The 45920-nt window shown below is 50.1% G+C and carries 36 protein-coding genes and 1 pseudogene; 15 read left to right on the top strand and 22 right to left on the bottom strand.

Annotated elements, in window-relative coordinates; all coding sequences use genetic code 11:
- Window positions 1-302: pseudogene (locus AC6R0L_RS12545) on the top strand (GH36-type glycosyl hydrolase domain-containing protein); the annotation flags it as partial.
- Window positions 303-359: 57 nt separating this feature from the next.
- A complete protein-coding gene (locus tag AC6R0L_RS12540; protein ID WP_500629321.1) occupies window positions 360-1781 on the top strand; it encodes a phosphoglucomutase/phosphomannomutase family protein in 1422 nt (473 codons plus the stop codon).
- Between the two features lie 95 nt (window positions 1782-1876).
- On the opposite strand, the gene AC6R0L_RS12535 is transcribed toward AC6R0L_RS12540, so the two are convergent.
- The 10 genes from AC6R0L_RS12535 to hrpB all read right to left on the bottom strand — a co-directional run bounded on the left by AC6R0L_RS12535 (window position 1877) and on the right by hrpB (window position 18463).
- Complete coding sequence (locus AC6R0L_RS12535) at window positions 1877-2908, bottom strand: ABC transporter ATP-binding protein (RefSeq protein WP_487902098.1); 1032 nt, start codon at window positions 2906-2908, stop codon at window positions 1877-1879.
- Window positions 2908-4533 carry an ABC transporter permease gene (locus AC6R0L_RS12530; RefSeq protein WP_500629320.1) on the bottom strand — a complete coding sequence of 542 codons (1626 nt, stop codon included), beginning with the start codon at window positions 4531-4533 and terminating at the stop codon, window positions 2908-2910. The genes AC6R0L_RS12535 and AC6R0L_RS12530 overlap by 1 nt, the downstream gene beginning before the upstream one ends.
- Window positions 4534-4700: 167 nt before the next feature.
- Complete coding sequence (locus tag AC6R0L_RS12525; RefSeq protein WP_500629319.1) at window positions 4701-5717, bottom strand: Fe(3+) ABC transporter substrate-binding protein; 1017 nt, start codon at window positions 5715-5717, stop codon at window positions 4701-4703.
- Between the two features lie 295 nt (window positions 5718-6012).
- Window positions 6013-7242, bottom strand: coding sequence for an ammonium transporter (locus AC6R0L_RS12520; protein ID WP_334553955.1), 1230 nt, complete (start codon window positions 7240-7242; stop codon window positions 6013-6015).
- Between the two features lie 27 nt (window positions 7243-7269).
- Window positions 7270-7608, bottom strand: coding sequence for a P-II family nitrogen regulator (glnK, locus tag AC6R0L_RS12515; RefSeq protein WP_334553954.1), 339 nt, complete (start codon window positions 7606-7608; stop codon window positions 7270-7272).
- 188 nt (window positions 7609-7796) lie between these two features.
- The gene (locus AC6R0L_RS12510; protein ID WP_487902101.1) at window positions 7797-8168 is read right to left on the bottom strand and encodes a YacL family protein; all 372 of its coding nucleotides are present in this window, start codon (window positions 8166-8168) and stop codon (window positions 7797-7799) included.
- A gap of 162 nt (window positions 8169-8330) precedes the next feature.
- Window positions 8331-10919 (bottom strand): bifunctional aconitate hydratase 2/2-methylisocitrate dehydratase, encoded by a 2589-nt coding sequence (gene acnB / locus AC6R0L_RS12505; RefSeq protein WP_500629318.1) that lies wholly within the window; start codon window positions 10917-10919, stop codon window positions 8331-8333.
- Between the two features lie 306 nt (window positions 10920-11225).
- Complete coding sequence (locus AC6R0L_RS12500; RefSeq protein WP_500629317.1) at window positions 11226-13487, bottom strand: patatin-like phospholipase family protein; 2262 nt, start codon at window positions 13485-13487, stop codon at window positions 11226-11228.
- Between the two features lie 126 nt (window positions 13488-13613).
- Window positions 13614-15989 (bottom strand): penicillin-binding protein 1B, encoded by a 2376-nt coding sequence (mrcB, locus tag AC6R0L_RS12495; protein ID WP_500629316.1) that lies wholly within the window; start codon window positions 15987-15989, stop codon window positions 13614-13616.
- A gap of 20 nt (window positions 15990-16009) precedes the next feature.
- Window positions 16010-18463, bottom strand: coding sequence for an ATP-dependent helicase HrpB (hrpB, locus tag AC6R0L_RS12490; RefSeq protein ID WP_500629315.1), 2454 nt, complete (start codon window positions 18461-18463; stop codon window positions 16010-16012).
- 87 nt (window positions 18464-18550) lie between these two features.
- Here hrpB and sfsA point away from each other — a divergent pair, with 87 nt between their 5' ends.
- From sfsA to panC, 7 genes are all read left to right on the top strand, one after another.
- Window positions 18551-19273, top strand: a complete 723-nt coding sequence (gene sfsA, locus AC6R0L_RS12485) for a DNA/RNA nuclease SfsA (RefSeq protein ID WP_500629314.1) — start codon at window positions 18551-18553, stop codon at window positions 19271-19273.
- Window positions 19274-19413: 140 nt separating this feature from the next.
- Window positions 19414-19860 carry an RNA polymerase-binding protein DksA gene (gene dksA, locus AC6R0L_RS12480; protein ID WP_334553923.1) on the top strand — a complete coding sequence of 149 codons (447 nt, stop codon included), beginning with the start codon at window positions 19414-19416 and terminating at the stop codon, window positions 19858-19860.
- A 77-nt stretch (window positions 19861-19937) separates the two neighbouring features.
- The gene (gene gluQRS / locus AC6R0L_RS12475; protein ID WP_500629313.1) at window positions 19938-20831 is read left to right on the top strand and encodes a tRNA glutamyl-Q(34) synthetase GluQRS; all 894 of its coding nucleotides are present in this window, start codon (window positions 19938-19940) and stop codon (window positions 20829-20831) included.
- Window positions 20832-20973: 142 nt separating this feature from the next.
- Window positions 20974-22335 carry a polynucleotide adenylyltransferase PcnB gene (gene pcnB, locus AC6R0L_RS12470; RefSeq protein WP_487902108.1) on the top strand — a complete coding sequence of 454 codons (1362 nt, stop codon included), beginning with the start codon at window positions 20974-20976 and terminating at the stop codon, window positions 22333-22335.
- Window positions 22332-22823 (top strand): 2-amino-4-hydroxy-6-hydroxymethyldihydropteridine diphosphokinase, encoded by a 492-nt coding sequence (gene folK / locus AC6R0L_RS12465; protein ID WP_487902109.1) that lies wholly within the window; start codon window positions 22332-22334, stop codon window positions 22821-22823. The genes pcnB and folK overlap by 4 nt, the downstream gene beginning before the upstream one ends.
- A gap of 34 nt (window positions 22824-22857) precedes the next feature.
- Complete coding sequence (panB, locus tag AC6R0L_RS12460; RefSeq protein ID WP_334553917.1) at window positions 22858-23652, top strand: 3-methyl-2-oxobutanoate hydroxymethyltransferase; 795 nt, start codon at window positions 22858-22860, stop codon at window positions 23650-23652.
- 11 nt (window positions 23653-23663) lie between these two features.
- Window positions 23664-24581, top strand: a complete 918-nt coding sequence (panC, locus tag AC6R0L_RS12455; RefSeq protein WP_487902110.1) for a pantoate--beta-alanine ligase — start codon at window positions 23664-23666, stop codon at window positions 24579-24581.
- A 96-nt stretch (window positions 24582-24677) separates the two neighbouring features.
- On the opposite strand, the gene AC6R0L_RS12450 is transcribed toward panC, so the two are convergent.
- From AC6R0L_RS12450 to AC6R0L_RS12440, 3 genes are all read right to left on the bottom strand, one after another.
- Window positions 24678-25448 (bottom strand): ABC transporter permease, encoded by a 771-nt coding sequence (locus AC6R0L_RS12450; protein WP_334553913.1) that lies wholly within the window; start codon window positions 25446-25448, stop codon window positions 24678-24680.
- Window positions 25448-26365: an ABC transporter ATP-binding protein gene (locus tag AC6R0L_RS12445; protein ID WP_334553911.1), complete on the bottom strand. Its 918-nt coding sequence runs from the start codon at window positions 26363-26365 to the stop codon at window positions 25448-25450. The genes AC6R0L_RS12450 and AC6R0L_RS12445 overlap by 1 nt, the downstream gene beginning before the upstream one ends.
- A gap of 242 nt (window positions 26366-26607) precedes the next feature.
- A complete protein-coding gene (locus tag AC6R0L_RS12440; protein WP_334553910.1) occupies window positions 26608-28278 on the bottom strand; it encodes a SulP family inorganic anion transporter in 1671 nt (556 codons plus the stop codon).
- Window positions 28279-28626: 348 nt separating this feature from the next.
- On the opposite strand from AC6R0L_RS12440, the gene can reads away from it, so the two are divergent.
- Complete coding sequence (gene can / locus AC6R0L_RS12435) at window positions 28627-29295, top strand: carbonate dehydratase (protein ID WP_334553908.1); 669 nt, start codon at window positions 28627-28629, stop codon at window positions 29293-29295.
- A gap of 88 nt (window positions 29296-29383) precedes the next feature.
- Here can and hpt read toward each other — a convergent pair whose 3' ends face one another.
- A complete protein-coding gene (gene hpt, locus AC6R0L_RS12430) occupies window positions 29384-29914 on the bottom strand; it encodes a hypoxanthine phosphoribosyltransferase (RefSeq protein ID WP_334553906.1) in 531 nt (176 codons plus the stop codon).
- 329 nt (window positions 29915-30243) lie between these two features.
- On the opposite strand from hpt, the gene AC6R0L_RS12425 reads away from it, so the two are divergent.
- Complete coding sequence (locus AC6R0L_RS12425; protein WP_487902112.1) at window positions 30244-30858, top strand: LuxR/HapR/OpaR family quorum-sensing transcriptional regulator; 615 nt, start codon at window positions 30244-30246, stop codon at window positions 30856-30858.
- Window positions 30859-31010: 152 nt separating this feature from the next.
- Here AC6R0L_RS12425 and lpdA read toward each other — a convergent pair whose 3' ends face one another.
- The 7 genes from lpdA to xerD form a co-directional block, all read right to left on the bottom strand.
- The gene (gene lpdA, locus AC6R0L_RS12420; RefSeq protein WP_334553903.1) at window positions 31011-32435 is read right to left on the bottom strand and encodes a dihydrolipoyl dehydrogenase; all 1425 of its coding nucleotides are present in this window, start codon (window positions 32433-32435) and stop codon (window positions 31011-31013) included.
- 232 nt (window positions 32436-32667) lie between these two features.
- Window positions 32668-34578: a pyruvate dehydrogenase complex dihydrolipoyllysine-residue acetyltransferase gene (aceF, locus tag AC6R0L_RS12415; RefSeq protein ID WP_500629312.1), complete on the bottom strand. Its 1911-nt coding sequence runs from the start codon at window positions 34576-34578 to the stop codon at window positions 32668-32670.
- Between the two features lie 19 nt (window positions 34579-34597).
- Window positions 34598-37261: a pyruvate dehydrogenase (acetyl-transferring), homodimeric type gene (aceE, locus tag AC6R0L_RS12410; RefSeq protein WP_487902114.1), complete on the bottom strand. Its 2664-nt coding sequence runs from the start codon at window positions 37259-37261 to the stop codon at window positions 34598-34600.
- 48 nt (window positions 37262-37309) lie between these two features.
- Entirely contained in the window at window positions 37310-38080 is a 771-nt protein-coding gene (pdhR, locus tag AC6R0L_RS12405; RefSeq protein ID WP_334553897.1) for a pyruvate dehydrogenase complex transcriptional repressor PdhR, read from the bottom strand.
- A gap of 510 nt (window positions 38081-38590) precedes the next feature.
- A complete protein-coding gene (gene recJ, locus AC6R0L_RS12400; RefSeq protein ID WP_500629311.1) occupies window positions 38591-40330 on the bottom strand; it encodes a single-stranded-DNA-specific exonuclease RecJ in 1740 nt (579 codons plus the stop codon).
- Between the two features lie 16 nt (window positions 40331-40346).
- Entirely contained in the window at window positions 40347-41093 is a 747-nt protein-coding gene (locus AC6R0L_RS12395) for a thioredoxin fold domain-containing protein (protein ID WP_500629310.1), read from the bottom strand.
- 39 nt (window positions 41094-41132) lie between these two features.
- On the bottom strand, window positions 41133-42029 hold the full coding sequence (xerD, locus tag AC6R0L_RS12390) for a site-specific tyrosine recombinase XerD (protein WP_420378222.1): 897 nt from the start codon (window positions 42027-42029) through the stop codon (window positions 41133-41135).
- 170 nt (window positions 42030-42199) lie between these two features.
- Between xerD and fldB the strand changes: the two genes are divergently transcribed.
- Window positions 42200-42721 (top strand): flavodoxin FldB, encoded by a 522-nt coding sequence (gene fldB, locus AC6R0L_RS12385; protein ID WP_500629322.1) that lies wholly within the window; start codon window positions 42200-42202, stop codon window positions 42719-42721.
- A gap of 24 nt (window positions 42722-42745) precedes the next feature.
- On the opposite strand, the gene ampD is transcribed toward fldB, so the two are convergent.
- Entirely contained in the window at window positions 42746-43312 is a 567-nt protein-coding gene (gene ampD, locus AC6R0L_RS12380; protein WP_500629309.1) for a 1,6-anhydro-N-acetylmuramyl-L-alanine amidase AmpD, read from the bottom strand.
- Window positions 43313-43451: 139 nt separating this feature from the next.
- Between ampD and nadC the strand changes: the two genes are divergently transcribed.
- The 3 genes from nadC to AC6R0L_RS12365 form a co-directional block, all read left to right on the top strand.
- The gene (gene nadC / locus AC6R0L_RS12375; protein WP_500629308.1) at window positions 43452-44363 is read left to right on the top strand and encodes a carboxylating nicotinate-nucleotide diphosphorylase; all 912 of its coding nucleotides are present in this window, start codon (window positions 43452-43454) and stop codon (window positions 44361-44363) included.
- A gap of 338 nt (window positions 44364-44701) precedes the next feature.
- Entirely contained in the window at window positions 44702-45139 is a 438-nt protein-coding gene (locus AC6R0L_RS12370) for a pilin (protein ID WP_500629307.1), read from the top strand.
- Window positions 45139-45920 (top strand): ATPase, T2SS/T4P/T4SS family (locus AC6R0L_RS12365; RefSeq protein WP_500629306.1); only part of this gene is annotated, 782 nt, incomplete at its 3' end. The genes AC6R0L_RS12370 and AC6R0L_RS12365, both read left to right, overlap by 1 nt.

Here is a 45920-nt window from a genome sequence, read left to right as displayed (position 1 = left end):
GCGCCAACCACCCTTGGCTAACCGGCACCTCAGGCTGGGCTTACTTTGCGGTCACCAACTTTATTTTGGGTGTGCGCAGTGGATTTGATGGCCTAACCATCGACCCGTGTATTCCGACCGATTGGCCGGGCTTTGAGGTTACGCGTGAGTGGCTAGGTGCCACTTATCACATCAAAGTCGACAATCCGAATTCGGTGAGCAAAGGGGTTCAATCCATCACGGTGAACGGCCAAGTCTTCGAGGGTGTGGTTCCGGTTCAGCCTCAAGGCTCTGTCAACCAAGTGGTCGTGGTATTGGGATAACGAGTCAGCCCAGAGCGTCCTTGCGCCGCTCTGGGCTTGATAGAAAGGAAAACAACTATGAGTTCAGCAATTAAATTTGGCACCGGCGGTTGGCGTGCGTTTATTGGTGAAGCGTTCACAAAAGACAACGTGCGCCTTGTTGCCCAAGCGCTGGCCAATATCATCAATCACGAACAGGTCAGCGACCGCGGATTCGTGATTGGTTATGACCGCCGCTTTCTCTCCGATAAAGCGGGCCGCTGGTTTGCTGAAGTGCTCGCAGCCAACGGGATCTGCGTGAGTTTTATCGACAAATTCGTGCCCACCCCTATCGTGATGTTCAAGGCCAAGCAGATGAATTGCGCCTACTCAGCATGCATCACCGCCTCGCACAACCCAGCGGATTACAACGGTATCAAGGTGTTCATCGAAGGTGGCCGCGATGCCGATGAAGTGATCACACAAAAAATCGAAGCGCAAATTGAAACCCTCAACCAGAGTGATGTGTTGAGCATGGAATTTGAACAGGCACTTGATAGCCAGCGCATTAAGCTCATTAATCCAATGAACGAGTTTGTCGATTCCATCATCGATTTCATCGACATTGAAGCGATTAAAAAAGCCAACTTACGCGTTCTCATCGACCCGATGTTTGGGGTCGCGAAGAACGCTTTGCAAACCGTTTTGATCAACGGGCGCTGCGATGTAGATGTGATTCACGATGGCAAGAACCCCGATTTTGGCGGACTCATGCCCTCACCTAGCGCTGCAACCTTATATCGTCTTAAACATCTGGTGGCAGCAGAAGGCTACGACATTGGAATTGGTACCGATGGGGATGCCGACCGTTTAGGCATCATTGATGAAAAAGGTCATTTTATTCACCCCAACGAAGTGCTGATGCTGCTCTATTACTACCTACTTGAGTACAAGGGCTGGAAAGGTGCGGTGGTGCGCAACATCGCGACCACTCACCTGCTCGATAAAATCGCCGCAGATCATGGTGAAGCGTGTTATGAAGTCCCGGTTGGCTTTAAACACATCAGCTCAAAGATGGAAGCGCACGATGCACTGATCGGCGGAGAGAGCTCAGGCGGCTTGACCATTCGCGGTCACATTAAGGGCAAAGATGGGGTATTTGCATCCAGCTTATTGGTGGAGATGATCTCCGTCACTGGGAAGAAACTCTCCGAACTGCTTGGTGAAATCTATTCACGCTACGGTTACGCCTATACCGCAGAAGGAGATTGTACGTTTAAAGCGGCGCAAAAACAGACACTGTATGATCGCCTCTACGTCGAGAAGCAACTGCCTGAATTTGAGTATGACATCGACAAAGTCAGCTACGAAGATGGCGCGAAAGTGGTGTTTAAAAATGGTGGATGGGTCATCGCACGTTTCTCTGGCACTGAGCCACTACTGCGAATTTTTGCTGAAATGGCAGACCAAGCCACGGCTGAAAAAGTGGTGCTGCAAATGAAAACCTTCCTCAAACTCTAGGCTTCATCGCGATCCATCTTGGGTCCACCCTATAGGTGAAGAAGATTTGCCCGGTACTATACCGGGCATTTTTTTGTCGGAATGTCCGCTCTAGACTAGAACGCCAATACACCTTGGGTATCCACTTTGACAGACACATGTTGGCCAATCATCAACGGCTCAGGGGAGCTGGCGAGCAAGAGATTACCACCCGCATTGATGACATAACGGCAGTGATCGCCCATAAACTGCTGCTCTAACACCGAGATACTGCTCTCTTGAGTCGCACTGATCTGGACATGTTGTGGACGAAGTAACAATTCACATTCGCCGCCTTGAGAGATCTCATGTTGAGCGGTCGCTTCAATCACACCGAGTTCGGTTTCGAACTCAGACGATGAGATGCGCTTGGCTTTGATGTAACTGCCGCCGCCCAAGAAATCCGCCACAAATTTACTCGACGGTTGGTAGTAAAGCTCGCCTGCCGTCCCGTATTGCTCAATGACGCCGTGGTTCATCACCGCCATTTTGTCTGCAAAGGCAAAGGCCTCTTCGCGGCTATGGGTGACGAATATCGCCGTGACGCCCTGCTTTTTGAAAATCTTGCGAATTTCACCAATCAGCTCATGGCGCACTTGGGTATCGATGTTAGAGAACGGCTCATCAAGCAAGAGCAAGTCCGGCTTGTACGCCAACGAGCGTGCAATGGCCACGCGTTGCTGTTGACCACCCGAAAGCTGATGCGGGTAGCGATCGCCATAACCACTGAGATGCACCAATTCCAGCATCTCTTCCACGCGCTGATGTTTGTCTTGCGCTGAGAGCGCGGTCAAACCAAAGGCAATGTTTTGTTCTACCGTCAGATGGGGAAACAGCGCGTAATCTTGGAAAATCATACCGATGTTGCGCTGCTCAGGCGGCAACCAGTGCTCGCCATTATCAATCACGTTGCAATTGAGACTCATGGTGCCTGAACTGAGCGGAAGCAAACCGGCAATCGCTTTGAGCAACGTCGTTTTCCCACAACCACTGGCGCCAAGTAGACAGACAATTTCACCATGCTCGACCCGCAAAGATAACGACTCGAGTACCGTGGTCTGGTCGTCATATTTACAAGTGAGGTTTTCAATAGATAGCGCGCAACTCATCAGTGTGTGTGCTCCAGTGAACGGTTGATCAGAACTAAAGGAATAAGACCAACGAGAACCAACAATACGGCGGGTAGCGCCGCCAACTCCAATTTCTCATCGGAGGCAAAATTGTAGACGTAGGTCGCTAAGGTTTCGAAGTTGAATGGGCGGAGCAAAAGAGCGGCGTTGAGCTCTTTCATCGACTCAATAAACACCAACAGGCCCGCAATCAAAGCGCCGCGACGCACCAGTGGGAAGTGAACCCGCCACACCATCTGATTGACGCTGCACCCCATGGTGCGCGACGCCATATCCAGTGAGGGCGACACTTTGCTCAGGCTGCTTTCAATGCTGCCAATCGCCACCGCTGAGAAACGCACCACCATGGCGAAAATAACTGCAAACATAGAACCAGAGAAAATTAGCCCTGGGCGTCCCCACTCCATCCATTTAGCGACATCATTAACCAAATGATCGAGACTGAGTACAGGCACCATGATACCAATTGCCAATACTGTGCCCGGCACCGCATAGCCCAGTGAAGAGAGGCGCATAAAACTGACGCTGGTCTTACTCGGTGTAATACGCTGACAGAAGTTGAGTACCAAAGCGATCGCCACACCAATCAACGCAGCGGAAATAGAAACATAGAGACTATTAAGCGCAAATTGGCGAAACTCTGCGGTCCAGCTTTGTGAGAAGTAGGTGTAGGCATACATCAGCAGTTGACCCAACGGGAAAAGAAAAGCGATACAAACCAAACCCCAACACCAAATCAGGGCTAGCCACTTCTTCCAACCCGTCAGAACATAACGAAAATCTTCACGGCTATTAAACTGCTGCTGAAAAAGCTTTTGTTTGCGTCGGCTGTAGCGTTCCGCGCTAAGCAGCAAGATCACAATCAACAACATGATGGCGGAAATTTTTGCTGCGGCGGTTAAGCTTGAGTAGCCTAACCAAGTGTCATACACCGCGGTGGTCAACGTATTGACCGCGAAATAGCTGACCGTACCAAAATCACCGATGGTCTCCATCGCAACCAGCGACAACCCCACTGCCATCGCTGGGCGTGCCAGTGGCAATGAGATGCGGCGAAAGCTCTCCCAAGGGGAGCACTTTAATAAGCGCGCCGATTGCAACAGCGACACATTCTGTTCCATAAACGCAGCGCGGCACAGCAGATACACGTAGGGGTAAAGCACCAACGACAGCACCACCACCGCACCGCTTAGGGTGCGAATATCAGGAAACCAGTACTCACCCGGTCCCCATCCAGTGACGCCACGCAGCCACACCTGCACCGGACCAGCAAAATCAAACCAATCGGTAAAGATGTATCCAACAATATAGGCAGGCATAGCCAGCGGTAAGACCAATGCCCACTGTAATACTCGCTCACTGGGCAAGCGGCACATCGCCATCAGCCACGCGCTCGGCACACCAAAAAGCAGAGAAAACGCCATGGTTCCCAGTGCTAGCAGCACAGTGTTGTATGTGTAGGTTGGGAGAACAGTCGACATCAGATGGCCAAAGAGGTCATCTGTCTCGCCGATGGCGGTGTAGAATATCGCTAAGATCGGTAAAACCAGCAACAAAGCAAGCGCTCCACTGCTGGTTTTCCATGAATAATATTTTTCTTTCATTGCCTATTTATCATCAGGCTGTATGAGGGATAGATGCAGTTGCAAATACATCTCATATCCTTTAACCGTATAGGTGTATTTATACCCTTATAAGCAAACAACCTCAAGCTCGGCAAAGAAAAGCGAGACTTGAGGTTGTCTTTAATTAATGGTCTGTGTGAGCAGAATTACAGATCAAATTTCACTTCATCAAGCAGTTTCACTGCTGCTTCGTGGTGATCGGCGATCTCATCTAGCGAGAGAGTATCGGCTTTAAAGTCACCCCAAGAAGCCACGAGCTCTGAACGTTTTACACCCGCTTTGACTGGGTATTCGTAGTTCACTTCTGCGTACATTTCTTGCGCGACGTCATCCGCAAGGAATTCCATCAGCTTCACTGCGTTCTCTTTGTTGGGCGCGTATTTTGCCATCGCCATACCTGAGATGTTCACGTGTGTACCTGTGGTGCTTTGGTTCGGGAAGTTGATGTACACCGCGTCAGCCCATGCTTTCTGTTCTGGGTCGTTAACCATCGCGCCTAGGTAGTAACTGTTGCCTAGCGACACGTCACACAAACCTTCTTTAATCGCCTTCACTTGTGCACGGTCATTGCCTTGTGGTTTACGTGCTAGGTTCGCTTTCACCCCTTCCAACCAAGCTTTGGTCGCGGCTTCGCCTTCATGGGCAATCATAGAGGAGATCAGTGATACGTTGTATGGGTGCTTACCGCTACGTGTACAGATTTTGCCTTTGAACTCTGGCTTGGCTAAATCGGCGTAAGTGAAGTCTTCACCCAATTTGCCTACGCGGTCGCGCGAAGAGTAAACGCTGCGAGTACGTGTCGTCAGAGCAAACCATTCGTTATTTTCATCTTGGTATTGAGCAGGAATGTTGCTCTCAAGCACGTCACTGTTTACCGCTTGCACCAGACCTTTGTCGGTAAGCTCAGCTAAGCGGCTGATGTCAACAGTGAGCACGACGTCTGCTGGGCTGTACTCTCCTTCCTGAGCGAGCTTTTCTGCGATCCCTGTTTTCGCAAACTTGACGTTTACTTTGATACCGGTTTCTTTGGTAAATTCGTTGAACATCGGCTCAACAAGGAAAGGCTGGCGGTAAGAGTAGACATTTACTTCTTCTGCAGCGAGAGCCGCGGTTGGGGCAACAGTTGCACAGGCTAATGCAGAAAGAGTCAGCAGTTTTTTCATCGAGTCAATCCTTTAGATTTATATAGTAATGATAATGTTTATCAATACGTTTATTATATTCAACAAACTTTAGAAAACAATCCATCAATAAGCAAAACAGGCGGGTTAACGGCTGATTTTAAACCCCTTTATTTGTAACAACTTGTATCACACCTAACCAAATATTGATTAATTTTTTATCAACTCAGTCTCAAAAGCCAGAGCGTATCTATGGTGCTTTTACTCAGCCCCTGAAGCATAGATCAAAAAAAGCCCACACTGAGTGTGGGCTTCATACTTTGTATTAAAAAGTGATTTATTTCACAGTCACGAACTCTGGGTAAGCACCAACACCACAGTCGTGCATGTCCATACCTTCCATCTCTTCGTCTTCAGAGACTCGGATACCCATTGTTGCTTTCAAGATACCCCAGACCACTAGGCTTGCACCGAATACCCAAGCGAAGATCACTGCAGCACCAAGAAGCTGTGCACCGAATGAAGCGTCACCGTTGCTTAGTGGCACAACCATCAGGCCGAAGAAGCCACACACACCGTGAACAGAGATAGCACCCACTGGATCGTCAATCTTAAGTTTGTCTAGACCGATGATGCTAAACACAACCAATGCACCTGATACCGCACCGATAGCCACAGAGTAAAGTGGTGATGGTGACAGTGGGTCTGCGGTGATAGCTACCAAGCCCGCCAACGCACCGTTAAGAATCATAGTCAGGTCTGCTTTACCCCAAGTGGTTTTACAAACAAACAGCGCTGCAATGGCACCTGCTGCGGCTGCGGCATTGGTGTTTAGGAAGATTTGACCAACCGCTGTTGCGTTCTCGAAATCTGATACCATCAACTGTGAACCACCGTTGAAGCCGAACCAACCGAACCATAGGATGAAGGTACCCAACGTTGCCAATGGCATGTTTGAACCAGGAATTGGGTAGATTTCACCGTTTTTGCCGTATTTACCTTTACGTGCACCAAGAAGAAGTACGCCTGCCAATGCTGCTGCTGCGCCTGCCATGTGAACAATACCAGAGCCTGCAAAGTCGCTAAAGCCCGCTTCAGATAGGAAGCCACCGCCCCAAGTCCAGTAACCTTCGACTGGGTAGATGAAGGCTGTAAGTACGACAGCGAAAATCAAGAAAGCCCATAGCTTCATACGCTCAGCCACTGCGCCAGAGACAACCGACATCGCCGTCGCCACGAACACAACTTGGAAGAAGAAGTCAGACTCAAGGGAGTGGTCTGCACCTTCACCTTGCGTACCAATCAGCGCACCGATTGATGGTAGCCAACCGCCTTCGCCGTTGTCGACGTACATGATGTTGTAGCCAACCACCAAGTACATGGTACAAGCGATAGCGTATAGGCAGAAGTTTTTGGTTAGGATTTCAGTGGTGTTCTTTGAACGTACTAGACCCGCTTCCAGCATCGCAAAACCCGCTGCCATCCACATAACTAACGCACCTGAAATGAGGAAGAAAAAGGTGTCTAGTGCGTAACGTAACTCTGTTACTGTTGTTGATAATTCCATCGTGTTTATCTCCAGTCCTTTGAATTCTTAAAGTGCCTCAACATCCGTCTCACCAGTACGAATACGCACTGCTTGACTTAGGTCGTAGACAAAAATCTTACCGTCACCAATTTTTCCGGTGTGCGCCGCTTTCGTGATGGCTTCGATAACGCGGTCAACGTTTTCAGCCTGAGTGGCGATCTCTAGTTTTACTTTGGGTAGAAAATCGACTTGATATTCTGCACCACGGTAAAGTTCTGTATGGCCTTTTTGACGACCAAAGCCTTTCACCTCTGATACAGTCATCCCCTCGATGCCCACATCGGCTAACGCCTCTCGAACATCATCTAATTTGAACGGTTTGATAATCGCATTAATAAGTTTCATCGCATCCTCTCTGAAGCAGTCATCCTTTTGCTTTTCTATAATCCAAGGTGCGTGCCAAGTTTTTAAACCATTGATAAATATGAAATTACATTAAATCTCCATCCTGTAGAACGAAAAACGCGCACCATAAAGGTGCGCGCACTTCCCAAAAACAGAGCATCAGTGAATTCATTCACCAATAGGGTGCATTACATTGTACGAAGAAAGGATTTCCACTGGTCGAGCAGTTGTTCGAAATCTTCCAAACCGCAGCTTGCACGGCTCTCGCTCTCATACAACTCAAACTCACTTTCCGCGCCAAGGTCAAAGTCATGCTTTAAGCTGTTCTCTTCCACTAACACTTCATCACCTTGAACTGTCAGAGAAATTTCTCGGCCTTCTAAAATGAACTCTTGCTGAGGCGCAGCTTTCGCACTGGCTAGCAACTGATCAATGCTCTCGAGTTTGACTGGGTCTTGACCAATTTCTTCCTGAAGCCAGCGACCAAAGACCTCATGCCCCATACTGGATCTTACGTAGACGTCACCCAGTAAGGTATTCTTAATAAATTCAAATTCCATAGTTGAACCACCTACCCAGAAAAAGTCGTGAAGAAAAGGCGCGCACTATACCTAAAATCGGCCTCAGACACTCTAAAAATCGACACCGTGAGCCTAAAAAACAGAGATAAAAAAAGCGCCTGCCGAAGCAGACGCTGATCTGTCATATTCGCTAGAGCGTGATTACGCTGGTTCTTGGAAGATCACGGTATCCGCTTTCTTGGTGTACTGTTCCATCTTGTGGAAGTTCAAGTAGCGATAGGTATCCGCCGCGGTCGCATTGATCTTCGCCGCGTACTCAAGATACTCTTCTTTAGTAGGGATGCGGCCTATGATTGCGCCCACTGCCGCGAGCTCAGCGGAAGAGAGGAACACATTCGCGCCGGTACCTAAACGGTTCGGGAAGTTACGCGTTGAGGTCGACATGACCGTCGCTTTATCCGCTACGCGCGCTTGGTTACCCATACAGAGTGAACACCCTGGGGTTTCAATACGCACACCCGCACGGCCATAGATGCCGTAATAGCCTTCTTCGGTCAATTGATCGCGGTCCATCTTGGTTGGCGGCGCTACCCAGAGACGTGTATTCAAGGTACCACCATATTGCTCAAGCAATTTACCTGCTGCACGGAAGTGACCAATGTTGGTCATGCACGAGCCAATGAAGACTTCGTCAATCTCAGTGCCTTGCACTTGAGAAAGTAGGCGCGCATCATCTGGATCGTTTGGTGCACACAAGATAGGTTCGTTGATCTCGGCAAGATCAATCTCAATCACGTGCGCGTACTCCGCGTCCGCGTCGGCTTCCATTAGTTCAGGGTTAGCCAACCACTCTTGCATCGCTGTAATGCGACGCTCGATGGTGCGGCGATCGCCGTAACCTTCGGAGATCATCCACTTCAACATGGTGATGTTTGAGTTGAGGTACTCTTCAATTGACGCTTGAGAGAGCTTGACAGTACAGCCTGCTGCACTGCGCTCTGCTGAGGCATCAGAGAGTTCAAACGCTTGCTCAACCGTTAAGTGCTCCACCCCTTCAATCTCAAGTACGCGACCTGAGAACTCATTGATCTTACCTGATTTTTCAACCGTCAATAGACCTTGTTGAATCGCATAGTAAGGGATCGCATGCACCAAATCACGCAAGGTGATACCCGGCTGCATCTCGCCTTTGAAGCGGACTAAGATAGATTCAGGCATATCTAATGGCATCACCCCCGTCGCAGCGGCAAACGCCACCAAGCCAGAACCAGCAGGGAAAGAAATACCAAGAGGGAAACGAGTATGCGAGTCACCACCTGTACCTACGGTGTCTGGCAGCAACATGCGGTTTAACCAAGAGTGGATAACACCGTCACCAGGGCGCAAAGAGACACCGCCACGGTTCATAATGAAGTCTGGCAAGGTATGGTGAGTATTCACATCCACTGGTTTTGGATACGCAGAGGTATGACAGAATGACTGCATAACAAGGTCTGCGGAGAAACCAAGACACGCCAAGTCTTTCAACTCATCACGCGTCATTGGGCCCGTCGTATCTTGCGAGCCGACCGTGGTCATCTTAGGTTCACAGTATTGACCTGCGCGGACACCTTCAACGCCACACGCTTTACCGACCATTTTCTGAGCCAGAGTAAAGCCCTTAGTTGACGATGATGGGTCAACGGGTTTTGCAAAGAGATCGGTCTCTTCAAGACCGAGCGATGCGCGCGCGCGACTGGTTAAGCCACGACCGATAATAAGAGGAATACGGCCACCCGCTCGCACTTCATCAAGCAGCACTTTGCTCAGCTCGAAACGAGAAATCTCTTCGCCATCTTTACGTACCACTCCTTCGTACGGGAAGATGTCGATCACATCGCCCATATTCATCTGTTGTACGTTCAGTTCAATCGGTAGCGCGCCTGAATCTTCCATGGTGTTGTAGAAGATAGGGGCAATTTTGCCACCCAAGCAGATACCGCCGGTGCGCTTATTAGGTACGTATGGGATATCTTCGCCCATAAACCACAGCACTGAGTTAGTCGCGGATTTACGCGAAGAACCGGTGCCCACAACATCACCCACGTAAGCGAGTGGGATGCCGTCTTTTTTCAACTCTTCGAGTTGCGTGATAGGACCAACACTACCTGGTTGATCTGGGTTGATGCCTTCACGCTCCATTTTCAGCATCGCTTTGGCGTGAACAGGAATATCAGGACGTGACCAAGCATCTGGGGCTGGGGATAAGTCATCGGTGTTCGTCTCACCGGTCACTTTAAACACTTTCACCGTGATCTTTTCTGCGACTTTCTTCTTGGCAGTAAACCACTCTGCATCCGCCCATGATTGCATCACTTGCTGTGCAAAGCTGTTGCCGGCTTTGGCTTTTTCTTCCACGTCGTAGAACGCATCAAACATCAGTAGTGTATGAGACAAGGCTTTGACCGCGATGGGGGCTAGAGTCTCATCATCAAGGAACTCAACCAGTGGCGCGATGTTGTAGCCACCTTGCATAGTACCAAGGAGCTGCGCGGCTTTTTCGCGGCTAACCAGCGGAGAAGAGACCTCGCCTTTCGCCACGGCCGTTAGGAAGCCAGCTTTGACGTAAGCCGCTTCATCAACACCCGGTGGGATACGGTTTTCCAGAAGGTCAAGAATAAACGCTTCTTCACCTTGAGGGGGATTTTTCAGAAGTTCCACTAGGCTGGCAACTTGCTCGGCATCCAATGGTTTAGGTACAACTCCTTCAGCAGCACGCTCTTCGACGTGTTTACGATAGGCTTCAAGCACGACTTTTTCCTCTCATTGCGGTTCCTCCCCTTTATTGCTATTTATTCAGAAAAGAAGGGAGTGAACATCCTTGGAAACTTGGCGCTCCATGCCATATTGTCATTCAATTGGGTGCGATACCATACATCGAATAATCATGCCAAAGAGGCCAAACTGTGGGCGGTAGAATAGCAAATTTAACGTTAAATTAAAATCTCATCATTTTGACCAACATAGCAACTTGAGACTAAAGTTCTATGCTTTTTCATGCAGTATAAGCACATTTTCCCTATAAACCGTACAACAATTTATATCGACTCGATCCCACTATTTAAACGAACTGCCGATGATAAGATAAAACGAGTCGTAGTTTTGTTCAGTACGGCCATAACCAAACATCACCGGTCCGACTGGCGAGTCAATCCCCGCAAAAACCGAGGCTGCTTGATACATCGGCGCTTGGCTGATTTCTGTATCCGGATCTGACCACACACCGCCATATTCCAATGACGCGCCGACGTAGAAGGGCGAGCTGAAGAGGCCAAAATCGTTATCAAACCAACGGTAGCGATAAGTAGCATTACCATAGAGTTTGTTTTGCCCAACCAGACTGTTTTTCGGGATGCCGGAGAGGTTTAGAAAGCCGCCTAACTGTTTAGGATCCACCAGCAACTGGGACTTTTTGCTCTCCACCAGCGCGCCATCAAAGTTACCCACTAAAGTATGACGGCCAAAGCTGTGCGCACCTATCCAACGCACGGTGGTTTCGTACACGGTATCATCGATGTCCGACAAACTGTCTTGCGAGCTATCATCAGAAACTAGGAATCCTAGATCGAGGTAAACACCCTTGTTTGGTAGGGCAAAGTTATCCAAAGTATCAATGCGGTAGTTGGCAAACAGTCCTAGGCGCTCATAGCGGCCAGTGCCAAACAAGGAGAAGGTCGACGCTTCCACTTCACCATGCGTATAGCGCCCGCCCACCTTAAATTGGCTCCATAAGTTGCTCTGATAACCCATCGCCAGCTCCCCAATCCACTGGGCATAGTTCACCGGCAGGTAATTCTCGGTTGTCTCTAAGGTAGGATCGGTAATGAATTCGAACTCTCCATCGGCGTCAAACGGCAGGTTACGCGTCTGCTCCTTGTAACTGACTATCGCGTTACCAAACAGTGTTTGAGAGGAGAGGATCGGTGAATAGAGATCAAACTCCAACAGCTTGTCTGTGCCCAGTTCGATATTGGCTCTTAGCTCGGCTCCTTGCTCCGTCAAGCCGGTGAAGTTGGTGGAGACACCAATCGAGTACTGGCTTTTGGTCTGAAAGTCATCTTCAAGGAAGAAACGAAAGTCGACAAAATTCGGCCCCCAGGATTTCTCTTTGATGTTCACGCGCAGCACGTTGTCATCATCTTGCTGATCAAACTGGTAGGTCACCAACTCAAACCGATCCAACACATAGAGATCGCGTATGCTCTGCTCCAACGTTTCCGTCGAATACTGCTCGCCGCTTTCAAGATTCAATCGCTGCGCTATCACCTCATCGGAGAATGGGCTGTTATTGCTCACCTCCAATCGGTCAATCACCACCTCATCGACATAAGTGAGTTTGGCTCGTGCTTGCTGTTTTTTCTCCACATAGTGTTGGTACTCAGCGGAAGACACCGACAACGCCTGCAATTGCTCCTTTGCTGCATGGGCGACCTCATAACCTTTGACATACGCTTCAGGCATGATGGAGAAATCGGTGGTGCCGTAGCGACCCACCTCAGGTTTCAGAAGGACATCGCCCTCAGCAAGAAAGCTCGTCTGCTCTCGGGTACTGCGCTGGACAAGATAATTAGACAACTGCGAAGCGACGGTAAATAAGTTGGTGAATTCCTCTTCGGCGCGATAATCCGAGCTGATGTCCACCGCGATAATGATGTCCGCGCCCAGTGCTCGAGCGAGTTCGACCGGCATATTGTTGGTCACCCCGCCGTCGACCAACATTTTGCCATCCACTTCATACGGTGGCAGCGCACCAGGGACAGACATGCTCGCCATCATGGCATCGGTCAAATAGCCACTGCTTAAGATGACAGGTTCTAATTGAATGATGTCGGTCGCCACCGAACGATAGGGGATCGCCAGTTCATCAAAGCTGGTAAAAGGAGGAAGATTACCTGTGGTTTCGCGCAAGATACGCAGCATACTCTGCCCTTGCACGACCCCTTTGGCGGCTTTGAGCTCACCAATCCCTAGGCCAAAATCGGTCGTCAGTTGGTAGCGGTCTTCGTACTCTTTATCTCGCACACGACGCTCACTGCGCGGCACTTTATCAACAAAGCCAGAGTTCCAATTGACGCTGTAAAGAAAACTCTCGATTTCATCAGCGCTCATCCCTGTCGCATAAAGGCCGCCTACATAGGCGCCCATACTGGTGCCGGTAATGTAGTCGACCGGAATTTTCAGCTCTTCAAGCGCTTTCAACACCCCAATGTGCGCCGCACCTTTGGCGCCGCCGCCCGCCAGCACCACAGCAATTTTAGGGCGCTCAACAGCTGGCACATCGGTATCAATCAGCGATGGTCCTGACTGGGCTGTCGCCATAAGTGGCCACCCGCCTAAAAAAGCGCATAGATAGCTAAAGCCGCACAAGGAGCGAAGCGTTTTTTTCACGTTTGAATTCCTTTCAAAACCAATGATTTCGGATTATATACACAAACCCATCTGACCTTACCAGTCAAAGAGTCGATTGATCCAGGATGCCGACGCTTTATCACACTGTTGTTTGAGCTGACCTGTGTTATCCCACACGGGCAACTTAAAGTCGTTACGACAATCCAGCGCCAAGCTACCCGACTCTCGCCCAGCAAAACCTAACGTTGTGATGCCTTGGGGCCATGGCAGGCTCAATGGCTGCGGAATACGCTGCGATAAGTAATCGGCGTAGACACGTAATGCGCCGCTCGAGCCCGTCAGTTTGGTCGGTGTATTGTCGTCTCGACCAAGCCAAACCGTGGTTACCTCTCGCCCATCAACACCGACAAACCAACTGTCACGCGTATCATTACTGGTACCGGTTTTTCCCGCCAGCGCCGCTTGAGAAAACTGACTATTGAGATAGCGGCCAGTGCCTTCGGTAACGCCGATTTTCATCGCATAAGTGGTCAGCCAGGCCGCTTGTTGATCGACTCGCTGTGACGCGCTAGGCAGGGACTCATACAGCACCTGCCCTTCAAGGTTTAACACCGAACGCAGCGCAGAGAGCTTCGCGTATCGGCCCGAGTTGGTTAAGGTTTGGTACATCTGCGCCACCTGAAACGGGGTGAGACTGAATGAGCCTAAGAACATCGAAGGCACCGGGCGAATCTCTTCACGTGGCACGCCAAGCTGCTCAAAGGTGTTGATGACCTTCTCTATGCCCACTTGCATACCCAGCTCCACCGTCGGCACATTGAGCGATTTGGCCAGCGCCAGATAGAGCGGCACATCACCGCGATATTCTCGGTCGTAATTGCGCGGCGACCAGACGTTACCTTGACTGCCCTTGAGCGTAATCGGCTTGTCATGCAGCGTGGTGGCTAAGGTGTATTTTTCCGGCTGATTGAGCGCCGCCAAATAGACCGCAGGTTTTGCCAATGAGCCAATTTGCCGCTTCGCGTTCAAGGCTCGGTTAAAGCCATCAAAGCCGGTGCGCTTGCCACCGACCATCGCGCGAATTTCGCCGGTGTGTCGATCCACCGCCACCGCTGCGCCCTCTAATTCATCGCCCGCCACCGTTGCCAATTGCGTTACCTTAGAGGCCACGGCACGCTCCAATTGATGCTGCGAGACAGGGTCAAGTGAGGTAAATACGCGCAGGCCGCTGTCGCCCTGGAATCGCTCTCCAAGCTTCTCTTTGAGCTCAATGCTCACTTGCTGAAAATAAGCGGGCTGACGACTAGCAATTTGTGGCGTTGCTTGTAAATCCAGTGGTCGGCTAGCAGCGGCATCAAACTCGCTCGCCGTCAGCGTGCCTTGTTGCATCATTAAGCGCAGCACCAGATCTCGACGCTCTTTCGCCCTCTCTGGGTAGCGTTGCGGGTTGTAATACGACGGGCCTTTCACCATGCCGACCAACAACGCCAGTTGATCAATTCTCAGCTCTTGAATCGGTTGGCCGAAATAAAAACGCGACGCCAAACCAAAGCCGTGAATCGCTTCACCGCGGCTTTGACCTAAATAGACTTCATTAAGGTACGCTTCCAAAATGCGGTCTTTGCTGTAACGGTAATCGAGAATCAGGGCAATGTACGCCTCTCTCATTTTGCGCCATAAGGTGCGATCGCTCGATAAAAAGAGGTTTTTGGCTAACTGCTGAGTCAGAGTACTGCCGCCTTGCACGGTCCGCCCCGCTTTCACGTTGGCCACCAAAGCACGCGCGATCGCCAGCGGTGACACTCCATCGTGCTGATAGAACTGCCTGTCTTCTGTTGCGAGCAGCGCGTCGATCATCACTTCCGGAAAATCGACCCGCTTGATAAACAGCCGCTGCTCATCTTGATTTTTTTCAAGCATACCCAGCATTTTCGGCTCAATGCGCAAGTAGCCCAAATCCCCCGGCTTTTCTAACGATTGGATCCTTTGCAGGCTTGACGCATCAAAATGCAGCATGACGTGGCGGTCAGGCTCTGGGCCATCAGAGAACTCAAAAGGCCGACGAATCAGCTCAATCTTGCTCGAAGAAGAGGAATACTCACCCGGGTATTGAGGTTGACGCACTTTGCGATAATTGAGCACATCCAGCTCATTACGTACTTCTTGAATCGAAATGTTGTCACCCGGCGCGAGATGCAAAATACGCGCATACACCACCGTCGGCAAAGAGAACAGCTGACCTTCAAATTTCTGTTTAACCAAGCTATCGAGATAGATGCCCACCACCAGTAGTAAGGCAAACCCAGCCAAGGCGAGCTTCCATGTTAGGCCCCATAGAGTTTTCCACCATGCACGCTTTGAGGATGTAGGTTTTGCGGCCTTTTTTGCACGCTTGCCAGAGGCTTTGGTTACGCGAGACTTACGGCGACGTCCCTGATTATCTCTACTCTCTGTTGTTCTCTTTTTACTCATTCTTTCCTTTACCCTAATCACTATGATGACAGGTGTTTTTTGGTTTTCGTCGTTGCCACATGATTGGCAGGATCATCCGGCCAAACGTGTTTGGGGTAGCGCCCCTTCATCTCTTTTTGTACTTCCACGTAGCTGCCTGCCCAGAACCCTGCGAGATCTCGGGTGATCTGTAATGGTCTGCGTGCGGGAGAGAGCAGCTCCAATACTAAGGTTTTGCGACCGTCGGCAATGCGTGGCGACGTCTGCTCGCCATACACTTCTTGAATCCGAACCGACAGCACGGGCTCTTGTCCATCTTGATAACGAATCCGCGCTCGTGTGCCCGTTGGCAGCGTGTAGTGTGTAGGCAACCACTCATCCAACTGCTGATTTAACGGCCAGCCCAAATAGGCCAGCAGCGCTTGCTCTATCGATATCGATGCCAACTGCTTTACCGACGTAACCTGATTCATGTACGGCTCAAGCCAGTGCTCTAGAGTCGCCAATAAGCTATCCTCAGAGCAATCTGGCCAATCGTGCTCTGGCAGCCAGTGCGCAGCGCAGCGAATGCGCTCTAGCGTGTCACGCGCGCGATCAGACCACTCTAATACAGACAAGCCTTTACGACGTACATAGCTCAGTAAAGCTTGTGTCATTTTTTCTTTATCTGGCGTTGCCATTGAGGTTCGAGACACCACGAGCGCGCCGAGCTTCTTCTGTTTCTCGGCGACTAAGCGACCTTTTTTCTCATCCCAATCAACCCAGTCATGATCAGTAAATAACGACGGACAATGCTGCTCAAGTACCGAGACCTCACAGGCTTGCGCAAGGTGAATACGTGACGCGTCCGATTGGCTGCGTAGTAAGTCAATCACCACCAAATACGGCGCATCGGCAAGCGGTTCGCTGTCATCGAGCTGTGCGCCATGACCATTGGCGAGCAAGAAGGTACCGGTGCCGCTGCTGCGTTGCTGCGCAATGCGGTCAGGATAGGCACAGGCTAGGGCGACCGGGACAAGGGCATCATCTAACGCCGCCAATGGCGCTGTGATGGCGAGCATCTTCGCTAGCGCCGCCGCGCGCGCACTGACCACTTTTTGCTTGCTGTGTTGGCCTTGGCGTAAACGCCAAACGCTGGTGCGAAAGTCGAGCGTGTGACGCTCTGGCTCTTCCAGTAACGCCGCTACCCATACGGCGCTTTGCTGCCAACGCTGCTCGTCACTGTGGAGTAACATCGCCGCCAGTCTCGGCTCCAATCCAAGCGCACAGGCGCGCTGACCTTGCGCGGTTAATAATGCCTGATCATTGAGTAGGCCGAGTGATCGTAGCAATTGACGCGCCTGCGCCAACGCGACTTTGGGTGGCGGGGTCAGCCAGGTCAGCTCATCGCTGTCTTGTGTTCCCCACTGCGCCAGTTCCATCGCAAGACCGGAGAGATCGGCATGCTGCATCTCTGGCGCGGGCACATCCGGCTGCTGACTCAGTTGACTTTCACTGTACAGGCGCACGCACAGTCCGGGCTCAATACGCCCTGCGCGACCCGCGCGCTGCTCGGCGGAGGATTTGGCAATCCGAACTTGCTCCAATTTAGTAATGCCTGTGCGGCTATCACACTTGGCAATGCGCTCGACGCCGCTGTCGACGACTAGACGAATGCCTTCAATGGTCAGTGAGGTTTCAGCAATGTTGGTCGCCAGAACCACCTTACGTCGCGGCGCCGGTGCGATCGCCGCTTGCTGCTCGTTAAAACTGAGCTGACCATATAAAGGGCAGACGAGGATACCCTCGCCCAAATCTTCAAGACGCTGCGCCACGCGCCGGATAGCAGCAACACCAGGGAGAAACGCCAGCAACGAACCAGACTCGGTCGCCATCAGGTGGCGGATCTGCTTCGCCATCGCCTCTTCTAGCCCTTGATTCGGCTTAAGGGGCTGGTAGCGATACTCAATCGGGTAGCTTCGCCCGTGCGATTCCACATACGCCGCGTCAGGCATGATGGTTTGCAGCGCTCGCTGGTCGAGCGTCGCCGACATCACCACAAGCTTTAAATCGTCGCGCAGCGCTTGCTGAATCTCGAGGCAGAGCGTCAACGCGGTGTCGGCGTGCAAGCTGCGTTCGTGAAACTCATCAAAGATGATCATATCAACGCCGCTCAGCTCAGGATCGGACTGGATCATGCGTGTTAAGATGCCTTCGGTGACAATTTCAAGCTGTGTCGATTGGCTGACTTTACTTTCACCGCGCATCCGATAGCCGACGGTTTGTCCAACCCGCTCCCCACATTGCTTCGCCAAATAGTGCGCGATATTTCTCACCGCCAAGCGCCTGGGCTCTAACATGATGATTTTTCCCTGCACAATGCCTGCGTTGAGCAGCTGCAGTGGAAAGTAGGTCGATTTACCGGCACCCGGCGCCGCTTTGAGGATCAGTTGAGCGTGATGCGCGACGCCTGCGAGAAGCTCGGGCATCACGTCTTGAATCGGCAGTTGTGACAATGGAGAAACCTTATGCTCTAATTGAGAGCTCAATTGTACATAAAAACAGTACTGATCCTAACTCTCTCACTCTGTTAAGTCTTAGTTATGAAGTTTTCCCCCTCTTTGCAACGCGCCACACTCATCCAGCGCTATAAACGCTTTCTCGCCGACGTCACCCTGCCCGATGGCAGTGAGCGGACCATTCACTGCGCCAACACAGGAGCAATGACAGGTTGCGCCACGCCGGGTAATCCTGTGTGGTATTCGACCTCAGACAACCCAAAACGCAAGTACCCCAACAGTTGGGAGTTGACTCAAACCGCGCAGCAGCATCGCATCTGTATTAACACCGCGCGCGCCAACGCATTAGCTGTCGAAGCGATTGAAAATGGCACCATCAAAGAGCTGCAAGGCTATGAGCGACTTCAAACTGAGCAGAAGTATGGCAGTGAAAATAGTCGGATTGATATCTTGCTCTCTGCACAATCCCAACCAAACTGCTATATAGAAGTGAAAAGTGTCACCCTGTTGGATGAAGCGCAGAATCAGCAAAAGGGACAAGGGTACTTTCCTGACGCCGTGACAACACGTGGTCAAAAGCACCTAAGAGAACTGACCGAGATGGCACAAAGTGGAAGCAGAGCGGTACTTTTATTCACCGTTTTACATTCAGGTATTGAAAAAGTCTCTCCTGCCCACCATATAGACGCCGATTATTCACAATTACTCAAAACAGCAATAGAAAACGGGGTGGAAGTCTTGTGCTACAAGGCCACGCTCAACGAGGATGAGATAGCACTAGTAGAGCCGCTCAATTTTCGGTGCTAGGGGCAAAAAATGATGTCGCCTTCACATTGATTGTAAGTTTCATCTCTAGTATTTGCCTCGGTTGATTCTTTTTGCTATAGATACCCGCCTTAAAATTAACTGCAGAGCGCAGTTGACTAGGTGTTAGTAGGAGATGCTGCATGCCAGAATCAAAGAAAAAAGCGCTAGGCATCCTAGCCATTGCAGGGGTTGAGCCATACCAAGAAAAAGCAGGTGAAGAGTACATGTCACCTGAGCAAATGGCTCATTTTACAAAAATTTTGACAGCTTGGCGTAACCAGCTCAGGGAAGAAGTTGATCGCACTGTGCACCACATGCAGGACGAAGCCGCCAATTTCCCAGATCCCGTTGACCGCGCTTCACAAGAAGAAGAATTTAGCCTAGAACTTCGCAACCGTGACCGTGAGCGTCGCTTGATCAAGAAGATTGAGAAAACGCTAAACAAGATCGAAGAAGATGATTTTGGCTTCTGCGAATCTTGTGGCATCGAGATTGGCATCCGTCGTCTAGAAGCTCGTCCTACCGCTGACCTTTGTATTGACTGTAAAACACTTGCAGAGATCAAAGAGAAGCAGATGCAAGGTTAATCCTGCATCACCCGCTGTATCCTAGTCACTTAGGGTATACATTAAGGGAGCATTGGCTCCCTTTTTGGTTTTTATCTATGACGAATATGATTGGCCGTTTTGCTCCCTCCCCCTCAGGCCCGCTCCATTTTGGCTCATTGGTTGCTGCCCTCGGCAGTTACTTTCAAGCCAAAGCGCAGCAAGGGCAGTGGCTGGTACGCATCGAAGACCTTGACCCTCCACGAGAGGTGCCAGGGGCAGCCGATCTCATCCTGAGAACCTTAGAAGCGTATGGTCTGCATTGGGATGGTCAGATCCTTTACCAAAGCCAGCGTTTAGACGCTTATCAAGCGCAAATTGACCGTTGGCGACGCAGCGGCGATGCCTATTTGTGTCAGTGCACGCGCAAACAAATCAAAGCGACGGGCGGCTTTTACTCGGGCACTTGCCGTGACAAAGCGTTGAGCGACGCCACATCGTGCGCAGTCAGGCTCACCATGTCCCAGCCAACGTATCAGTTTGACGACCTCAAACATGGCACCATTGACATCCCACGCGCGCTCGCAGATGAAGATTTTATTATCAAACGTCGCGATGGCTATTTTGCCTATAACCTTGCGGTAGTATTGGATGATATCGAGCAAGGCGTGACTCAAGTGGTGCGCGGCGCCGATTTGATTGAGCCCACAGGCAGACAAATCAGCCTGTATAAATTGCTCGGACAAACACCGGTGAGCTATTTGCACTTGCCGCTCGCCATCGGTGATAACGGGCAAAAGCTATCGAAACAGAACCATGCGCCGGCGATTGACCTACAAGACCCGATACCCGCGCTGCTCGATGCGATGCGCTTTTTGGGTTTACCAATGAAGCCAGAACTCTTCTCTGGGAGCGTGGAAGAGATCATCGCTTGGGGCGTGGAGAATTGGTCGATTGAGGCACTCCCTCAGCCGATCGAGATCACACCCATATTCTCAAACCGCTCCCCGTAGGCTATCATTAGCCGCAAATTCGCGCCGAATTGGGCTGAACATGACTGCAACGCCTAAGGAAAACCAAGGCTCAGCACGCAATCTGCATACGGATTGGAACATCAACCTGACTAGGCAAACACCGAATAACAGCTAGAAGCACATGAATAAAAACGACGATACACCCAACGAAACTCAAGTTTATCCGCAGCTTTCGTTAAATATTATTACTCGCCAAGAGCATAATATCTCACGCAAACAGATCAGCGATAATGCATTGAAGGTGCTATACCGTCTTCATGGTGCAGGCTATGACGCCTACCTCGTAGGAGGAGGTGTTCGCGATCTGCTGCTTAATCAATCACCCAAAGATTTTGATATCGCCACCAATGCGACCCCGGAACAAATCCGCCAGCAGTTTAAAAACTGTCGCTTAATCGGTCGACGTTTTCGTCTCGCGCATATCATGTTTGGTCGAGACATCATCGAGGTGGCGACGTTCCGCGGTCATCACCAAGAGCCAAGCAAAAACGTCTCTCAACAATCGAAAGAAGGGATGTTGCTGCGCGATAACGTCTACGGCACTGTCGATGAAGACGCTGAGCGCCGCGATTTCACCGTGAACGCGATGTACTACAACATCAGCGACTACTCGATTCACGACTACGCGGGCGGCATGGAAGACCTCGAAGATAAGCTGATTCGCTTGATTGGCGATCCCGACACACGCTATCGCGAAGATCCTGTGCGTATGTTGCGCGCGATTCGCTTTGCGGTGAAGCTGGACTTTGATATCGAAGAAGAGACCGCAGCCCCAATTGAAGAGTTGGCGCACCTTCTTCAAGACATCCCTGCTGCGCGCTTGTATGAAGAGTCACTCAAGATGCTGCAATCGGGCTATGGCTTAGAGACGTATCACTTGATGCGTGAGTACAACCTGTTCCAGCAACTCTTCCCGACCATTGCGCAGTACTTTACCGAAGATTACTCGTCTCCAACCGAGCAGATGCTGGATCTGGTACTCGACTCTACCGATCAGCGCATTGAAGAAGGTAAGCGCATCAACCCTGCCTTTATGTTCGCGGCGATGCTGTGGTACCCGTTGCAAGAAAAAGCCGCTCTGTTGATGGAAAAGCAAAAGCTCTCTGAGTATGACGCCATTATGGAAGCGAGCAACCTAGTGCTCGATGAGCAAGTGCGCACCATCGCGATTCCTCGTCGTCACACTGCAACCATTCGTGAGATCTGGCAATTGCAACTGCGTATGCCGCGCCGCAATGGCAAGCGTGCGTTCCGCCTGCTTGAGCTTAACAAGTTCCGCGCTGGCTTTGATTTCCTAGAGATGCGCGGTGAAGTCGAGCAAGGGGAGACCTTAGCGCTGGCCAAATGGTGGGAGACCTTTCAAAATGCGGGGCGCAATATGCGTCAAGCCATGGTCGCTGACCTCGATGCCAATGAGACCGGCGAGCCTAAAACACGTCGCCGCAGAACCAACCGTAAAAAGCGCAGCAAGGCGTCGTCATGATCACCGCATACATTGCTGTCGGCAGCAATTTGTCTGATCCTGTGACCCAAGCGAATGAGGCCATCGAAGCGCTCAAATCGCTGCCAAAATCGCGCTTTATCGCCACCTCCGCGCTCTACAGCAGTAGCCCTATGGGGCCACAAGATCAGCCGGATTACATCAATGCCGTGGTGGCGATTGAAACCGGATTAACGCCCATTGAACTGCTCGATTGCACCCAAGCGATTGAACAATCTCAAGGGCGTGTCCGTAAAGATGAACGCTGGGGACCAAGAACCTTAGATCTCGATATCATTCTTTACGGCAATGAGGTGATGGATTCCGAGCGATTAACGCTTCCTCACTATGGAATGAAAGAGAGAGAATTCGTTCTCTACCCGCTCGCCGAAATCGCACCAAATTTAACGCTCCCAGATGGGGCCAGGCTCTCTGAACTGCTCAAGCAAGTAGACAGAAACGGCCTGCGTCAATGGCAGTCGTCTCAATGATTGCGCCTGCCACCCTCATGGTAAGGAAAGAAAAATGAAAAAAATCTCGATTAATGACTTGATGAAATGGAAGCAGGAAGGCCGCAAGTTCGCCACCTCGACGGCGTACGATGCCAGCTTTGCGCAGTTATTTGAAAGTCAGGAAATGCCTGTTCTTTTGGTGGGTGATTCCCTTGGTATGGTATTGCAAGGCACGACCAGTACACTGCCAGTCACAGTTGATGAAGTGGCTTACCATACTCGCTGCGTACGTGCGGGCAGCCCAAACTGCCTACTGATGGCGGACATGCCTTTCATGAGCTATGCCACACCGGAACAAGCGTGTGAAAACGCCGCAACGCTGATGCGTGCCGGGGCAAACATGGTCAAAATCGAAGGTGGCGACTGGTTAGTTGAAACCGTAAAAATGCTGACTGAGCGCGCCGTACCTGTGTGTGCGCACCTTGGCTTGACGCCGCAATCTGTCAATATTTTTGGCGGATTCAAAGTGCAAGGTCGTGAGCAAGACAAAGCCGATCGCATGGTGCGTGATGCGCTTGCGCTTCAAGAAGCGGGCGCACAAATCATCTTGCTAGAGTGTGTTCCTGCCGAGCTGGCAAGACGCATTACCGAAGTGTGTGATGTGCCAGTGATTGGTATTGGTGCGGGCAATGTGACCGATGGTCAGATCCTCGTTATGCACGATATGTTCGGTATTTCAGCCAATTACATGCCTAAGTTCTCGAAAAACTTCCTTGCCGAAACGGGCGACATGCGTAAAGCTGTAGCGAAATACAAAGAGGATGTAGAGAGTGGTGCGTTCCCAGATGACGCTCACACGATTGCTTAAGGATCAAACCCATGCAAACTTTTGCTGATATTGCCGCTCTTAGAGAGCAAATCAAACAGTATAAGCGTGATGGCCGTCGGGTTGCTTTTGTTCCCACTATGGGCAATTTACACGAAGGTCACCTGACGCTAGTGCGCAAAGCGCGTGAAAACGCCGATGTGGTGGTGGTGAGTATTTTTGTTAACCCCATGCAGTTTGATAGAGCGGATGATCTCAATAACTATCCGCGCACACTCGACGACGATTTAGCCAAACTCAGCGGTGAAGCGGTCGAAGTGGTCTTTACGCCGACACCTGAGACCATCTACCCTGAAGGGCTCGATAAACAGACATCGGTCGATGTCCCAGGTTTATCCACCATTCTTGAAGGTGCTTCACGTCCTGGGCACTTTAAAGGGGTTGCGACTGTGGTGACCAAGCTGTTCAACATCGTTCAGCCTGACGTTGCCTGCTTTGGTGAAAAAGATTTCCAACAGTTGGCGGTCATTCGTAAGATGACGCTCGATCTGGCGATGGATATTGAGATCATTGGTGTACCGACCGTGCGTGAGATGGACGGATTGGCCATGAGTTCACGCAACGGCTTGCTGACGCTTGAAGAGCGTCAACTCGCCCCAGTATTAGCACGCACGATGCGCTGGATCAGCAGTGCCATGCGTGGCGGACGCGATGACTACGCATCGATCATTGAAGATGCGAGCGATCAGCTCCGCGCCGCAGGCCTGCAACCGGATGAGATCTTCATTCGAGATGCACGCACCCTGCAAGCAATCACCACAGAGACCACCCAAGCGGTGATCTTGATGTCGGCCTTTTTGGGTAAGGCTCGCCTTATCGACAACCAAGTGGTCGAGTTAAACTCCTCATCGGAAGCCAGTGGCAACGAAGATGAAGCGACCAGCGAGAGCGCCGAGTCGAGCAAAGCATAATTGCCGGTACGTAAATCGCAGAACGTAAAAAGGTTGGCATTTCGCCAACCTTTTTTATTCCGCTCTTTTTTGTTCCACTAAAAGAGTCATCTCGGTTTAAGAACGCAATCCGATGCCTTTAGTGACGAGGTAGTGTGCCACGCCATACAAGGCCAACACAAACACACTCAAGACCCCAAAAGAGGTGACAATACCCACATCAGACACACCCAAGAATCCGTAACGGAAAGCGTTTACCATGTAGACGATGGGGTTTATCTTCGATACCCCTTGCCAAAACTCAGGCAACAAGCTGATCGAATAGAACACGCCACCCAAGTAGGTTAACGGCGTCAAAACAAACGTCGGGATGATAGAGATGTCATCAAAGGTTTTCGCGTAGACGGCATTTATCAATCCCCCTAAAGCGAACACCACCGAGGTCATGAATACTGTCGCGATGATGATCCCCCAGTGCTCCACTTGCAGATCAACAAACAGCAGTGACACAAAGGTGACGATAGTGCCAACCAATAGCCCACGCACCACGCCGCCCATCACAAAGCCTAGAATGATCACATAGTTAGGCACTGGCGCGACCAACAGCTCTTCAATATTGCGCTGAAATTTGGCACTGAAAAACGACGAGGCGACATTCGAGTAAGAGTTAGTGATGACCGACATCATAATCAAACCCGGTACAATGTACTCCATGTAGCTAAAGCCGTTCATTTCCCCAATACGCGAACCAATCAAGCTACCAAAGATAATGAAATAGAGCGTCATGGTGATCGCTGGCGGCACTAAGGTTTGCACCCAGATACGGGTAAAGCGGTTGATCTCTTTGGTTAACAGACTGCAAAACGCCGTCCAATACAACTGAAGCATTACTTCGCCCCCTCTCTAACGATGGTCACGAACAGCTCTTCCAAACGGTTCGCTTTGTTGCGCATTGACTGAACCGTGACACCTTGCTCACTCAATTGACTGAAGATGTCGTTCAAACCTTGCGACTTGTCGATCTCAATCTCCAAAGAGCCCGCCGTGAGCTGCTGACGAATCACGCCCTCCAATGGCGCAACCTCGACGCCCTCTTGCAGATCCAGGATAAAGGTTTCCACCGTCAGCTTACTCAGCAAGGATTTCATGGTGGTGTTTTCAATCAACTCACCTTTACTGATGATGCCAATATTGCGACACAACATTTCCGCTTCTTCGAGGTAGTGCGTGGTCAGAATAATGGTGATGCCCTGCTCTTGGTTGATCTCTTTCAAGAACTGCCACATCGAACGGCGCAGCTCGATATCAACGCCGGCGGTCGGCTCGTCGAGAATCAAGAGTTGTGGCTCGTGCATCAGCGCACGGGCGATCATCAAACGGCGCTTCATGCCACCCGACAGGTTGCGCGCTCGCTCGGCGCGTTTTTCCCACAAATCGAGCTTAGTGAGATACGTTTTCGCCCGCTCTTTGGCTAATGACTTGGGCACACCGTAATACCCGGCCTGCTGCAATACGATCTGCTCAACGGTTTCAAACTGGTTAAAGTTAAACTCTTGCGGAACCAAGCCTAAGTTTTGTTTGGCGAGCTCAAGATCGGTATCAATGTCATAACCGAACACTTTCACCGTGCCCGAAGTCTTGTTAACCAATGACGAGATGACGCCAATAGTGGTGGATTTACCCGCACCATTGGGCCCAAGCAAGGCGTAAAAATCCCCTTTTTTGACCTGTAAGCTGATTCCTTTGAGCGCTTCAAAGCCACCGGCGTACGTTTTACGTAGCTGGTCTATTTCTAGTGCATACATAATGGTTGTCTGTACCTGTTGGTCTTGCTTATCGCCTCAGAATTGGGGCGATGAATGCTAATCAGTGTATCGACGAACGCGGTTGATTACAATTAAACCTTTCGACTTTTTTGGAAATATAGAAATCAGAAGTTATAGCGAAAACATATAGAGTGAAAATGGAACGTGATAGGAAGGGGGGATTCGCACCGGATAAGCTCCCCACTGCGTAAGGCGAATGGGGAACGTACACCGAGTGTCAATTAGATCGAATAACCGATTTCCGGTGTCTCATCGACATGTTTCAGCGCGGCTTTCAGTGCTTCGTAACGGAACTTAAAGGTGTTGTCACTTGGCACGAGATCAATCACGTGGAACTTCTCAAGTTGCTGACGGGTATTTTCGTTCGGGCAGAGCAAGTAAACCTGACATTTGGCGTCCAATGCGTCTTTGATGGCGTTTTCCAACGCAAGCCCGACGGTGACATCAATCATAGGTACATCGGTCAAATCCAAGATCATCGCTTGATAGTCAGAGATACTGCTGTGTTGACGCGAAATCGCTTTAGAGACACTGAAAATCATCGGACCGGAGAGATAGAAGAACAGCACTTTACCGTTGGCTTTATCGAGTAAGGCGCGCTCGCTGTCAGTCAGTGGTACATCGTCTTGGTCCGCATCACTGATTGCTTTGACCTGTCTCGCTTGCTCGCGGCTAAGGCGTTCGATGATGATAATGTTGGAGATAAACACTCCTAGCCCCACGGCGACAATCAAATCCACAAACACCGTCAACAGCATCACACCATACATGACGGCCATGCCCGGAAAGCTAACCTTGTGCGCACGCTGGATAAAACTCCAGTCAAGAATGTTAAATCCGACATACACCGCAATACCAGCCAACACCGCCATCGGAATAGGTTCGGTTAAGCCACTCGCCACCAAAACCACTAAGGCCAAAATCAGTGCTCGAATCACGCCTGAGAGCGGAGAACGTGCCCCCACTTGAATGTTGGTCACCGTGCCCATGGTTGCGCCCGCCCCCGGCAGAGCACCAAAAAGACCTGAGACCATGTTGGCAAGGCCCTGACCTCGGAGCTCTTTGTCGGAGTCGTGCTCTTTACGCGTGAGCGAGTCACCGATAACCGCAGTCAGCAAGGTATCGATACAGCCCAGCGTGCCCAGTACCAAGGCGTCTATCACCATTTCCACCAGCATCGAGGGATCGATATGTGGCATCACCAGAGAAGGCAGCCCCGCAGGAATTTCACCAATTCGACGAATCGCGTCAGGCTCAAACAGTACGACGGAGAGCAAGGTCACCGCCACAAGCGCAACCAACTGCGCAGGGACATATTTGCGATACTGTTTAGGGAAAAAGAACAGAATGGCCAAGGTCAACGCGCCAAGAAGCAGCTCACTGAATTTCATGTTGGCCAAAGTGTCAGGCAAAGCGGAAAGCGTGCCAACCACACCACCCGCAGGGGCGGCATGCCCCAATAACGGCGAGAGCTGAAGGATAATCAAGATCACGCCAATACCCGACATAAACCCGGAGATCACGCTATATGGCATCAAAGTGACGTATTTTCCGAGCTTTAATGTTCCAATCAAGATCTGGAATGCGCCCGCCATCATCACCACGGTGAAGGTCATCGCCATACCCGTTTCAGGGTATTTGGCCATCATGCTGGTGAGAACGGCGGTCATGATCACTGTCATTGGACCCGTCGGCTCTGAGATTAAAGTATTCGAACCACCGAACAGGGCAGCGAACAGACCGACCATGATCGCCCCCCATAAACCCGCCTCAGCGCCAGCGCCTGACGCCACACCAAACGCCAGTGCGAGTGGCAGAGAAATGATCGCAGTGGTCACACCGCCAAACAGATCGCCTTTAATATTGATATCTTCAAATCGATTTCCAAGCACAACCTTGCTCCATGCTTAACAACATCTTTCACCACTTGGCTTCAGCGCGTGAATACCAAGTGGAAAACCAATAACCATAAAATTTATGCTACTATCTGACGTGAAAAATCAGATTATTGAGGCGAAATGCCGCAAAAACATCACTCTAACAAATGTTACCCCTCAGCAGTAACAGTAATTGGTATCACATTCCGACTACTTTATAACTGTTTGTTAGGATCTCGACTAAGTTTATGTATTTTCATCCCTAAACTCGTCAGATGAGTGCCTTTTTACTGATTTTTTACGAGTATGAATTTGTAACATTATGTATAGTGATGAAACATTTTTTTAGGATTGATAAGTAAGATGCCAGAGATTAAACAGTTATTTGATAATAACTCTAAGTGGTCAGAGTCGATCAAAGCCGAGCGACCTGAATATTTTACTCAATTGGAACAAGGACAGAGCCCAGGTTTCTTGTGGATTGGCTGTTCAGACAGCCGTGTCCCAGCAGAGCGCCTAACCGGGTTGTACTCTGGTGAGCTCTTCGTTCATCGAAATGTGGCAAACCAAGTCATTCACACCGACCTCAACTGTTTGTCTGTGGTGCAATACGCGGTGGATGTGTTGAAGGTGAAGCACATTATCGTGTGTGGTCACTATGGCTGCGGCGGGGTGAAAGCGGCGATCGACAATCCGCAACTTGGCCTGATTAACAACTGGCTACTGCATATTCGCGATCTCTACTTTAAGCATCGTCACTACCTTGATGGCATGCCGTTAGAGGATCAAGCGGACAAGCTGGGTGAAATCAACGTTGCGGAGCAAGTGTACAATTTGGGCAACTCGACCATTATGCAAAATGCGTGGGAGCGCGGTCAGGATGTGGAAATCCACGGTGTTGTGTATGGGATTGGCGACGGTAAACTGGAGTATTTGGGCGTGCGTTCAAGCTCAAGAGAATCGGTCGATGACTCTTATCAGAAAGCGATGGAAGCGATCCTCAACCCAGAACAAAAACTCTTGTGTCGCTAAGTTCATTGACACACATAGCCTAATAACAACAATGCCCGCAATCGCGGGCATTGTTCAATGTCGTGTTGTCAGTTTATGAGTGACCACTTTATTCCTGTGGTACCACTTTACCGATGTATGGAAGATGGCGATACTTTTGCGCGTAGTCAATCCCAACACCAACTACAAACTCATCCGGAATTGAGAAACCAATCCAATCCACAGGCACCTCGACTTCGCGACGCGAAGGCTTATCAAGCAGCGTACAGATGGCGATCGATTTAGGTTCACGCAGCGACAAAATTTCTTTGATTTTGTTGAGTGTGTTGCCTGTATCGATAATGTCTTCAATAATCAGCACATCCTTGCCTTTAATGTCGTCATCGAGATCTTTCAAGATGCGAACATCGCGTGAGCTTTCCATGGTATTGCCGTAGCTAGAAGCCGTCATGAAATCCACTTGATGCGTCAGGTCAATTTGGCGCGCTAAGTCGGCCATAAAGACAAACGAACCACGCAGCAATCCAACCAACACCAAGTCTTCACTTCCTTGGTAGTGCTCGGTGATCTGCTTGCCCAGCTCATTTACTCGCGCCTGAACATCTTGCTCAGAAATCATCACTTCTACTGTATGTTTCATACCCATCTCGTCTTTCGTTTTGCCAGTACCTGAAGGATAGCGTATTCGCGCCTATGTGCCCGTTCCGAGCCGTTTGACTCGCTGGTACTGCTAAATGATCAAGCGCGTAGTCTAACACTTGAGCGCTCACTCTTAAACGTTTGCTTGGATGAAAACCCGGGGACTGATAAAAATGAAATATTAGTAACTAACAAAATTGATTATTAAATCACCTCAAAACGTTGACCCAAAGCATATGCACCATTACACTCATCAATGCTACGGCAAATAATAAAATACTAAATAGGGCTCAGCCCACAACGACAACTCAATTGGCAAGGAAATGAACTATGGATTCTATAGCGAAACGACCCCGTACACGCCTTTCTCCACAAAAACGCAAACAGCAGTTGATGGAAATCGCCTTGGAAGTGTTTGCTCGCCGCGGAATTGGACGTGGCGGCCACGCTGACATTGCAGAGATCGCACAAGTCTCTGTGGCGACGGTGTTTAACTACTTTCCTACCCGAGAAGATCTCGTCGATGACGTTCTAAACTATGTCGTCAGACAGTTCTCCAACTTCCTCACCGACAATATTGACCTAGACCTCCACGCGAGAGAGAACCTGCACAATCTGACCTCTGCGATGGTTGAGTTGGTGCTCAATGATTGTCACTGGCTCAAAGTGTGGTTCGAATGGAGCGCCTCGACTCGTGATGAAGTCTGGCCGCTGTTTGTCTCCACCAACAGCACCAACCAACTGCTGGTGCAAAATATGTTTGTGAAAGCCATCGAGCGCGATGAAGTGTGTGACAAACACGATCCTGTCGATCTCGCGACCCTGTTCCACGGCATGTTCTACTCGCTGTTCATTCAAGCCAATCGTATTCAAGATACTGAAGCGATGGAGAAACTGACCAACAGCCACCTAAACATGCTCTGTATTTACAAGCGCGATCAGTAATACGCTCGCCAGCTACGCCTATTCGCTATGCCTGATCTTTAACGTACAGGAGCGAGCACAGTGAACAGGCTTAAGTTAACGGACATAAGTTAACAGGCATAAAAAAACCGCTGATGAATCAGCGGTTTTTCTCTATTTCAGCCTTAGAAGGATTACTTCTTCTTCGCTTTCGGGTTTGGAAGGTCAGTAATGGTGCCTTCAAACACTTCCGCGGCTAGACCTACAGACTCATGCAGAGTTGGGTGAGCATGGATAGTCAGTGCAATATCTTCTGCATCACAACCCATTTCGATAGCTAGGCCGATTTCACCCAACAGTTCACCACCGTTAGTACCGACAATCGCACCACCGATAACGCGATGGGTATCTTTATCGAAAATAAGCTTCGTCATACCGTCTGCACAGTCAGATGCGATAGCACGACCAGACGCCGCCCACGGGAAGGTAGCCGTTTCGTAGTTGATGCCTTCTGCTTTCGCTTCTTTCTCAGTCTTACCAACCCACGCCACTTCTGGCTCAGTGTAGGCAATTGAAGGAATAACTTTCGGGTCAAAGTAGTGCTTCTTACCAGAAATCACTTCTGCTGCAACGTGACCTTCATGCACACCTTTGTGCGCTAGCATTGGCTGACCAACGATATCGCCGATCGCGAAGATGTGTGGGATGTTGGTACGCATTTGCTTGTCAACATTGATGAAGCCGCGCTCGTCGATTTCAATCCCAGCTTTCTCACCATCGATAAGCTTACCATTTGGCACACGACCGATAGCCACAAGAACCGCATCGTAGCGCTCTGGCTCCGCTGGTGCTTTCTTGCCTTCCATTGACACGTAGATACCGTCTTCTTTCGCTTCAACAGCGGTCACCTTAGTTTCAAGCATCAAGTTGAACTTGTTCTTAATACGTTTGGTGTAAACTTTAACGATGTCTTTGTCTGCCGCTGGGATAACTTGGTCGAACATTTCAACCACGTCAATTTGAGAACCCAGAGAGTGGTAAACCGTACCCATTTCTAGACCGATGATACCACCGCCCATGATCAGCAGCTTTCCTGGAACTTCTTTCAGCTCAAGTGCATCCGTTGAATCCCAAATACGTGGGTCTTCATGCGGAATGAATGGAAGTTTGATAGGTCGAGAGCCCGCAGCAACGATTGCGTTATCAAAGTTAACGACCGTTTTACCGTCTTCACCTTCCACTTCAATCGAGTTAGGTCCTGTGAACTTACCAAAGCCGTTTACCACGTTCACTTTACGCATCTTAGCCATACCGCCAAGACCGCCAGTCAATTGGTTGATCACTTTCTCTTTCCACAGACGAATTTTATCAATGTCTGTTTGTGGCTCACCGAACACGATACCGTGCTCAGCCAAAGCTTTCGCTTCTTCGATCACTTTTGCCACGTGTAGAAGCGCTTTTGACGGGATACAACCCACGTTCAAACAAACACCACCTAGGGTGCTGTAACGCTCGATAAGAACAGTGTCCAGACCTAAGTCTGCACAACGGAATGCAGCGGAGTAACCAGCAGGACCGGCACCAAGTACTACCACCTGGGCTTTAATTTCTTTGCTCATTTTGACCTCTTGTAGTCATTATCCCTAACAGGCTGAGTGAGTATGGAATCTATCGTTCAACGAATGGTTTGTTTTTCAATATTATTTTCAGACCGCCAACAGTTTACAGAGATGTTAATGGTGTGAAAAGTAAATCCATTTAGCCTGTGAGCTAGACAACAATTCACGAATGAACTGCTGAATATAGAAAAAGTGACTCCCCTTTACACCGAGGGTAAAGGGGAGTCATGAATTACAATACTAGACGACGAATGTCAGACAGACACGCGTTTAAGTAAGTAATGAAACGTGCACCTTCTGCACCATCAATCACACGGTGATCGTAGGAGAGAGACAGTGGAAGCTGTAGGCGCGGTTCAAACTCTTTACCGTTCCACACTGGCTTCATTTCAGACTTAGACACGCCAAGGATACCGACTTCCGGAGCATTAACGATTGGCGTAAACGCCGTACCGCCGATACCGCCAAGACTTGAGATAGTGAAACAGCCACCTTGCATGTCAGCCGCTGTGAGCTTGCCAGCACGTGCTTTCTTAGACACGACCATCAGCTCTTCAGACAGCTCGTAAATGCCCTTCTTGTTCACATCTTTAAATACAGGAACAACTAGGCCGTTTGGCGTATCTACCGCAATACCTACGTTGACGTATTTCTTCAGAATTAGGCTCTCACCGTCATCAGATAGAGAAGAGTTGAACGCAGGGAACGCTTCAAGTGATTTCGCTACCGCTTTCATGATGAACACAAGTGGCGTGATCTTCATGCCCGTGTCTTTCTTCGCTTCGATGGCGTTCTGCTCTTTACGGAACGCTTCTAGCTCAGTGATGTCTGCGTTGTCCCATTGGGTCACGTGCGGGATCATCACCCAGTTACGGTGTAGGTTTGCACCTGAGATCTTCTTAATGCGAGATAGCGGCTGAGTTTCCGTCTCACCGAACTTGCTGAAGTCCACTTTTGGCCATGGGAGTAGACCAAGAGCCGCGCCGTCGCCTTTACCAGATGCGGCTGCACCTGCGCCAGACTCAAGACGCTTAAGCGCTTCTTTCACGTAGTTCTGAACGTCTTCCTTCAGGATACGGCTCTTACGACCGCTGCCTTTAACCTTAGAAAGATTAACGCCAAATTCACGCGCTAGACGACGAACAACTGGAGACGCGTGAGCGTACTCATCGTTTTCTTTGAAATCGCCAGTCGCTGCTGGAGCTGCTGCCGCTGGAGCTTCTGCTTTAGGAGCTGGAGCTGCAGGTGCTGCCGCTTGAGCTGGAGCCGCTGCCGGAGCAGGTGCTGCGCCCGCTACTTCGCCTTCCGTTGTAGAGAAAATCATGATGAGTGAGCCAGTAGACACTTTGTCGCCAGCTGCAATCTTGATTTCTTTAACTGTGCCAGCGAATGGTGCAGGCACTTCCATAGACGCTTTGTCACCTTCAACAGTGATTAGAGATTGCTCTTCTTCCACTGTGTCGCCAACCGCAACCATGATCTCAGTAACTTCAACTTCGTCGCCGCCGATATCTGGAACGTTCACTTCTTTTGCCGCTGCGGCCGGCGTCCCGGACGCTGCTGGAGCTGCTGCTGCAGGAGCTTCAGCTGCCGCTGGTGCGGCTGGAGCGCCTGAACCTGCTGTTTCGAATACCATGATAAGTGAGCCAGTCGATACTTTATCGCCTGCTGCAACTTTGATCTCTTTTAGCGTACCTGCGAATGGCGCTGGAACTTCCATAGACGCTTTGTCGCCTTCAACAGTGAGAAGAGATTGCTCTTCTTCGATGCTGTCGCCAACGGCAACCATGATTTCAGTCACTTCAACTTCATCACCACCGATGTCTGGTACGTGAACTTCTTTTAGTTCTGCTGGAGCTGCTTCTGCCGCAGGAGCAGGTGCAGCGTCAGCTGCACCCGAAGCGCCGGCCGCCTCGGTTTCGAAAATCATGATTAGAGAGCCAGTAGAAACCTTGTCGCCTTCTGCAACTTTGATTTCTTTAACGATACCCGCTGTCGATGCAGGCACTTCCATAGAAGCTTTGTCGCCTTCAACTGTGATCAGAGACTGCTCTTCTTCAACCTTGTCGCCAACGCTTACAAGAATCTCAGTAACTTCAACCTCATCCGCACCGATGTCTGGTACATTAATTTCGATTGCCATTTCTTATCTACCTTCTTAATTAAGCGTATAGCGGGTTTGTTTTCTCTGTGTCGATGTCGAATTTCTTAATTGCTTCTGCAACTACAGATTTCTCAACTTCGCCACGTTTCGCTAGTTCAGTTAGCGCTGCTACTACTACGTAACCAGCGTTCACTTCGAAGTGACGACGTAGGTTTTCACGGCTGTCTGAACGACCGAAGCCATCAGTACCAAGAACTTTGAAAGACTCAGCAGGAATGTATGCACGAACCTGCTCTGCGTAGTTCTTCATGTAGTCAGTGGCTGCGATAGCAGGTTCAGTACCCATTACTGTTTGGATGTAAGGTACTTTCGCTTCCGCTTCTGGGTGAAGCATGTTGAAACGCTCTGCATCTTGGCCATCGCGAGTGAGTTCGTTGAATGACGTTACAGAGTAAACATCAGAAGCAACACCGTAATCTTCGCTTAGGATTTGAGCTGCTTTACGTACTTCATTCATGATAGTACCAGAGCTCATCAGCTGAACTTTCGCTTTGTCGCCCGTGTAAGTTTCTAGCTTGTAGATACCTTTACGGATGCCTTCTTCAGCGCCTTCTGGCATTGCTGGCATTGCGTAGTTTTCGTTCATTAGCGTTAGGTAGTAGAACACGTTTTCTTGTTCTGGACCGTACATGCGACGGATACCGTCTTGCATGATTACCGCGACTTCGTACGCGAATGTTGGGTCGTAAGAAATACAGTTAGGAACCGTACCCGCCAAAATGTGCGAGTGGCCGTCTTCGTGCTGTAGACCTTCACCGTTCAACGTTGTACGACCCGCAGTTGCACCTAGTAGGAAACCACGTGCTTGTTGGTCACCAGCCATCCACGCCATGTCGCCAACACGTTGGAAGCCGAACATTGAGTAGTAGATGTAGAACGGGATCATTGGTAGGTCGTTTGTCGAGTATGAAGTCGCAGCAGCAACCCATGAAGACATAGCACCTAGCTCGTTGATACCTTCTTGTAGAACCTGACCTGAAGTCGCTTCTTTGTAGTAAGAAACAACACCACGGTCTTCTGGTGTGTAAGTTTGGCCGTGCGGGTTGTAGATACCGATTTGACGGAACAGACCTTCCATACCGAATGTACGTGCTTCGTCAGCAATGATAGGAACGATGTTCTTACCAATGTTCTTGTTCTTAAGTAGAACGTTTAGTGCACGTACGAATGCCATAGTAGAAGAGATATCACGCTTCTGTTCTTCTAGTAGTGGCTTGAATTCTTCTAGCTCAGGAACGATGAATTCTTGAGTGAATTTAGGTAGACGCTGTGGCGTGTAGCCGTGTAGCGCTTTACGACGAGCATGTAGGTATTCGTACTCTTTTGAACCTTCTTCAAGTTTCAGGTACGGAAGTTCTTTCACTGCTTCGTCAGTTAGGATGTCTTGAAGACCTAGACGATCACGTAGGTGTAGTACGTGAGTCATGTCCATCTTCTTAACTTGGTGCGCGATGTTCTTACCTTCAGCCGCTTCACCCATGCCGTAACCTTTAACAGTCTTAGCTAAGATTACTGTTGGACGACCTTTAGTTTCTGCCGCATTTTTGTATGCCGCGTATAGCTTAGAAGACTCGTGACCACCACGCTTAAGTGCGAAGATTTCGTCATCAGTCATGTCAGCAACAAGTGCAGCTGTCTCTGGGTACTTACCAAAGAAGTGCTCACGTACGTACGCGCCATCTTTTGATTTGAATGTTTGGTAGTCGCCGTCGATGGTTTCGTTCATCAGTTGAAGAAGCTTACCAGTCGTATCTTTAGCGAGTAGTGAATCCCAGTTGTTACCCCAGATGACTTTCACTACGTTCCAACCTGCACCTTTGAACAGACCTTCAAGCTCTTGAATGATCTTACCGTTACCCATGACAGGGCCATCTAGACGCTGTAGGTTACAGTTGATTAGGAAACATAGGTTGTCTAGTTTCTCACGCGCAGCGAAAGAGATAGCACCACGTGATTCTGGCTCATCCATTTCACCGTCACCTAGGAAGGCGTAAACGCGCTGCTCTGACGTATCTTTAAGACCACGGCCTTCAAGGTACTTAAGGAAACGAGCTTGGTAGATAGAAGCGATTGGACCTAGGCCCATCGATACTGTCGGGAACTGCCAGAATTCAGGCATCAGTTTAGGGTGCGGGTATGAAGGAATACCTTTTCCGTCTACTTCTTGACGGAAGTTGTCTAGCTGCTCTTCAGTTAGACGACCTTCAACGAATGCACGTGAGTAGATACCTGGTGAAATGTGACCTTGGTAGTAAACCAAATCGCCACCATCCTTCTCGTTCGGTGCACGGAAGAAGTGGTTAAAACAGGTTTCGTAGAACGCAGCAGAAGACTGGAAAGACGCCATGTGGCCGCCTAGCTCTAGATCTTTCTTAGATGCACGTAGAACGATCATGATTGCGTTCCAACGGATGATGGAACGGATACGGCGCTCAAGCGTAGTATCACCAGGGTAGGCTGGTTCTTGGTTCGCTGGAATCGTGTTGATGTAGTTGGTTGTGATGCCTGTTGGCATATCAACGCCGTCTAGGCGAGCTTTGTCTAGAACTTGCTCTAGTAGGTACTGTGCACGTTCTACACCTTCTTCACGAACTACTGACTCAAGAGCTTGTAACCATTCTTGAGTCTCAAGTGCGTCTACGTCATGCTTCATGTCAGACATGGCGATCTATCCTTCTGTTGGTTGGATCTACTTATTTAAGTAACGGTTTTAGTTAGCATCGTTACCTTGCTGAATTCGACGCAAAGAGCGTTCTCTGCGCGACTCTTCACGAGTCAAATCCAACAATGTTTCTTCGATATAAGCTAAATGCGAATGGGACATCTCACGCGCTTTTTCAGGTTGGCCTGAAACAATCGCATCCACGATATTAGCCCTGTGTCTACTTACTTTCTCCACCACTTCATCGCGGCGGTGTAATAGTTTTAAATTCTGTAATACGTTCTGCTCAAGCAAAGGCGCAAGGCTGCGAATAATGTGCAGCAACACCACATTGTGCGCGGCTTCGGTTAGGGCAATCAAAAACTGCACCACCGCCGCGGCTTCCGCGTCCACTTCTTTTGTGGACTGAGCTTGTGAGATGATCTCTAAACAAGCCTGAATGCGAGCAAAATCTTCTTCGGTACCACGTAGAGCTGCAAAATAAGCGGCAATCCCTTCCATCGCGTGACGCGTTTCCAGCAAGTCCAATTGAGTCTCAGAATGACTCGATAGGAGATTGAGTAAAGGATCCGAAAAACTGGTCCAAATCGTTTCACTGACAAACGTCCCTCCCCCTTGTTTGCGGGTCAAAAGACGTTTCGCTTCTAAGCGCTGGATGGCTTCGCGGATAGACGGACGAGACACATCGAACTGCTTCGCCAGTTCGCGCTCGGGTGGCAGTTGTTGCCCCGGCGAGAGTGTACCTTCCACAATCAACCTTTCTAACTCTTGCTCAATCACATCGGAGAGTTTTGGCTGACGAATCCTTTGATAAGCCATAGTTGTTATTCTTCTTTCTCTTTGCAGTCAATTGGTAATACCAATTTTATGTTGGCGAGGAAATTAACATAATTAAAACGCAACTTCCAGCCAAAATTTGATTCAAATCATAGAACGACTCATGCGGTCACAGTTTGATAACAGCTCATAATTAAAACATCAATCAAATTGGTATGACCAATTACAAAAGAGAAACAGATGGGACAAAAACGTGCCACGCATCACACTTTACTTGGTTGAGTCATCATACAAATGAAACGAAGCGAATAACATCAAAGCATAGTCTATCCACCGTCGATACCTTGGTGAGATGACATTTTTCTGAATTCAACCACGATTTTTCTGAAAACAGGGTAACGGATCCCGATCGCATTCCCTGGTCAGACCTGAAAAGTCTCACCTCAAAACTCTCGTCTCTAAACTCTCTCCTCAAAAAACGAAACAAAAAAACGCCAAGCATTTCTGCTTGGCGCGGTATCAGTGAGGGAGCCTCTTAGATGTAGAGAGCGTTCATCTCGCTTCAATATAATCGACCATCAGCTGTAAAGACTGATTGCCCCGAAACTCATTAATATCGAGGCGATAAGCCAGATGGACGGTTTTAGCGCTCGCATCCGGCCAACGTCTCAAGTCGACATTAAACGCGATCGCATCCATCGTCAGCCCGGTTGGGTGGCCACGATAGAGTGGCTCTAACATCAGCTTTAAGTGCTTCTCGGCCACCAGCTTTTGGTGCAGCACCATAAACTCGCCGTCAAAAATAGGCTCTGGAAACGCTTGCCCCCAAGGCCCACCACTGCGAAGCACGTGCGCGGTGTGCATGGAAAACTCTTCTGGGCGCAGCTCGCCATCGGACAAGATCACCCCTTTAAGCGCCGCTTCATCCAACTCTTGTTCCACCGTTTGGTTAAACAAGGTCGCAAAGCGTTCAAAATCTTTCTCCATGATGGTTAAACCAGCCGCCATCGCATGGCCGCCAAATTTTTTAATCAGCCCCGGATGTTGCGTATCGATACGATCGAGCGCATCGCGCATGTGTAAACCCGGTATCGAGCGACAAGAGCCTTTAATCGCGCCATCACCGCCATCGGCAAACGCAATGACAGGGCGGTGAAATTGCTCTTTGATGCGCGAGGCCAGAATCCCGATCACCCCTTGGTGCCAATCGCGTTGAAACAGCACCAGTCCATAAGGAAGCTGGCTCCCTTCACCAAACTGCAACCGCTCACAAAACGCCATCGCCTCTTGCTTCATACCCTCTTCAATCTCTTTGCGCGTTTGATTCAGCCCATCAAGTTCAGAAGCCATGCGTCTTGCGGCGTGAATGTTGTTGCTCATCAGCAGTTCAACCCCAAACGACATATCGTCCAGTCGACCGGCGGCGTTGATTCTTGGCCCCAAGGCAAACCCAAAATCTGCGGCGACGAGACGCTTTGCATCGCGCTTCGCCACTTCAATCAACGCTTGAATACCTGGCCTTGCTTTGCCCGCACGGATACGTTGCAGCCCTTGATGCACCAAAATTCGGTTGTTCTCATCCAGAGGCACTACGTCTGCGACCGTGCCCAGCGCCACAAGGTCTATCAGCTCCATCAGTTTGGGCTCCGCCATGCCTTGCTCAGCAAACCATCCCGCTTTTCGCATATGGACGCACAGCGCCATCATCAAATAAAAAGCGACACCGACACCGGCCAGCGCCTTAGACGGAAACGCGCACTCGTCGAGATTTGGATTGACCATCGCATCAACCTCAGGCAACTCATGCCCAGGTAGGTGGTGATCCGTGACCAACACCGTAAGCCCTTGCTGCTTGGCATAGCGCACGCCCTCAATCGATGACACACCATTATCGACGGTCATGATCACTTGCGCGCCCAGTTCGATCGCTTGATCGACCACTTCCGGGCTAAGGCCGTAGCCGTCTTCAAATCGATTCGGCACCAAATAGTCAACATTGCTCGATCCCAGCATCCGCAGTGCCAGTACAGACAACGCAGAGCTGGTCGCGCCATCGGCATCAAAATCGCCCACCACTATGATGCGCTGATTGAGGCGAATCGCCTCAAACAACAAACTCACCGCGGCCTCAATACCATGCAATTTCTGGTAAGAGTGCAAGGCTCTTGCGGTTGTCTCCAACTGCTCAACACTTTGAATACCACGGTTGATGTAGATGCGGCGCAGCAGCGGATCGATACTCTCAGGCAATAGGGTAATGTCTGCCTCAGGACGACGTTGAATCTCTATCATCGCTCATTCCTGCTCATTATTGGATTTGCTCTAAACGCTCGAGCAAATCGCGGGGTGGTAGGTATCCCCCCACCATGTCGCCATTAGGCAGAAAGATCGCTGGTGTACCACGAATGCCTAGCTCGCGCCCAAGAGCATAATGCTGGCTAATGATCTGCTGATATTTGGCAAAGTCTTCCCCTGGCTCAGGGAGCTCGCGTCGGGTTTTCCCGTCAGACATGGCTTGCTGAGGATCGCTTGCGCCCCAAATGGCCGCCATCTGATCGGCGGTGCCCCCTGTTGCGCCCTGTCTTGGAAACGCCATGTAGCGCACGGTGATGCCCAGCTTGTTATAGTCTTGCATTTGGCTGTGCAGACGCACACAGTAACCACAGGTAATGTCGGTAAAGACGGTCACCACATACTGTTCGTTGTCGGCTTTGAACGGAATCATGGTCTGTTTGAAAGCGTCGATTTTTGCCGCATTAATCGGAGCCTGTCGCTTAGCCAGTACATCTTCATATTGACCATTGCTGTCTAACTTGTACAAGGTGCCCGCCATAAAGTACTCACCATCAGGCGTCGCAAACAAGATGCCGCCATTGGTTTGCACTTCTAACAAGCCATCAATCTCGGCAGGGACAACATCTTGCACTTCCAGCCCAAGCTGATTAAAACGCGCTTCAATCTGCGCTTTATCGAAAGCCGGCTCTGTTGCAGCACTGGCTTGCGCCGTCAACAGTAGCGGCAGTGTCAGTAGAGTGATACGGCGTAGTACGCTCATTCAATTCACCTTTCTTGTCTTGTGGTTCAAAGCGCCTAATCAGGCTCTTGGATGATGCTCACTGTGGAGCTGTTTCAATCGTTCGGTCGCAACGTGGGTATAGATTTGGGTGGTGGATAAATCACTGTGTCCGAGGAGCATCTGAACCACGCGCAAATCCGCGCCGTAGTTTAATAGGTGCGTTGCAAACGCATGACGCAATACGTGCGGTGACAACTGCTCGGTATCGATGCCCGCTCTCACCGCATAATGTTTGATACGATGCCAAAAGGTTTGACGCGTCATTTGCCTCGCCCTTTTGCTCGGAAAAACCACATCAGAGGTGGTGTCACCTAATAATTCAGACCGGCCTTGTTTGAGAAAAGTTTCCGTCCAGTCGACGGCATTTTCGCCCATCGGCACCAAACGCTCTTTGCCGCCTTTACCGATCACCCGCACCACGCCTTGGCGCAAGCTGATGTTTTCCATCGTTAAGCTTACCAATTCCGTTACACGAAGTCCGGTGGCGTACAACAGCTCTAGCATCGCTTTATCTCGAAGCTCCATCGCGTCATTGACGTCCGGCGCATCGAGCAGCGCATCGACCTGCGCCTCAGAGAGATCTTTTGGTAAGCGTTTAGGTAATTTAGGGCTTAGCAGCAAGGCACTCGGATCGTCAGCGCGTATCTTTTCACGGTGCAGGTACTGAAACAAGCGACGGATGGCCGACAGCATGCGCGCACGCGACGTCTGCTTATAGCCTTGGTCCATCAACCAACTTTGATAATCCTGCAACCCTGAGAGGCTAATAAAACTGAGCCGATAATTGTGCTCACTCATCCAGCTCAGCAGTTTAAACAGATCATTGCGATACGAGGCCAAAGTATTTTCCGATAACCCGCGCTCCATCCACATGGTATCTAAAAACTGCTCAATGATTCCTTGGTCCGGAGTCAACACCTGCGACACACTTACTCTCTCACGTTGATGCTTAATGGCTTTCAATGTAAGTGCCTCGCTAGAAGAAAGCCATAAAAAATCACCGTTGAGGAGGATATTCGCTGCAAAGCTCGCCATTTTGTGGTTAGAATTCGCGGTACGCACACCAATCAAGATGGAAACCAATGATGAAAATCGGCCTGTTTTACGGTTCTACGACGTGTTACACAGAGATGGCAGCAGAGAAAATGCGCGCGATCATCGGGGAAGACTTACTCGACATCCACAATGTCAAAGAGTCCGACCTCTCGCAGATGGCCGACTACGATTTACTGATTTTAGGCATTTCCACTTGGGATTTTGGCGAGATTCAAGAAGACTGGAACGCGATTTGGCAACAAGTACCAACGGTGGATCTCAGCGGCAAAACCGTGGCGTTGTTTGGCCTTGGTGACCAAGAAGGCTATGGCGAGTGGTACCTTGACGCTATGGGCTTACTGCACGATGAAATCGTCAAGACCGGCGCCAATCTGATTGGTTACTGGCCCAATGATGAGCAGTACGAATTTGAAGCCTCGAAAGCGCTCACCGAAGATGGCCAGTTCTTTGTCGGTCTTGCGCTCGATGAAGATTCTCAATACGAACTGAGCGATGAGCGCATTGCGACCTGGGTGGAACAAGTGCTTACTGAGTACCAAGAGTCACTCTAAAACGAACGCACTCTCTGACTTCGCTCACTCTTCGCCGGCGCGATTCACCGGCGTTATTAAGCGTCGAAAACGCGGCCAATCAAACACCAAGCCTGGGTCGGTTTTGCGCAGCGGCGCGATGTACTGATGCCCCGTCACCCGCGAGACGTTGAGCTGAGGGTAGGCGCTCATTAACTCTAGACTTAATGTGGCCAGCGCTTGGTACTGCTTTGGCGTATAGGCGATGGTGTCTGTGCCTTCCAGTTCGATACCAATCGAGTAATCGTTGCAGCGGCTGCGACCTGCAAAACTCGACGCGCCCGCATGCCAAGCACGATCATCAAACGATACAAATTGCACTACCTCACCATCACGGCGAATCAAGCAGTGCGCCGAGACGCCCATTTTATGGATGACCGAAAAAAACGGATGTGCGTTAGGATCGAGCGTTCCACTAAAAAACTGCTCGATATAGGGGCCGCCAAATTGGCCCGGTGGCAAACTGATGTTGTGCACCACCAGCAAAGAGATCGTCTCACCTTGTGGTCTTTGATCAAAAAACGGTGAGGGCACATGACGCGCCGCTTGATACCACCCTTGGTTATCTATCATGTTGTTATACGACTCGGAACTCAAACATAGCCTGGCTAGAGTCTATCTCGCCTGAGATAAAATGCGAGAATAATGGCTGAATTTCATGCTCAGTCAGCGTATCATGCCCCACTCTGTTCAACTGCGTATTAGATTTGCGATGAAAAACACACACAATAGCCAAGAACGTCTTGAATATTTGAAGCAGCAACTTCCGCTGGAGATCACGCGAGCGGTGGCCGACGCGCTGAAAGAGGATCTCGGTGGCACTTTGGATCCCGCAGCCGACATTACCGCGGCTCTGATACCTGCAGATGCACAGAACCAAGCCACCTTAATCACTCGCGAACACGGTGTGTTCTGTGGTAAAGCGTGGGCAGAAGAAGTCTTCAAACAGCTTGCCGAGCAGCCCGGTGGCAGCCCAGTGACGATTGAATGGAACGTCGACGATGGTGACACCGTGGAGCCCAACCAAGTGCTGTGCACCTTAACGGGTTCATCACGCATGCTGCTGACCGGCGAGCGTAACGCGATGAACTTTATCCAAACGCTGTCTGGCTGCGCGAGTACCGTGGCGCAATACGCCAAACAGCTGCAAGGCACTGACTGTCGCTTGCTTGATACGCGCAAAACCATTCCTGGCCTTCGCAGCGCACTGAAATACGCCGTGGCGTGCGGTGGCGGCTTTAACCACCGCATCGGTGTGTTTGATGCTTACCTCATCAAGGAAAACCACATCATTGCCAATGGCGGCATCACGCCAACCATTAAGATGGCCAAGCAACTGAACCCAGGCAAACCTGTGGAAGTGGAAACCGAAAGCTTGCAAGAGCTGCAAGAAGCGATCGATGCTGGCGCAGACATCATCATGCTCGACAACTTCACTACAGAGATGATGCGTGAAGCGGTGAAAATCAATGCAGGGCGCGCTGCGCTTGAGAACTCAGGCAATGTCACGCTTGAGACCATCCGTGATTTTGCAGAGACCGGTGTGGATTACATCTCCGTCGGCGCCTTGACCAAACACCTTAAAGCGCTCGATCTCTCTATGCGTTTTAAAGAGGCGTTTTAAAGCCGTGTTTTGAAGCAGTGTTTTCGCGCTACCGCTTGGCCGTGTTTTCAGCAAAGTGCGCCATTGACTAAAAAATGGAAGAAAGATCTTATTTTTCAATCAGTAAATGGAGACCTCGCGTCTCCATTTTTTGTTTTTCTCTCACACTAAAGCTTCTCGATTCAAACAAAGTTTTGTCCTCGCTCGAAGTAATTTGCTGTGTAAATGAAATAAAGTCGCGTTTTTTCCTAATTGACTCGGAAAGCGCTGCGCCACTATTTCCACAAGTTTCATAGCCCTTCTATGCTCTCCCCATCAACAAACACCGCGGTGCCTCAAGCACCCAAATGGAGAGTTCTATGCAAACCAAACCACGTCGCCAGCAAGCTGGTTTTACTTTAATTGAATTGATGATCGTAGTGGCGATTATTGGGGTATTGTCGGCAATTGCTGTTCCTGCCTACCAAAACTATGTGGCAAAAAGTGAAGCAGCGTCGGCGCTAGCAACACTGAAATCTACAATTACACCCGCAGAATTGTATATCCAAGAAAATGGCGATTTCACTACCACAGACGAAACTGCACTATTTGCGGCTATTGGTATTTCTGCAGGCTCTAGCACATTAGGGACGTTAAGTGTTAGCGCCAATAATTCAATTCAGTTCCAGTTCACTCAAGGATCAATGGCAACCTCAGGTAGCGAAGGTACGATTACTTACAAGAAGGAGTCTTCAGGCTGGGTATGTGAGACTAACACTCACGTGCCAGCGTCTGCTAAGCCAAGCGGCTGCTCTTAATGCTCACCAACCTCCCCTCAATCCTGCGTCAAGCTAAGTTGCTTGACGCGGCGCAAGAGATACAAGTGCTGGAGCATGTGCAAGCGTCAGGGGGCTCCGTCCCTGACGCTTTGCACGATCTGGCCATCATTAACCATACCCAATTGACTGAGCACCTCAGTCAGCTGTTTGGTCTCAACATTATCGACCTGTCGCAAACGCCCTACACTGAGCTGTGCCAAACCCTTGGATTACGTGAGCTCATCACCCGCTTACAAGCGCTGCCCGTTGGCAAAACGGCTTGTTCACTCAGTGTCGCGGTCGCCGACCCTACCCACCTTGATGTCGAAGAAGAGTTTCGTTTTGCCACCGGTCTGCAAGTCGAGCTGGTGCTGGCCGATGCTAAGGCGCTGCAAGGAGCCATTCGCCGTTTGTACGGACGCGCGATCGCCGGCGAGCAAAACAGCAACAAAGAGATCAACGAGCAAGAGCTGGCCAACCTTGTGGATGTCAGTGATGACGAAGTGGGTAACATTGAAGATCTGAGTCAAGATGATGCGCCCGTCAGTCGTTACATTAACCAGATTCTGCTCGATGCGGTGCGCAAGGGCGCCTCAGATATCCATTTTGAGCCCTATGAAGAGACCTTTCGCGTTCGGCTACGCTGTGATGGCATCTTGATTGAAACTCAGCAGCCCGCCTATCACCTCAGTCGCCGTTTATCGGCGCGTATTAAAATCCTCGCTAAATTGGATATAGCCGAGCGCCGTCTGCCACAAGATGGACGCATCAAGCTCAGGCT

The organism is Vibrio sp. R15-SG3-ISO1A (genome assembly GCF_059833955.1).
This window is presented reverse-complemented; position numbering and strand designations above follow the sequence as displayed.

Coding starts and splice junctions, on each gene's coding strand:
- hpt (WP_334553906.1), bottom strand. CDS start 29,914: ATGAAACATACAGTAGAAGTGATGATTTCTGAGCAAGATGTTCAGGCG.
- aceE (WP_487902114.1), bottom strand. CDS start 37,261: ATGTCTGACATGAAGCATGACGTAGACGCACTTGAGACTCAAGAATGG.
- AC6R0L_RS12530 (WP_500629320.1), bottom strand. CDS start 4,533: ATGAAAGAAAAATATTATTCATGGAAAACCAGCAGTGGAGCGCTTGCT.
- can (WP_334553908.1), top strand. CDS start 28,627: ATGCCAGAGATTAAACAGTTATTTGATAATAACTCTAAGTGGTCAGAG.
- AC6R0L_RS12525 (WP_500629319.1), bottom strand. CDS start 5,717: ATGAAAAAACTGCTGACTCTTTCTGCATTAGCCTGTGCAACTGTTGCC.
- folK (WP_487902109.1), top strand. CDS start 22,332: ATGATCACCGCATACATTGCTGTCGGCAGCAATTTGTCTGATCCTGTG.
- fldB (WP_500629322.1), top strand. CDS start 42,200: ATGAAAATCGGCCTGTTTTACGGTTCTACGACGTGTTACACAGAGATG.
- panC (WP_487902110.1), top strand. CDS start 23,664: ATGCAAACTTTTGCTGATATTGCCGCTCTTAGAGAGCAAATCAAACAG.
- AC6R0L_RS12395 (WP_500629310.1), bottom strand. CDS start 41,093: ATGAGCGTACTACGCCGTATCACTCTACTGACACTGCCGCTACTGTTG.
- AC6R0L_RS12540 (WP_500629321.1), top strand. CDS start 360: ATGAGTTCAGCAATTAAATTTGGCACCGGCGGTTGGCGTGCGTTTATT.
- AC6R0L_RS12520 (WP_334553955.1), bottom strand. CDS start 7,242: ATGGAATTATCAACAACAGTAACAGAGTTACGTTACGCACTAGACACC.
- recJ (WP_500629311.1), bottom strand. CDS start 40,330: ATGATAGAGATTCAACGTCGTCCTGAGGCAGACATTACCCTATTGCCT.
- dksA (WP_334553923.1), top strand. CDS start 19,414: ATGCCAGAATCAAAGAAAAAAGCGCTAGGCATCCTAGCCATTGCAGGG.
- nadC (WP_500629308.1), top strand. CDS start 43,452: ATGAAAAACACACACAATAGCCAAGAACGTCTTGAATATTTGAAGCAG.
- AC6R0L_RS12500 (WP_500629317.1), bottom strand. CDS start 13,487: ATGGCGACAGCCCAGTCAGGACCATCGCTGATTGATACCGATGTGCCA.
- glnK (WP_334553954.1), bottom strand. CDS start 7,608: ATGAAACTTATTAATGCGATTATCAAACCGTTCAAATTAGATGATGTT.
- panB (WP_334553917.1), top strand. CDS start 22,858: ATGAAAAAAATCTCGATTAATGACTTGATGAAATGGAAGCAGGAAGGC.
- aceF (WP_500629312.1), bottom strand. CDS start 34,578: ATGGCAATCGAAATTAATGTACCAGACATCGGTGCGGATGAGGTTGAA.
- pcnB (WP_487902108.1), top strand. CDS start 20,974: ATGAATAAAAACGACGATACACCCAACGAAACTCAAGTTTATCCGCAG.
- AC6R0L_RS12510 (WP_487902101.1), bottom strand. CDS start 8,168: ATGGAATTTGAATTTATTAAGAATACCTTACTGGGTGACGTCTACGTA.
- sfsA (WP_500629314.1), top strand. CDS start 18,551: ATGAAGTTTTCCCCCTCTTTGCAACGCGCCACACTCATCCAGCGCTAT.
- AC6R0L_RS12535 (WP_487902098.1), bottom strand. CDS start 2,908: ATGAGTTGCGCGCTATCTATTGAAAACCTCACTTGTAAATATGACGAC.
- gluQRS (WP_500629313.1), top strand. CDS start 19,938: ATGACGAATATGATTGGCCGTTTTGCTCCCTCCCCCTCAGGCCCGCTC.
- pdhR (WP_334553897.1), bottom strand. CDS start 38,080: ATGGCTTATCAAAGGATTCGTCAGCCAAAACTCTCCGATGTGATTGAG.
- AC6R0L_RS12370 (WP_500629307.1), top strand. CDS start 44,702: ATGCAAACCAAACCACGTCGCCAGCAAGCTGGTTTTACTTTAATTGAA.
- AC6R0L_RS12445 (WP_334553911.1), bottom strand. CDS start 26,365: ATGTATGCACTAGAAATAGACCAGCTACGTAAAACGTACGCCGGTGGC.
- mrcB (WP_500629316.1), bottom strand. CDS start 15,989: ATGAGTAAAAAGAGAACAACAGAGAGTAGAGATAATCAGGGACGTCGC.
- AC6R0L_RS12450 (WP_334553913.1), bottom strand. CDS start 25,448: ATGCTTCAGTTGTATTGGACGGCGTTTTGCAGTCTGTTAACCAAAGAG.
- ampD (WP_500629309.1), bottom strand. CDS start 43,312: ATGATAGATAACCAAGGGTGGTATCAAGCGGCGCGTCATGTGCCCTCA.
- lpdA (WP_334553903.1), bottom strand. CDS start 32,435: ATGAGCAAAGAAATTAAAGCCCAGGTGGTAGTACTTGGTGCCGGTCCT.
- AC6R0L_RS12425 (WP_487902112.1), top strand. CDS start 30,244: ATGGATTCTATAGCGAAACGACCCCGTACACGCCTTTCTCCACAAAAA.